The following is a 57,671-nucleotide window of genomic DNA, read 5'->3' as shown; positions in this document are numbered from 1 at the left end:
TGCCACCGCCGCTGTGCATGAGCTGATTGGCGAGGCCGACACCGATGATCGAGCCAATCAGCGTGTGCGAGCTCGAGGCCGGCAGCCCCAGGTACCCAGTGCCGAGGTTCCACAGGATGCCAGCCAGCAGCAGCGCGAATACCATGGCGAAGCCGGCGCTGGATTCGACCTGCAGGATCAGTTCGACCGGCAACAGCGAAATGATACCGTGCACATGATCATTGAAAACGGTCAGCTGTGATCATTGAAAGCGGCCACCCACGGGCATTCTCTCGGCGCGCGTCGACGTGATCGATCGAAATTCGACAGACAATATTACCTGCTCGCTGTGCAACGACGCATATCGGGGGACCAGCGTTCAGGGTGGGTGCACATCGCGGTCGAACACGGGAAACAGCCCGTCGCCCCAGTACCTCAATTTTCCTGCACAGGCCGGCCTGGGAACCTCCACGCAGAACTGGTATTTCAGCTGCGTTATCCCTTCGTTCGGCACCGGGTATTCAGGGATCTTCAACTACTACGTGAACGAGCAGTAGTATCGCCCGGAATCGCCGGTTTGGCGGGGTGTTTCATTCGCGAACAATGCGGGCGAGACAGGCAGCCGGGAGCAGCCTTACGACCGGGCGAGAGTAGGAGAACGTAGCAGAGGTGACGGACGCCTTCGAGGCGGTCGGTGCGCTTTTTCCAATCACGGGGGAAGGCGAGGCACTAGTGAGGCCGGTGGCGAAACAGAGGCACAGCCTGCCCGAACGCCGCTTCGCCGCCGCCAATCGCGCTGATATCCGCCATCTGATGGCATTGGCGGGTGAGCGCGAGGCGCGGCGTTTGCTTACCGCGAGCGCATGACATTGACGTCGGCGCTTGCGCGGTGGCTGTTATTCAATCACATTGATCGTCTCAGCGATAATGATTGATTTTAGCTATCGATCGGATCATGACTCTCCGGGAACTGCGCTATCTTGTTGCTCTGGCCGATTATGGCCACTTCGGCCACGCCGCCGCAGCCTGTCATGTCAGTCAGCCGACGTTGAGTACCCAGTTGAAAAAGTTCGAGGACGATCTTGGCATCGTCCTGTTTGAGCGAACGAACAAGGCGCTGCATGTGACGCCCATCGGCCGGAAGATCGTCGATCAGGCCCGCCGGGTGCTCGCCGAGGCCGACGCACTCGTCGACCTCTCGCGCAACACGACGGCACCGCTCGCCGGGCCGCTGACCTTGGGTGTAATCCCCACGCTCGGGCCCTATCTGCTGCCGTGGCTGCTGCCACTTTTAAAACGGACGTATCCCGATCTGCGGCTGATTCTCCATGAGGACCTGACCGATGCGCTGCTTGACAGCGTGCGTTCGCATCGGATCGATACCGCGCTCATCGCCCTGCCGACGGCACCCGATCTCGCAGCCTGCCCACTGTTCGACGAGCCGTTCTTCTTTGCCTGCCCGCACGATCATCCGCTGGCCCGCACCGACACGGTCCAGGACGCCGATTTGCACAGCCAGCAACTGCTCCTGCTCACCGACGGCCACTGCCTGCGTGACCAGGCGCTCGCCGTCTGTGGACAGCGCGAGACTGCGCTCAGCGAGGACGGCGCCGACTTCCGTGCGACCAGCCTGGAGACACTGCGCCAGATGGTCGCGGCCGGCATGGGCGTAACCCTGCTTCCGGCATTGTCTGTCGCCTGCACCGCAAACCAGGGCTTCGCGGTGCGTCCGCTCGCCAATGGCACGTCACGTCGCATCGGCCTCGTCTGGCGACGGGCCTATCCGAAGAGCGGCGATCTGGAGCTTCTTGCCGCGCTCATCCGTGGTGCCCTGCCGCCGGAGGTCGAGGCGGCGTAAGGTGTCGATAGGCGCCATCAATCGATCAAATTCGAACAATCGATTTCCATCAAAACCCGCTTTGCGGAATAGTGGCTGCTGAAGACGCCGCACGGTCGTCGTGCGGCTGCACGGTTGTCGTCATGCGTGCGCCCGATCGGCCGGCGAAGCTGGCGTTTGCCGGCGCGAGACAGACGGACCGCACCGGCTTGATGAGGGGATGAGCAAAGATGAGCAAGAAACTGACCACCAACGCGGGCGTTCCCGTGCCCGACAACCAGAACGTGATGACGGCCGGGCCGCGCGGTCCGCAACTGCTGCAGGACATCTGGTTTCTGGAAAAGCTCGCCCACTTCGACCGCGAGGTGATCCCGGAGCGGCGCATGCATGCCAAGGGCTCCGGCGCCTACGGCACCTTCACCGTCACCCACGACATCACGCGCTATACGCGGGCCAAAATCTTCTCGGAGGTCGGCAAGACGACCGAGTTGTTCGCCCGCTTCACCACGGTTGCTGGCGAGCGCGGCGCCGCCGATGCCGAACGCGACATCCGCGGCTTCGCGGTCAAGTTCTACACCGAGGAAGGCAACTGGGATCTCGTCGGCAACAACACGCCGGTGTTCTTCATGCGCGACCCGCTGAAGTTCCCCGACCTCAACCACGCGGTCAAGCGCGACCCGCGCACCAACCTGCGCAGCGCCAAGAACAACTGGGACTTCTGGACCTCACTGCCGGAAGCCCTGCACCAGGTCACCATCGTCATGAGCGATCGCGGCATTCCCGCGACCTACCGCCACATGCACGGCTTCGGCAGTCATACCTTCAGCTTCATCAATGCTGCGAACGAGCGTTTCTGGGTGAAATTCCACTTCAAGACGCAGCAGGGCATCCGCAATTTGAGTGACGTGGAAGCCGAAGCCATCATCGGCAAGGACCGGGAAAGCCATCAGCGTGATCTCTATGAGAGCATCGAGCGGGGCGACGCTCCGAAGTGGACGCTCAAAGTGCAGATCATGCCGGAGGCTGATGCCGCGACGGTCCCCTATCATCCATTCGATCTGACCAAGATCTGGCCGCACAAGGACTATCCATTGATGGATGTCGGGGTGATGGAGCTGAACCGCAATCCGGAGAACTTCTTCGCCGAGGTCGAGCAGTCTGCCTTCAATCCGGCCAACGTGCCGCCCGGCGTCGGCTTCTCGCCGGACAAGATGCTGCAGGGCCGGCTGTTCTCCTATGGCGACGCGCAGCGCTACCGGCTCGGGGTCAACCACCATTTGATCCCGGTGAACGCACCCCGCTGCCCGGTGCACAGCTATCACCGCGACGGGCAGATGCGGGTGGATGGCAACCACGGCAGCACGCTCGCCTACGAGCCGAACAGCTACGGTGAGTGGCAGCAGCAGCCGGACTATCGCGAGCCGCCGTTAAGCCTCGAAGGGGCAGCCGATCACTGGAACCACCGCGAGGACAGCGACTACTTCTCGCAGCCAGGCATGCTGTTCCGGTTGATGTCTCCGGCGCAGCAGCAGGTGCTATTCGAGAACACCGCCCGCTCGATCGGCGAGGCACCGCGGGAGATCCAGGTCCGCCACATTGGCCATTGCCTGAAAGCCGATCCGGCCTATGGCAAAGGCGTGGCCGACGCGCTGGGCATCCCGTTGAGCGAGGTTTGCGCTTAGGTCCACTTGCAACCGTCGGGTCTGGCGCTCGTCACCGGCCTGCCGGCCCAAGACCGGCACGCCGGTGGCCGGCGGCGTTCGGCCGCCGGCGTGTTTGGCAAAGGGCGCGGCAGACGCCGCGCCGCCTGGTCATGCGCCGCCGTGGCGAATCTCCGCAGCGCCCGGCTGATGACCCCGGCCGTCCGCGTCGATCACGTACCGCGCCGGCAACTGACTTGCCCCATGAAGGCGCGCCATGGCGAGCAGAGCCGCCGGATAACCGTCGGGCGTCGTGCGCGCGGTAATGAAGGGGCCATCCGCTACCGCCATGTACGGACTGCCGTTGCGGGAGATGAAGCCCCCCTGCGGTCCGGTGTACTGCTTGATCATCTGCTCGAGGGTAATCGGGGCCGAGCCGTAGTTGGGACCATAGCCCCCCTCGCTGGGAACATCGGTGGTTCCGTCGGTATAGTCGTCCTGCTCGGAATGGCCGGTTGCCACCCGGCCCCAGACGAGCGGGACTTTCGTTCTCGGGTCCGTCGCCTGGATGAGGACCTGCACGCCGTAGCAGATCGCCGCCACCGGCCGCCCCAGTGCGGCGAGCAGCGCGATCAACGGACGCACCGAGGTGTTGCCGCCAAGGTCCATATAGGCACCGGCGCCGCCGACGATAAACATACCCGCGTACTGCGTGGCGTCGCGCAGACCCTCAAACAACGTGCGCCGGAACGGCTCCCGGGAGGCCTCCCCATGCTGCGGTCGCGGCGTCGCTGGCAGCCACGCGTCGAGATTGCGCGGCGCGTTCAGCCGCTGCCCCTCGGTCGTCGTCCGGTCGTTGTAGCGCGCGCCCAACGCCGCTTCGCCCGTCGATACCTGGGGGGCGTTCCATGCTTGATCGCGGAAAGTGGTATCGAGGCTCACGCCGAACGCGAACGGCCGTTCCCCCCGCGGGGTGACGTAATCCACATCGTACCCGGCGGCGCGGAAGACCTGATCGGTCAGCGTCAGTTCGGAGCACCAATAACCGTGCTGCGGGATGACGGCGAGAATCTTTCCGGGCTGCGCGGGAATATCGACGCTCACGCCGGTGAAGCGGGCGATTTCGCTGACGAGGAACGGCTTGTCGAAAAGGCCATCCACCATCCGCTGGGCGATTGATCCGACGGGCGCGTCCTGCGCCATGAGCATGGTCGGGAACTCGACGGCCGTGGCATGGCTGTCGGCGATTGCCGCGGCAACGGCCTCAGGAGAATCGGAGCTTTGCGTTGCGGTCTGCACCATCATAGCCTCCTCAGAGAAATCGGTTTGTCCCGCGATCAGCACGCGCGCAGATCGATGATGACGCTCTGCTCCTTCGCCGCACGCAGGACTGCGATGATTGGTCTGTCGTCGCACCCAAACGGTTTACCGCAGTACATGGGATGCCGTCTTGTCACTGCCAGCCCGTTCGTCTGGCCCAGGCGCCTCCTCCGGAAGAGAGGGTACGCCGGACGCATTGCCTGAGAGCCAAATACGTCTTGCGATCCAGAGCTCGTGGGTCGGGCCTCGTGCCGCTGCGAACAATACCTCACAAGGGGCTTACTTCAAGCCGCCGCTCCGTCTGCCGGGCTGCGCGGCTTGCTCAGCAATCGCGGGCGTTCCTGTCCGGCGGCATAATGACAGATGGCGATTTGTGCAAATCTAGTGACGATTATATAATAAAAATCAACTAGTTATGATATATATCTAAACTAGTACATGAGCATCGGGGAAAGCGATTGAAGCGGACGCAAGGCTCAAGGCGCCTTGGTCGCGGCGAGCTTGGCCAGCGCGCGGCAGAGGTCGCGAACGCCTTCGAGGCGGTCGGTGGCGGTTTCCCAGTCGCGGCGGAAAACGAGGCGCTGGTCGGGGCGCAGCTTGAAGGCGGTGCCGTGGCGGGCGATATAGGAGACCAGCGTCGGCGGGTTGGGAAAGGCGTTGTTGCGAAAGGCGATGACCGCGCCCTTGGGTCCGGCCTCGATACGCTCGATGTGGGCCGTGCGGCAGAACTGTTTAATCGCAACAACTTCGAGAAGATTGCTCACCTCTTCTGGGAGCGAGCCGAAGCGGTCGACGAGTTCGGCGGCAAACGCGTCGATCGCCGCGCGGTCAGCGAGATCGCCCACCCGGCGGTAGAGGCCGAGGCGCACGCCGAGGTCGGGGACATAGGCTTCGGGAATCAGCACGCCGAGGCCAAGCGAGATCTGCGGGCTCCAGTCGTGCGCCTGAACCGCCACACCGCCGCCGGCGCGCGCCTCGTTGACGGCGTCCTCGAGCATTTGCTGGTAGAGCTCGATGCCTACTTCCTTGATGTGCCCGGTCTGCTCGTCGCCGAGCAGGTTTCCGGCGCCGCGGATATCGAGATCGTGGCTGGCGATGGTGAAGCCGGCGCCGAGTGCGTCGAGGGCCTGCATCACGGATAAGCGCTTTTCGGCGGTGCGGGTGAGCTTGCGGCGCGGCGGCAGGGTGAGGTAGGCGTAGGCGCGTAGCTTGCCGCGACCGACCCGCCCCCGCAGCTGGTAGAGCCCGGCGAGCCCGAACATATCGGCCCGGTGCAGGACGATGGTATTGACGCTGGGCAGATCGAGGCCGGATTCGATGATGTTGGTCGAGAGCAGCACGTCACCCCGGCGCTCGTAGAACGCGCCCACCGCCGCCTCAAGCTCGCGCGCCGCCATCCGTCCGTGGGCCATGATCACCGAGACCTCGGGGACGAGCTTGGCCAGGGTGTCGCGCAGCGCGTCGAGGTCCTCGATGCGCGGGCAGACGTAGAAGGTCTGACCGCCACGCGCCTTTTCGCGCAAGATCGCCTCGCGGATCACCACCGGATCGAACTCGAGCACGAAGGTGCGCACGGCGAGGCGATCGACCGGCGGTGTGGCGATCAGGCTCATCTCGCGTACCCCCGACAGCGCCATCTGCAAGGTACGCGGGATCGGTGTCGCCGAAAGGGTCAGCACGTGCACGTCGCTCTTGAGCTTCTTCAGCCGCTCCTTGTGAGCGACGCCGAAGTGCTGCTCCTCGTCGATGATCAGAAGGCCAAGGTCGCGAAAGCGGATGTCCTTGGCGACGAGGGCATGGGTGCCGATGACGATATCGGTGGTCCCGTCGACGAGACCGGCCTTGACCAGCTTGGCGTCGCGAGCGCTCACCAGGCGGGAAAGCTCGGCGACGTTGATCGGAAAGCCACGAAAGCGCTCGGCGAAGGTGCGGTAGTGCTGGCGGCAGAGCAGGGTGGTCGGCACGACGACCGCGACCTGGCGGCCGTCGATGGCGGTGACGAAAGCGGCGCGCAACGCGACTTCGGTCTTGCCGAAGCCAACGTCGCCACAAATCAGCCGGTCGGTCGGTTTGCCGGAGCCAAGGTCGGCGAGGGTCTCATTGATCGCGCTGGCCTGATCGTCGGTCTCGCTATAAGGGAAGCGGGCGCAGAATTCGTCGAACAGGCCCTCGGGAGCCGTCATCGGCGGGGCCTCGCGCACCGCCCGCGCCGCGGCGATGCGGATCAGCTCGCCCGCCATCTCGCGCAGGCGCTCGGCCATCTTCGCCTTGCGCGCCTGCCAGGCGGCACCGCCCAGGCGGTCGAGGCCGATGCCCTCGCTCTCGGCGCCGAAGCGTCCGATCATTTCGATGTTCTCGACCGGCAGGTAAAGACGCGCGCCTTCGGCATAGAGGATGCGCAGGCAGTCGTGCGGCGCGCCGTCGACCGCGATCGCCTCGAGGGCGTCGTAGCGTCCGATGCCGTGATCGACATGGACGACAAGATCGCCCGGTGCCAGCGAGGAGGCTTCCATCAGGAAGTTCTCGGCCCGCGCCCGTCGCGCGCCGCGGCGGATCATCTTATCGCCGAGAATGTCCTGCTCGGCGATCACCGCGAGCTCACGGGTGACGAACCCGCGATCGAGGGCGAGGACGGCGAGCGCGACCGCCTTGGTCGGCAGCGCGGCGGCCTCCGCCCAGCTGCCAACGGCCTTGCCGCCAGCGATCTTGTGCTCGCGCAGGACGGTCGCCAGGCGGTCGCGCGAGCCGCGGGAGACGGCGGCGATCAGCACTCGCCGGCCCTGGCGACGGTGTAGGGCGATGCGCGCCGCCACCTCGTCGTAAACATTCAGATCGGCGCGCAACCGCGCCTCGCTGAAGTCGGCGCCGATGCGCCCGCCGGCGTCGATGGCGCCGTCGGGGTCGTCGGGCGCGACGAAGGGACTGAGCACCGCCGTCGGCCGTTGTGCCAGTGCCTCCTCCCATCCGGCGGCATCGAGAAACAGGCTCGTCTCCGGCACCGGATGGTAGGGCGCGGCGGTGCCGGCGAAGCGACCGGCGGCAAGCTCGCGGCGGGCGGCATAGTACTCGGTGATCATCGCCTGTCGCGCCTCGCCCGCCTCGTCCGCCTGATAGTCGAGGACGACGGGCGCGCCTGCGAGATAGTCGAACAGCGGCACCAGCCGGGGATAGAACAGCGGCAGCCAGTGCTCGAGGCCCTGGTAGCGTTGGCCGGCGGACACCGCCGCGTAAAGCGGATCGCTGGCGACCGCCGTGCTGCCGCCGGCGCCGGCGAGCGCCCGGTAGGCGACGCGGAACTGGGTGATCGTCGCATCGTCGAGCACGACTTCACTGATCGGCAGCAGGCTGCAGCGATCGACGTGCGATAAGGTCCGCTGGCTGGCGACATCGAAGGCGCGGATGCCGTCGATCTCGTCGCCAAAGAAATCGAGGCGCAGCGGATCGGGGGTTCGCGGCGGAAAGAGGTCGATGATACCGCCGCGCACGGCGAAGTCGCCGCGGTCGGCGACGGTCTCCACCCGGGTGAACCCGAGCCGCGACAGGCGTTGAACCAGATCGCCAAGATCGCGCCGCTCGCCCTTGCCTAATGTGATGACGCGCGATGTGATCTCGTCCGCCGGCAGTACCCGCTGCAGCGCCGCCGCGGCAGTGGTCAGGAGAATCCCTGGAAGTCCCGCCGCGCCGCCGCCCAGCCGCGCCAGTGTTTCGATCCGTCGGGCGGCGATCGAGGGATTGGGCGATACGCGGTCGTACGGCAGGCAGTCCCAGGCCGGGAATTCCAGCCGGTCGAGGTCCGGGGCAAAGAAGGCGAGAGCCTCGGCGAGCTGAGTAAGCCTCACATCGTCGGCGACGACGACGCACAGACAGCGCCCGGCGCGGCGCGCGAGTTCGGCGATGATGAGCGCGTCATCACCCGCTGGGGCGCCGGCAATGGCGAAGCGCCCGCGGCGCGAAAGAATCTCGGCAGGGAAGGTCAAGGAGTTAGACTGTAAACTTAAAGCTCTTGAGCGCGCGCATGACCGGATGATCGAGTTCAACCGGAACCGGCGCGCGCCCGGTCATCCAGTTGTTAAGGTCGAGGTCGTCGTGCTCCATCACCAGCCGTTCCAGCCAGTCGACGTCCGCATCGCTGAGTTCATGCAGATGCCGGTCGACGAACGCGCCGAACAGAAGGTCGTTCTCGCGCATGCCGGTATGGTGGCACCGGAAGGCCACGCGCTTGCGCCGGTTGTCGTCCTCTTCGCTCACCATTGGCCTCCGTTGCTGCGGGCGGCTAGCATATAACCGCCGATCCCGGTTCTGTCAGCGCTCTCGTCGTCCGATGCGCCCGCCCATCCTTTATCCCCTGTTCGCCGCTGTCGATTCACTTGCCGGTGTCGGGCCGACTCTGGCGAAATCGTTGGGGCGCCTCGCCGGTCCCCGTATCGTCGATCTGCTGTGGCATCTGCCGCACGGGCTGGTCGATCGCCGCCTGTCGCCGTGCATCGCTGCCGTTACCGCCGGGCAGACGGCGAGCGTGCGGGTCAAGGTCATCGAGCACGCCCCGCCGCGCAACCGGCGTCATCCCTACCGGGTGCTTACCGCCGATGCCAGCGGTGAGCTTGTCCTCGTTTTCTTCAACGCTCGTGGGGACTATCTCGCACGAACGCTTCCAGCGGGAGAGATCCGCCTGGTCAGCGGCGCCGTCGAGCGCTTCGGCGATACGCTGCAAATGGTTCATCCGGACTACATCGTCGAGGAAGCCGCCGCCGATACGTTGCCGGCGTTCGAGCCGGTCTATCCGCTGACCGCGGGTCTTGGTGGCAAGGTGCTGGCGAAAGTGGTGCGGGCCGCATTGGAACGGGCGCCGGTGCTGGACGAATGGCTCGATCCTGCCTTTCTCGCACGTCGCGGCTGGCCGGCGTGGCACGAGGCGGTCGTCTGCGCGCACGCGCCGCAAGACGAGGCTGACGTCGAGGCGACGGCACCGGCCCGGGCACGGCTCGCCTATGACGAGTTGCTAGCCAACCAACTCGCCCTCGCGATCGTCCGCCGGCAGATGCGGCGTAAGCCCGGGAAGGCCCACCCGGGAGACGGGCACCTTGCCGCCTGCATCGAAGCGCAGCTCGGATTTGAACTCACCAGCGCTCAGCGGGCGGCGTTGACGGACATCCGCGCCGATCTCGCCCGGCCGGCGCGCATGCTTCGCCTGCTACAAGGCGATGTTGGCAGCGGTAAGACCGTCGTTGCGCTGCTGGCAATGCTGCAGGTGATTGAAAGCGGAGCACAGGCGGCGTTGCTGGCGCCGACCGAGCTGCTTGCCCGCCAGCATTTCGCCATCATCGCCCGCCTCGCCGAGGCGGTGGGCGTGCGCACCGCGCTGCTCACCGGCCGGGAAAAGGAGGCGGCACGCCGGGCGACAATGGCGGGACTCGCCGGCGGTGAGATCGCCATTGCCGTCGGCACCCACGCCCTGCTTCAGGACGCGGTGGCGTTCGATGATCTCGGGCTGGCGGTAATCGACGAGCAGCATCGCTTCGGCGTCGAGCAGCGTCTCGCCATCGCCGGCAAGGGTGGCGGCGTCGACGTGCTGGTGATGTCGGCGACACCCATCCCGCGCACTTTGACGATGACCGTATATGGCGACCTCGACGTTTCGCGGATCGAGGGGAAGCCGCCGGGTCGCCGGCCGATCGATACCCGTGTTCTGCCCAACCATCGCCTCGATGACGTCGTCGAGGGAATCGGGCGGATATTGTCGGCGGGCGCCAAGGTCTACTGGGTCTGTCCGCTGGTCGAGGACTCCGAAACGCTCGATCTCGCCGCCGCCGAGGATCGGCACGCCCACCTCGCCAGCGTCTTTCCCGGCCGCACCGCCCTGGTGCACGGACGGATGAAGACGGCGGAGCGCGAGGCCGCCATGCGTGCGTTCCGCGACGGCGACGCCAGCGTACTGGTGGCGACGACGGTGATCGAGGTCGGTGTCGACGTGCCGGCGGCGACGCTGATGGTCATCGAGCACGCCGAGCGTTTCGGCCTTGCCCAGCTTCACCAGCTCCGCGGCCGGGTGGGGCGGGGCGACGCACCGTCGACCTGCATTCTCCTTTATGCGGCGCCGATCAGCGATGCCGCGCGAGCGCGTCTCGCCGTCCTGCGCGAGACCGACGATGGCTTTCGTATCGCCGAGGAGGATTTGCGGCTGCGCGGCGCGGGAGAGCTGCTGGGCGTGCGTCAGAGCGGCCTGCCGGCCTTCCACCTTGCCGATCTCGCACACCACGCCGAGCTCCTTGCCATCGCCGGTGACGAAGCTCGGCTGATCATCGAGCGCGATTCCGACCTCGCCGGCGCACGCGGCCCAGCGTTACGCCAGCTGCTCTACCTCTTCGAGCGCGACCAGGCGATCCGCACCCTGGGCTCGGGCTGAGGCGCGCATCGCGCAATCTACTAAGCAGGATTCCCTTGGGCGATCCACATATGGCAGGCTCTGGTGGAGGGATCACTGGATTTTGGTGTTGTCATGGCGGGTCGTCCTCGGGTAGTGGCGACGGCGGAGCAGTGCGAGGAGTTGCGTGCGCTGGCCGGTTCGCCGGATCGGGCGGAAGCGGATCGGGCGCGGTCGATTTTGTTGTCGCTGCAGGGTTGGTCGAGCGCTCGGATTGCCGAAGCGTTTTCGGTCGAGCCGAACAGCGTGCGCCATTGGCGCTGGACGTTCGGTCGCGAGGGGGTGGCGGGCCTGCGCGCCCGCAAGGCACCGGGGCCGGAGCCGGTGAAGGCGCGGGCGGCGCTGGCGGTGGTCTCGGCAGTGCTGACGGACGAGGTTGCCGATCGGCGGAACTGGACGCTGCCGCGGTTGCAGAACGAGATCGAGCGGCGCACCGGCGAGCGGATTTCCAAGTCGCGGCTGAGCGTGGTGATGCGCAAAAGGGGGCTTTCGCTGGCGGCGACCCCGGCACACGCTGAAGGGGCGGCAGGACGCCCAGGCCGTCGATCGCTCCGGCCTGCGGCTTCGTCTGCTGAAGCAGCAGGCCCAGGCCGGCGACCTCGTGCTGCTGTTCGAAGACGAGTCCGAGGCGCTCACCCATCCTTATCTCGCGCATGTGTGGGCCGGGCGCGGCGCCGACCTGCGCGTCGCAGCGCCCGGCCAGGCGCGCAAGGTGGCGATGATCGGCGCGCTCGACTTCGCGGCCGGCACGCTGGTCGTCGAGACCAGCCGGAGCAAGCGAAGCAGCGATTTCATCGCTCTGCTGACGCGGCTCGACGAGCTCCATGGCCCGCGCCCCGGCCGACCGACGAAGCCGGTCGTGCTCGTCATCGACAACGGTCCCATTCATACCAGCAAGGCGTCGCGTGCCGCCCTCGCCGCGCGGCCATGGCTGTGCGTCGAATGGCTGCCGAGGTACGCCCCCGAGTTGAACGACATCGAACATGCTTGGCGTGACCTGAAGCGGCATTTCCTCGCCCATCAGACCTTCCGAGACCTCGACCATCTCGACCGCGCCATCCATGCTGCCGTCACTGACCTCAACAACGAACGCCAATCCAAAACGTGTGCAAACCTACGAATCGCTGCTTAGTAGGCATCTATCAAGATCATCGACACGCGAGAGCCCTGCCGACCGTTTATGTCCTGTGCGCGTCTTTCCCAGCGTTGGGGTTGCGATCTACTAGTAGATTATCAGGCCAGCAATGTCGCCGACAGGACGGCGAGCAAGACATTTCGAGGGACGCGTATCCCCGTGAAGGCGACGCTCCGCCTTGCAAAAGGGGCAGGCAGGGGGTATCTAGCGGTCATCTCACACGCGGAACTCGCGGCCGTGCGCCTGTTGGCGTCTGCGGCTGCTCCGGTGCCGGGGCATTCCGGCCATTTCCGCGGCGGTCAACCGGAAAAGAAAGTACACACGCTGATGACGACCCCGACCTTTACCATGCGCCAGCTCCTGGAAGCCGGCGTGCACTTCGGCCACAGCACACGGCGGTGGAATCCGCGGATGGCGCCTTACCTGTTCGGTGTGCGCAACGGCACCCACATCATCGATCTCGAGCACACCGTGCCGCTGTTGCACCGAGGCTTGCTCGCCGTACGCGACGTCGTTGCCGCCGGTGGGCGGGTGCTGATCGTCGGTACCAAGCGCCAGGCAAGCGAGAAGGTGGCCGATGCCGCCAAGCGCTGCGGCCAGTACTACGTCAACCACCGCTGGCTCGGCGGGATGATGACCAACTGGCGGACGATGTCGAACTCGATCAAACGGCTGCGCGACCTTGACGCGCGCCTGTCCGAGACGATGCAGGGTCTGACCAAGAAGGAAACGCTGAACCTCACCCGCGAACGCGACAAGCTTGAGCGTTCGATGGGCGGCATCAAGGAGATGGGCGGTCTGCCCGACATCCTCTTCGTCATCGATACCAACAAGGAATCGATCGCTGTCGCCGAGGCCAACAAGCTGAGCATCCCCGTCGTCGCCATTCTCGATTCCAACAGCGATCCGGCGGGCATCAACTTCCCCATCCCCGGCAACGACGACGCACTGCGCGCGATCAGCCTTTACTGCGATCTGCTGGTGGACTCGGTGCTCGATGGCATTCAGCAGGAGATGGTCGCGGCCGGCGTCGACATCGGCGCCTCCCAGGATCCGGATGTCGAGCTGATCGACGAGATCGACGAAGAGAACCTGCTCACGGGCGATGCCAGTGCCGATGCCGCACCGGAGGAAGCCCCGAGTTCCGAGGCTACGGGCGCCGAAACGGGCGGGAACGAAACCGAAGCCGGCCAGACGGCCTGAACGACATCCCGGAACGCGTGTCGCTGCCGCCGATCGACTGGCGGCGGCAGCAGCGTCCGGCGAGACGATCTGCAACAAGGCACGCTGGTGCCGGTGTCTCGCTGAGTGCGACGGCGCGGGCCAGCGACGAAGGTGGAGAAGCTGCGAGATGGCGGACATCAGTGCGAGCCTGGTGAAGGCGCTGCGCGAAAAGACGAACGCCGGCATGATGGATTGCAAAAAGGCGCTGACCGAAACTGCGGGCGACATCGAGGCGGCGGTCGACTGGCTGCGCAAAAAAGGCCTCGCGGCCGCGGCCAAGCGTTCGGGGCGCGTGGCTTCGGACGGGCTCATCGGTCTTGCGGTCGACGGTGCGCGCGGCGCCGTCGTCGAGATCAATTCCGAGACCGATTTCGTCGCGCGCAACGCCGTGTTCCAGGACTTCGTCGTTAATGTGGCGAAGATCGCCTGTGCCCTGCAGGTCGACACCGAGGCCCTGCGGCAAGCCGCCTGGCCGGCGACCGGGCGGACGATCGCCGAGGAACTGACCCATCTCGCGGCGACGATCGGCGAGAACATCACCTTGCGCCGCAGCGAATGCGTTGCCGTCGAACAGGGGGTGATCGCCGCCTACATGCACAACGCCCAGGGGCCGGGGATCGGCAAGATCGGCGTGCTGGTGGCGATCGCCGCCGAACGCGTCGACGCGGCCGTGCAGGACCTCGGCAAGAAAATTGCCATGCATGTCGCCGCCGCCAATCCACTCGCCGTCTCGCGCGCGGATGTTGCCGCCGACGCCCTCGAGCGCGAGCGGTCGGTTCTGGTTGAGCAGGCGCGCGGCACCGGGAAACCGGAGGCGGTCATTCAGAAAATGGTTGAGGGCCGGATCGGCAAGTTCTACGAGGAAGCTTGTCTGCTCGAGCAGGCGTTCGTTATGGATCCGCAGACAAAGGTGGGCGCGCTAATCGAGGCGGCTGGCAAGGATCTCGGCTGCAGGTTGGAGGTGCGGCGCTTCATTCGCTTCGCGCTCGGCGAGGGCATCGCAGCTTCAGCGGACGCGGCGAGCGTCGCGGCTTAGGCGGCGCCGTTATAACCAGCGCTGCGGGCGCTCCGCGACGCTGGCGATACGACCGACGCGGGCCCGGAACGGCTCAGAAGATTAAGGCGTGTCAGAACAACGGCGATCGCGTTCGCGCGCCACGTCGGGCCGTTGGCACGGCAGCGGAATCGATTGCAAACCACAGGCAGGGGAACAATGACCGCCACTCCGGTTTACCGTCGCGTTCTGTTGAAGCTGTCTGGCGAAGCCCTGATGGGCGAGCAATCCTATGGAATCGAATTGGCCACCCTCGAACGCATGGCCGCCGATATCCGGGCGGTCAGCGAGATGGGGGTCGAGGTGTGTCTCGTCGTCGGCGGCGGGAACATCTTTCGCGGTGTCTCCGTTGCCGCGTCGGGTCTCGAACGGGCGAGCGCGGACTATATGGGTATGCTCGCCACGGTCATGAACGCGCTGGCCCTGCAAAGCGTGCTTGAACGATGTGGTTTGCATACGCGGGTGCAGTCGGCTATTCCGATGACGACGGTATGCGAGCCGTACATCCGGCGCCGCGCCGTTCGGCATCTTGAAAAGGGTCGCGTCGTGGTCTTCGCCGCCGGCACCGGCAATCCATTCTTCACCACCGATACCGCGGCGGCGCTGCGGGCGGTGGAAATGGGCTGCGACGCGCTGCTGAAAGGCACCCAGGTCGATGGCGTCTATTCGGCCGATCCCAAGAAGGACGCGAATGCCGAGCGCTATGAGACGCTATCGTTCCAAGAGGTGTTGTCCCGCGATCTGCGGGTGATGGACACCTCGGCGGTGGCGCTCGCCCGCGACAATGCGATCCCCATCATCGTCTTTTCCATTCACAGCCCTGGCGCATTCGCCTCAGCCGTGTGCGGTACCGGAAAGTCGACGATCATTCGCTGAGGAACGTTCCCGTGACGACGACAGACATACAATCGATCAAGAAAGAAGCGGCCCGGCGCATGGACGCCGCGGCTGAGGTTCTGCTCAAGGAATTCGCCGGCCTGCGCACCGGGCGCGCGTCGGTCAGCCTGCTGGAGCCATTGAGCGTCGACGCTTATGGGTCGCGGATGCCGCTGACGCAGGTGGCGACGGTTTCAGCGCCGGAGCCACGCCTGCTGACCGTGCAGGTCTGGGATCGAGGTCTGATCAAGGCGGTGGAACGGGCGATCAAGGAATCAGATCTTGGCCTGAATCCGGTGGGCGAAGGCCAGCTCATTCGCATCCCGATCCCGCCGCTCAACGAGCAACGGCGCATCGAGATCACGAAAATCGCATCGCGTTACGCCGAGGAAGCGCGAGTCGCGGTTCGCAACGTCCGGCGCCATGCCCTGGACGAGTTGAAGAAGGCGGAGAAGGACGGCGGTATCTCGCAGGATCAGGTTCGCGACCTCGGCAAGCAGGTACAGGAGCTGACGGACCAGCGTATCCAGATCGTCGACGATCTCCTCTCCAAGAAGGAATCCGAGATCCTGCAGGTGTGAGCCCGATGAAGCCTCTGCCGTCCGAGGCCGAGCCGGGGCGCATACCGGCGCACGTCGCGATCATCATGGACGGCAACGGCCGATGGGCCGCCTCGCGCGGGATGGGCCGCGCCGCCGGACACAAACGCGGCGCCGAAGCGGTGAAGACAGCCGCCGAATGCGCGGTGCGACTGGGTGTTTCCTATCTGACCCTGTTCGGCTTTTCTTCCGAGAACTGGACCCGCCCGGAGGCCGAGATCCTCGACCTCATGGGTCTGTTGCGCTACTACCTCGGACGGGAAGTGGGGTTCCTGCAAGAGCATTCGATTCGGCTACGGATCATCGGTGATCGCCAGCGATTGGCTGCGGATATCGTCGACGCCATCGAACAGGCCGAGCAGCGGACCCGCGGCAACGGCCGGCTGACGCTGACGATCGCCCTGAGCTACGGGGCGCGGGCCGAGATCTGTCGCGCGGCGCGGCGAATTGCCGAGGAAGTAGCGAGCGGTCGTCTCGCCGCCGCCGATATCGATGAGATGTCGTTCGCCAAATTCCTGTATACCTACGACATGCCCGATCCGGATCTGGTGATTCGAACCAGCGGCGAACAGCGGATCAGTAATTTTCTTCTCTGGCAGGTGGCGTATTCGGAATTGGTGTTCCTCGATACATATTGGCCGGACTTCTCGCAGCAGGAGTTCGAGCGAGCGGTTCGCGAATTCGGTCGCCGGGATCGACGCTACGGCGCCGTCTCGAGTTGAGTGCGGAACGGTCCGTGCGCCCGGTGTTCACCCGCGTCGCCTCCGGAATTGTGTTCGGCGTGCCGGCCCTGCTGATCATCGACTTCGGCTCGCCTTTATTCGAGATCATGGTGGCGACAGCGTCGGCGATTCTCGCCTGGGAGTGGTTTCGGATGTGCGGTGGCGGACGTCCTAAACTCGATGGCATCGTCGGCGTTGGCGTTCTGCTGGCAGCGGTGGTTTGCATCGTTCTCGCCGGCATCGCTCCGGCGATCGGCGTGCTGTTTGCGGGTAGCCTGGTGATGATGCTGGTGATCGGCAGCGGACCCTGGCTTGCAGCGGGCGTGCTTTATCTCGGCTTGCCTTGTCTTGCGCTGCTCTGGCTTCGCAGCGAGCCGTCAAGCGGCCGGGAGATTGTCCTGTGGCTGATCGGCGTGGTCTGGGCGTCGGATATCGGCGCTTACGCCGCCGGACGGCTGATCGGCGGCCCACGGCTCGCACCGAAGATCAGTCCGAACAAAACCTGGGCCGGCCTCGGCGGCGGTATCGCACTCGCCGCGGCGGCAAGCGCGGCGCTGGCTGGAGCGATGGGAGACACCTCGGTTCCGGCCTCCGTACTCATCGGACCTGCGTTGAATACAACGGCATTGAGCAGTGCGGCGCTGACGGGGACGGCGCTTACCGGAGCTGCCCTGACTGGGGCGATGCTGGGCGCGACGGCCCAGGCCGGCGATCTCGCCGAGTCGTGGGTGAAGCGCCGGTTTCAGGTCAAGGATACAGGCACGCTGATCCCCGGACACGGCGGCCTGCTCGACCGGGTTGACGCGCTGCTGGCGGTCGTCGCCGTCGTCGCCGTCATTGCGGCAATCGATAAGGGTGTTTTATTCCAATGGCTATGAGCGCAACCCAGCCGCGCCTGCACACCAGCAGCCGCAGCGTTACCATCCTCGGTTCGACCGGGTCGGTCGGATGCAATACGATCGATCTCCTGCTCCGCCAGCCGGAGGCGTTCACCGTCGAGGCGCTGACCGCCAACCGGAATGTCGCCCTGCTCGCCGAACAGGCGCGGGCATTGCGCCCACGGATGGTGGCGATCGCCGACGAGCGCTTCTACGGCGATCTCAAGGAGGCGTTGCAGGGCACGGGAATCGCTGTGTCGGCGGGGCCGGCCGCGGTCATCGAGGCGGCCTGCGCGCCGGCGGATTGGGTGATGGCCGCGATCGTCGGTGCTGCCGGCCTTGAGCCGACGATGGAAGCCGTGCGTCGTGGCGCGATCATCGGTCTCGCCAATAAGGAATGCCTCGTCTGCGCTGGCGCGCTGATGATGGCCGATATCAAAAAGCACGGCGCAACCCTGGTCCCGGTCGATTCAGAGCATAGTGCGATCTATCAGGTGTTCGATTTCGACAATGCCGACAAGGTCGATCAGATTATTCTGACCGCGTCCGGTGGCCCCTTCCGCACGCTTTCGCGAGAGGCGATGCGCGCGATGACGCCGGCGCAGGCGGTTGCCCATCCGAACTGGGACATGGGAGCGAAGATCTCGGTCGATTCGGCGACGATGATGAACAAGGGCCTCGAACTGATCGAGGCCTTCCATCTGTTTCCGGTTCAGTCGCACCAGATCGAAATCGTGGTTCATCCGCAATCGGTGATCCACAGCCTCGTCGCCTATGTCGACGGCTCGGTTCTGGCGCAGCTTGGACAGCCGGACATGCGCACGCCGATCGCCTACGCGCTGGCCTGGCCGGGCCGCATGGCGGCACCGGCTGCGCGGCTTCGCCTTGCCGAGATCGGCCAGTTGTCGTTTGAGGAGCCAGATGAGGAGCGTTTCCCGGCGCTGCGCCTCGCCCGCGAAGCGCTTCGCCGCGGTGGCGCAGTACCGGTCGTGCTCAACGCCGCCAATGAAATCGCCGTGCAGAGCTTCCTCAATGAAGAGATCGGTTTTCTCGACATCGCCGCCGTGGTCGAACAGGCCATGGGGTGGGCGCCGGTGGGAGCCTTGCAGGCGATCAGCGATGTGATTGACGTCGATCGCGATGCGCGGGCGAGGGCGCTCGAAATCATTCGAACGATGCGCTAAGAGGGATCGCCGATGCCAAGCGCGATGATCAGGCGGAAATCGCGATGAGCTATGTTGTCGACTGGGTCTTGCCGTTTCTCGTCGTTCTCAGCGTGCTCATCTTCGTACACGAACTGGGGCATTATCTGATCGCGCGCGCCTGCGGCGTCATGGTGGAGGTGTTCTCGATCGGCTTTGGACCGGAGTTGTTCGGCTGGACCGATCGCGTTGGTACCCGCTGGAAGGTGAGCGCGGTACCGCTTGGCGGGTACGTCAAGATGTATGGCGAGGAAACCTTCGAGGGCGGTGACGCGGCGGAACCAGGAGAGTCCGTTCCACGTCGCGCCGATCATCTGTCGTTTCGTCACAAGCGGTTGAGCCAGAGGGCGGCGATCGTTGCCGCCGGCCCGTTCGCCAACATTCTGTTCGCCCTCGTCCTCCTCCTCGGGTTGTTCGGATTCGTCGGAGCACCGGCGCCGCTTCCTGTCGTCGGCGTCGTTCAGGAGGGCAGCGCCGCCGCCGTCGCCGACTTTCGGGCGGGCGACCTGATTGTGAAGATCGGCGACGAGCCGATCACTTGGTTCGAGGATCTACGCCGCATCGTCAATGCCAGTCCCGGTGTAGAACTGACGTTCCACGTTGTTCGAGACAGTGCGCCAATTGAAATCGACGCGACGCCGCGGCCGACGACGCAGGCGATCGATGGCGTGGAGCAGACGGTCGGGCTTCTCGGTATCCGCCCGGACCTCGCGCGTGTCGGTTACGAAAGCTTGTCGCCGACGGCGGCGGTGGGGGCGGCGTTCGCCCAGACCTATGCGCTGACGACGCAGATATTCGATGCGCTCGTCAGCATCGTGCGCGGCAGCCGTCCGCTCGACGAACTTGGCGGTCCCCTGCGCATCGCCCAGATTTCCGGCCAAGTCGCCCAAGACGGCCTGATCAATCTGCTCTATTTCATGGCGGCACTCTCGGTCAATCTCGCGCTGATCAACTTCCTGCCCATCCCGGTGCTCGACGGCGGACACTTGTTGCTCTATGCCATCGAGGCGGTCATTCATCGGCCCCTGAACAAGCGCATCATCGAGTATGCATTTCGGGCAGGCATGGTATTCGTCGTCTGTCTGATGCTTCTCGCCACCTGGAACGATCTGATAAACCTTCGAGTCGTGGATTTCTTCCGCAGACTCGTCAGCTAATGACGCAAGGAGAGGAATGGGTGAGAGCGCTCGTCGTTTGGATGTTCGCTGCGCTTGCGTCGTTGGCTGCGCTCGCAATGGGAGGGATGCCATTCGAGGCCCACGCTCAGACAGGCCAGATTATCCATCGGGTCGAAATCGAAGGTGTGCAGCGGATCGAACCCAACACGGTGCGCTCGTACCTGCTCATTCAAGAAGGCGATGCCTACGACGCCGACCGGGTTGACCGATCGCTCAAGAGCCTGTTTGCCACCGGTTTATTCAGCGATGTGACGATTTCCCAGGACGGTGACGTGCTGATCGTAAAGGTCGTCGAAAACCCCATCGTTAACCGCGTCGCCTACGAGGGCAACAAGCGGATCAATGACAAGACGCTGGAATCCGAGGCCATCTTGCGGCCGCGGGTGATCTATACGCGCAGCAAGGCGCAGAGCGACGCACAACGCATCCTGACGCTTTACCGGCAAAGCGGGCGTTTCGCCGCGACCGTCGAGCCGAAGGTGATCACCTTGCCGCAGAACCGGGTCGATGTTGTTTTCGAGATCAGCGAAGGCGGTGTCACCGGTATCGAATCGATTCGCTTCGTCGGCAACAAGGAGTTCAGCGACAGCACTCTGCGGGAGGTGATCCGGACGAAAGAAACGCGCTGGTGGCGGTTTCTCTCCTCGGACGACACCTATGATCCCGATCGCTTGGCGCTTGACCGCGAGCTGCTGCGTCGCTTTTACCTTTCGGAAGGGTACGTCGACTTTCGCGTTCAGTCGGCAGTGGCCGAGTTGACCGCCAGCCGCGATAAGTTTTTCGTGACCTTCACCGTTGACGAGGGTGAGCGCTACCGAGTCGGCAGCGTCGACGTCAAGACGACGCTGCCCGGCCTGGATACGGAGGATGTCCGCGACAGCGTCACCCTCGAAAAAGGCGACTGGTACGACGCCAATCAGATAGAAAAGACGATCGACAAACTCAGTGATGAGATTGCGACGATGGGCTACGCCTTCGTCGAGGTTCGCCCGCGCCTTGATCGCGAACGCGAGCAAAAGCTGATCAACGTCGTCTTTGAGGTTCAAGAAGGCCCGCGCGTCTTCGTCGAACGGATCGACATCAGTGGCAATATCCGGACGATGGACGAAGTCATCCGCCGCGAATTCCGTCTTGTCGAAGGTGATGCGTTCAACGCCGCCAAACTGCGGCGATCGCGCCAGCGCATTCAGGATCTCGATTTCTTCGAAAAGGTGACGGTTGACCAGGTGCCGGGTTCGGCTCCGGACAAGGCTGTCGTCAAGGTTGCCGTCACGGAGAAATCGACGGGATCACTGTCGATCGGCGGCGGCTTTTCCACCGGTAGTGGCTTCCTCGGCGATGTCAGCGTGCGCGAGCGCAATCTGCTTGGCCGCGGTCAGGACCTCCAGGCCAGCCTGCTGTTTGGTCAGAGCCAGCAGCAGGTCGACCTGTCGTTCACCGAGCCGTATTTCCTCGGCAAGGAAATCGCGGCTGGCGGCGATGCGTTCTTCGTTCAAACCGATCGCCAGAGTGAAAGTTCGTTCGATACGACAACGATCGGCGGCGACGTTCGCGCCTCTTATCCGGTGACCGAGCATCTGACGCAGGGATGGCGCTATACCCTGAAGCAGACGGACGTGCGTAACGTTCCGTCCGACGCCTCGATCTACGTCCAGGCGGCGGAAGGCAAGGAGACCTACTCGGAAGTCTCACACTCGCTGACCTACGACCGGCGCGACAGCAAGATCAATCCGACCGAGGGCTATTATTCGAAGCTGACCACGGATGTGGCCGGGCTGGGCGGCTCGGCGAAGTACGTGCGCAATCGCGTCGACGCCGGCTACTATTACCCATTGTCCGAAAAAATCGTCGCCTCGCTCAGTGGCTCGGGCGGATACGTGCACGGCCTCGGCGATGACGTGAAGTTGCTCGACCGGTTTTTCATCGGCGGCAATGAGGTCCGCGGCTTCAGTACCGACGGCATCGGGCCGCGCGACGCCGACACAGACGACGCGCTGGGTGGTCAACTGTTTTACGCCAGTTCACTGCAGCTGACATTTCCGCTGGGATTGCCGCAAGAACTCGATATCCGCGGGCGTGTCTTCACCGACGTCGGTAGTTCCTGGGATCTACCCGAGTCGGGGCCGCTGGTGCAGGACTCCTCAGCGCCGCGTATGTCCGTCGGCACCGGTCTGACCTGGGTCTCGCCGTTCGGTCCCCTCGGCATCGATCTTGGCTTTGCGGTGCTCAAGGAGAGCTACGATAAAACCGAGATCCTTCGCCTGAACTTCGGGACCCGCTTCTAGCCATGATGCGCCGCGCGTTTCTGGGCGCAGCACTCGTCATCACGGCAACAGCGCTTTATCGCCCGGTAGCAGCGCTCGCCGATGCCTCGTCGAACGTCCGTATCGCTGTGCTCGACGTCGATCGCGTGCGCCGGGAGTCGGCTGCCGTTAAGGCAATTCGCGCGCAACTTGGCGGTTATCTTGACGTCTACCGCACCGAGACGCAGAAGGAAGAGCAGGAAATCCGCGCGGGCCAGGAAGAACTGGCGCGAAAGCGCTCTGATCTGTCCGCCGACGGTTACGCCGAAGCGCGCAAGAAACTGGAGGATCGGCTGCTCGAAGCCCAAGAACGCGTCCAACACCGGCGCCAAGCGCTTGAACGCGTCAACACCGAGGCCATGGAGCAGGTCAAACAGGCACTGGAAGCGATCGTCATTGAAATCGCCGACGAGCGGCAACTCGGACTCATCGTCCGCAAGGATCAGGCGGTTTATGCCGCGACATCCCTGGAGATTACCAACGAGGTGCTCGAGCGGCTTGATCGCCGGCTGCCAAAGGTGCAGATCTCCGACCCCGGTGGTTGAGCGACGGGTTTCGCGCTCGGGCACCGGTGAGGTATAAGGAGCAAGCCCGTGAAGGAGCGAGCCGTATGGTGATCGTGTGCGGAGGAGGGATTTGCTAGAGTCCGCGTCAGATGATCGGCGAAGGTCCGCGCAACGAACTGGCATGACGACGCCGTTCAGCAGGGGCTGGCGAAAGGGAAGGGTGAAGGTAAGAATAAAATGGATGCTGATGCAAAAATCATGACCGGCGAAGTCATTGACCTTCACGGCATTCAGCGGATGATCCCGCACCGGTATCCGATGCTGATGATCGAGAAAATGGTGGACGTCGTTCCGAACGTCCGCGCTACAGGGCTGAAGAACGTCAGCATTAATGAATGGTTCTTTCAGGGTCACTTTCCCAGCGAGCCGGTCATGCCGGGGGTGTTGATCATCGAGGCGATGGCGCAGACGGCGGCGGTGCTGGTGGTCAAGACCCTGGGGCCGGAGAAGGAAGGACGCCTGACCTACTTTATGTCGATCGATCAGGCCCGGTTCCGAAAGCCGGTCGTTCCCGGCGATACCATACGCATCCTGGTTGAAAAACAGCGCCATCGCGGTTCGGTATGGCGCTTCAGTGGTTGTGCGCAGGTGGATGGAACCACGGTCGCCGAGGCCGTCTATACGGCAATGATCCGCGACAGCTAGACCACGCCCCACAAACCACGTTCTGCGAAGCGTGCTTCATGGTGGCTATGTAACGCAGCCGGCCTTCAGCGCCCCTCAATGGGCGACTTGAAACGCGCCATCCGGGCGGCGATTCAGATCAAGGGACAAGGCGGGGCAGGGCGGCGGGCCAGCGATGGCGGCCGGAGCCGCCATACGCCTTACGTTCAGCCGCGCTCGGCAAGATGCCGAAAATCACGACGAGCCGGACCGGCGTAGAGCTGACGCGGCCGGCCGATCTTCTGCGTTGGATCCTCGATCATCTCGTTCCACTGGGCAACCCAGCCGACGGTGCGCGCGACCGCGAACAGGACGGTGAACATCGATACGGGAATGCCCATCGCCCGGAAGATGATCCCGGAATAGAAGTCGACGTTCGGATAAAGCTTCTTGCTGACGAAGTAATCGTCGTCGAGAGCGATCCGCTCGAGCTCCATGGCCAGATCGAGCAGGGGCTCATCGCGTACGCCCAGTTCATCCAGCACTTCGTTGCAGGTCTGGCGCATGATCCGGGCGCGGGGATCGTAGTTGTGATAGACGCGGTGACCGAACCCCATGAGCCGGAACGGATCGTCCTTGTCCTTGGCGCGCTTGACGTAGTCGGGAACCCGGCTCTTATCGCCGATCTCCGCCAGCATTTTCAGCACCGCCTCGTTGGCGCCGCCGTGGGCGGGACCCCACAGCGAGGCAATGCCGGCGGCGATGCACGCGAACGGGTTGGCGCCGCTCGATCCGGCGAGGCGGACGGTCGAGGTCGAGGCGTTCTGCTCGTGATCGGCGTGCAGGATGAGGATGCGGTCCATCGCCTTGGCGAGCACCGGGTTGACCTTGTAAGGCTCGCACGGCGTCGAGAACATCATGTGCAGGAAGTTCTCGGAATAGCGCAGATCGTTGCGCGGATAGATGAACGGCTGTCCGAGCGAATACTTGAATGCCCACGTCGCCAGCGTCGGCATCTTGGCGATCATCCGGTAGGAGGCAATCATCCGGTGACGCGGATTGGTGATGTCCGTCGAGTCGTGGTAAAAGGCCGAAAGCGCGCCGACCATGCCGACCATCACCGCCATTGGGTGCGAATCGCGGCGCAGCCCCTCGATGAACTTGTGCATCTGTTCGTGCACCATCGTGTGGTAGGTGATGTCATGCTCGAACTTGCGCTTTTGTTCGGCTGTCGGCAGGTCTCCATAGAGCAGCAGGTAGCAGACTTCCATGAAGTCGGAGTGCTCCGCGAGATTCTCGATCGGGTAGCCGCGATAGAGCAGGACACCTTTGTCGCCATCAATGTACGTGATCGACGATTCACAACTTCCGGTCGAGGTGTAGCCGGGATCGAAGGTGAAGTAGCCGGTATCGGAGTAAAGCTTGCGAACGTCGATCACGTCCGGACCCGTCGTGCCCTTGAGCACGGGCAGTTCATAGCGACGACCGTTCGCATTGTCGATCAGCGTGACGGTGTGATTGCTGGACTCGGGAGCCGATGGCGTCTCACTCATCAGTAACGTTCCCTTCGTTAATCAAACATCAGAGCATTCATCAAGAGACGGCCGTCTGCGGTCATTGGACCGGCACTGCGGTATCGTCCGCGCATGGCGTCGTGTCTTGCGGGTTCAATACGTCATCAAGTCTGGTAAGCGTTTCTTTCTGACCTAGGATTTGCATGACCTCGAAGACCGGCGGAGAGACGGTCGTGCCCGTCAGCGCGGCGCGCAGTGGCTGCGCGACCTCCTTCAGTGGCACCCCCCCGTCCTTCACGTCCGTGGCGTAACGCCGAACCCGATCTTCGATGCTGGCCGCCGTCCATGCCGCGGGATCGTCCAGCACACCGCGAAGCCGCTGCAGGTGGGCTCGGGCCGTATGTGTCAGCAAGGCACGAGCCGCCGGGGACAACGCGATCGGCGAGTCCACGGCGTAGAATGCCGCGGCTTCGGCCAGCTCGACGATCGTTTTCGCCCGCTGGCGCAAGGCATCGATGCCGAGCCGGATTCGCTCCCGACCTGCGGGAGCGATTTCGCGGCCCAGCCGCTTCGCCAGTTCGGCAATCGCAAGGTCGGCGATCCGTCGTGGATCACTCCCGCGCATATAGACGCCGTTCAGATTTCCGAGCTTGGCGAAATCAAACCGTGCGGCGGAGCGGCCGACCGCGGGCAGATCGAACCAAGCGACAGCCTCGTCACGCGAGATGACCTCGTCGTCGCCGTGACTCCAGCCGAGGCGCAACAGGTAGTTGCACAGCGCCTCCGGCAGAAAGCCTTGATCCCGATACGCATCAACACCGAGCGCTCCATGCCGTTTGGACATCTTCGCGCCATCCGGGCCGTGGATCAGCGGGACGTGAGCAAATTCCGGCACCGTCCAGTCCAGCGCGCGATAGAGCTGGTACTGGCGAAAAGCGTTCGATAGGTGGTCGTCGCCGCGAATGACGTGGGAAATTCCCATGTCGTGATCGTCAACCACCACCGCGAGCATGTAGGTCGGTGAGCCGTCGGCCCGCAGCAGAACCATGTCGTCGAGCTGGCTATTGGCAACGGTCACGTCTCCCTGCACGAGGTCATGGATGCTCGTTTGCCCGGTCTCAGGCGCGCGCAGGCGAATGACGGGGTCGACGCCGGGTGGCGCCTCGGTGAGCTGCCGGTCGCGCCAGCGACCATCGTAGCGAAAGGGCCTGCCCTCGGAGCGGGCGCGCTCGCGCATCTCGGCGAGTTCGTCGACGCTGGCGTAACAGCGGTAGGCTTTGCCTGATGCAAGCAGAGCCTGCACCACCTCCACATGGCGAAGCGCGCGAGACGACTGAAAGACAGGGGCCTCGTCCGCGTCGAGTCCAAGCCAGCGAAGGCCATCAAAGATCGCCGCGACGGCTTCGGGCGTAGAGCGCAGCTTGTCGGTATCCTCGACACGCAGCAGAAACCGGCCGCCATGGTGGCGGGCAAAAAGCCAATTGAACAACGCGGTTCGCGCGCCGCCGATATGCAAAAAGCCAGTTGGCGAGGGAGCAAAACGCGTAACTACCGACATATCATCCGAGCCTTGGGGTGCACCGCAGCGAGATGGCAGACGTCTATCACATTTCGTCGGACGTGACACCGTAGCAACGGGACCGTTTGCGCATATTGACGGTCGTCGCAGGGCAGCTCGTTCCGACTTGAACGCCTTGCTAGCAGGGCAGGGGATTACGGCCGATAAGCTTCGAGCGGGGAAAGTTTTTAGGTTTTTCACCCAAAAGGGTACATACTAACATTCATCATGTTGAAATGTAAGCATAATGACTCGGTTGTGCCAGATGATAAGCTATGTCAAAATGTTCAAGGTATGAACATGGCGCAATGCCCTGGGGGTGAGTGGGTGGTAAGATCTTCCAAATTGATTAGAAAATCTAAATATAGAAACAACAATAAATTTAAAAATCGCATAATTATAAAAATATTTATCCGCATATATGTATAAATTATCATTTATATTGTGCATATACTAAAAGTATCAAGAAATATAATATATTAGATATTTTATCTAAAAAACTAGATAAGTGTTTTTTGAATAAATTGCAAAAATAAATATAGACTAATTATTATCATTTACCGCAGATATTATATATTATTTTTTGATATTAGGAGGTAACGTAGATAAATAACGCATGTGCTGGCATGTTTTAGCAAAGAGGAAGCGCGATGAGCACGGATACGATCAAGATCGTGAATGCCCGTTCGACACGGCCGATCGCGGTGGCGGTTGAAGGCGGCTTCCGGCAAACACCAACGCAGGTTAAGCCGACGACGCTCGCGCCACCCAGCATTCTCATGGACGAGATCGCCCACGAAGAATGGGAACGCGTCTCGGACTATCTGTGTGGGGAGCGCAAGCTATCGATGGCGCATCGATCGCTGCTGGTGGGGTACTGCAACGCGGTCGCCCGGGCCATCCGGGCTGAGCGCATCCTCGCCGCCGAGGGGCGGTATTACGAGACGAAGACACGGAGAGGCTTCGTTCTTCGCCGTCGCCATCCGGCGGCACAGGATGCGGAAGAGGGCTGGACGTCGGCGCGGCACCTGGCGAAACAACTTGGCTTGACAGGAGGAAATCCGGGTGAGCAGCAAGGTCCGGATCCCAGGCGGCGCGTGTTCAAGTAACGTCGATTGGTACGAACAGTCCGACGCAGAACGCGCGGTTCTGTTCATTCAGGAATTCTGCCGGCATGTGAAAGGCCCGCGCGCCGGTGAACGGCTGCGGCTTGAGCCGTGGCAACACGACGTCGTTTGCAGACTGTTCGGCTGGAAACGGCCGGACGGCTTGCGCCGCAATCACTACGCGTGGCTCGAGATGCCGCGTAAGGCGGGCAAGAGCACATTTGCCGCCGCCATAGCCCTTTACATGCTGATGGTCGATCCGGAGCCCAGCGCCGAAATCATTATCGCGGCCGCCAACGCCGAGCACGCCAACATCTGCTTCAATCTCGCCCGTGCGATGATTGAGCAGGATCCCGATCTTGCGGCAGTCTGCTCGGTTTCCAAGCGTCGCATCGTCTATAAGGACGCCTACATGCGCGTCGTCTCGTCGCGCAACGAGGCCAGCCACGGGCGCAACATTTCCTGTCTTATCTTCGACGACGTCTGCCTGCAGGGTACACGCGAGTTGCACGATACGCTGATCACCAGCATGGCGGCCCGGGCGCAACCTTTGACCGTTTATCTGACGTCGGCGGGCTCTGAGCGGACCTCCCTCGGCTGGGAACTCCACGACTATGCAACGAAGGTCGCATCCGGACAGATTGACGATACGGCCTGGCTGGTGCGGACGTTCGGAGCATCGCCGGACGACGACTGGACCGATCCGGCGGTTTGGCGCAAAGCCCACCCGGGAATCGGCGTCAGTGTCTCCGAGGACTTTATCCAGCAGGAATGCCTGCGCGCCCAGCAGACGCCGGGCTTCATCGCCAGCTTCCGTCAGCTCTATTTGAATGTCTGGGGGTAGAGCGCTCGCGCTGGCTCGATATGGATAGATGGGACACGTGCGCCTGCCCCAGGGTCGACGCCCGCGCTCTCGCCGGGCGCGCCTGCCGGGCCGGTCTCGATCTCAGCACGACGACCGATCTCTCCGCGCTCGTCCTCGTGTTCGATGACGATGATGGCGGCTACACCATCTTGCCGTTCGCATTTTGCCCGGGTGAGACGATCGAGGAACGCCAACGTCGCGACCGTGTGGATTACGTCTCCTGGCGGGAAAACGGACATCTGATCGCGACCGAGGGCAACAGCATCGATCACCTCGTTATTCGCAGGAAGATCCTCGAACTCGCCGAGGTCTACAATATCCGCGAGCTGGCGTTCGACCGCTGGAACTCGTCGATGCTGATCAATCTGCTGGTCAACGACGGGGTGACCTGCGTGCCGGTGGCTCAGAGTAACGGCGCGATGAACGCGCCGGCACGCGAGCTCGAGCGCGTGCTGGCCGAGCAGACCTTGCGCCACGGCGGCCATCCGGTCCTGCGATGGTGCGCCGAAAACGCGGTCGCGCACATTGATACGTCCGGCGATATCCGCCCGAGCAAGTCGAAGAGTATCGAGCGCATCGATCTGCTCGTCGCCACGCTGATGGGGATTTCCCGTCACCTTGTGGCACGCTGGTCGGAGCAGGCGAAAGGCGGGACAGTCGCGGCGATACCGTGAGTCTTCAGGCCGTAAGCCTCAGGTAGGCCATATGGCGCAGTTGACGCAGCGCAGGAAAGCCTGCGCATGATTGCCGTATAATATGTATTATGATAAATAATATCGGCGCGACAATTATTTTCCGGCCCGCCTACCTTTCAGAACGCCGCCCGGGTGAACAGGCGCGAGAAGTTCGCGGTTGTCACCGCAGCCAGTTCGGCCTCGTCCATGCCGCGGTTCGCGGCGAGTACAGCCAAGGTCTCGATGACGAACGCCGGCTCGTTGCGCCGTCCGCGCATTGGCACCGGCGCCAGATACGGCGCATCGGTCTCCACCAGCAGGCAGTCCAGCGGCAGGCGCGCGGCGATGGCGCGAAGCGCATCGGTCTTCTTGAAGGTCAAAATCCCCGAAAACGAAATACAAAAGCCAAGACCAACCGCGACATCAGCGAGTTCCGGGCCTGAGCTAAAACAGTGCAGCACACCGGTGAACGCACCTTGGCGGTGCTCCTCGCACAAAATCTCCGCCATGTCGGTGTCGGCGTCGCGGCTGTGCACGATCAGTGGCAGGCCGCTGATTCGAGCAGCCGCGATGTGAGCACGGAACGTTGCGATCTGAACGTCTTTCGCGCTTTTATTATAAAAGTAGTCGAGCCCACATTCACCAATGCCGGCGACCTTGGGATGGGCGGCAAGTTCGATGAGTTGCGCAGCCGAGACCCCCGCCTCGGTCGCCGCGTCGTGCGGATGTACCCCGACGCTGCAAAAAACGTCCGCGTGCGCCTCGGCGATGGCGCGTACCTGAGGAAAGTCGCGAAGCGAGGTCGCGATGGTCAAAAACCCCGTGACCCCGGCGCGACGCGCGCGATCGAGAATGGCATCGACCTCGTGGGTGAACTCCGCGTGATCGAGATGGCAATGGCTGTCGATCAGCATGTCGGAGTCGAACTCCTTCTCATGGGATCACGGGTGGCCGGACGGTCCTCGGCGATTACGGCTTGTCGACAAATCGTGGAAACACACCCGTCGGTGTTGGCAGAAGCGTTCCCGGCAACATTGCGTGGTCGACATCGATGGTAGCGAAGCTGCGTTGCTCGACCGGTACGCAGAGCTGGTCAAGCAGCTGAGCCGCAGCCCCCGGCATGAATGGCTGGGTCAGGATCGCAAGGCGCCGCAGCGTTTCGACTGCGACGAACAGCACCGTTTGCATTCGCGCCGGATCGGTCTTGCGCAATGTCCATGGCGCCTGTTTGGCGACGTATCCGTTGGCAACGGAAACCACCTCCCACATCTCTACCAGGGCCGTGTGCGGTGCCTGCCGGTCGAGGTTGGCGCGCATTGCTTCGAGCAGCCCGGACGCCGCGTCAAGCAGATCGCGGTCGGTTTCCGAGAAGCCGGCGGGAATCGGAACCCGGCTGGCGCAATAGCGGCCGATCATCGAGAGGACGCGCTGGGCCAGATTGCCGAGATCATTGGCGAGATCACCATTGATCCGACCGACCATCGCCCGGTGGGAAAAGTCGCCGTCCTGGCCGAACGGCACCTCGCGCAGCATGAAATAACGAACTGGATCGAGGCCGTAGCGCGCGACCAGGTCCTTCGGATCAATCACGTTACCGAGGGACTTCGAGATTTTTTGGCCCTCGTTTGTCCACCAGCCGTGGGCGAAGACGCGCCGTGGCGGCGGCACGTCGGCCGCCATCAACAACGCCGGCCAGTAGACCGCATGAAAGCGCAGAATGTCCTTGCCGACGATATGCACATCAGCGGGCCAATAGCGGACAAACTTGGGATCGCTCATGTCCGGATAGTTGACGGCGGTAATGTAGTTGGTCAATGCGTCGAGCCAGACGTACATCACGTGCGCCGGATCACCCGGGACCGGGATTCCCCAGTTGAATGTCGTGCGGGATACTGACAGGTCCTGCAGACCCCCCCGCACGAAACTGATGACCTCGTTGCGCCGTGCCGACGGCAGGATGAAATCCGGCTGCTCTTCGTAGAACGCCAGCAGCCGGTCCTGCCACGCGGACAGACGGAAAAAGTAGCTCGGCTCCTCGACCCAGTCGACCGGTGCCCCGCTGGGCGCCACCCATGCCCCCGCCGCGTCCTTGACCAGTTCGCTTTCAGCGTAGAACGCCTCATCGCGCACGGCATACCAGCCGGCGTAGGTCTCAAGATAGATCTGGTCGCGGGCAACCAGGGTGTTCCATAGCGCCGTACACGCCCGCTTGTGCCGCTCTTCGGTCGTGCGAATGAAATCGTCGTTCGAAAAACCCATCGAGCGCGCCAGCTCTTGGAAATTCGCCGAAACGCCATCGGTGAAGTCCTGCGGGCTGACACCCGCCGCCGCCGCCGCCTTCTGCACCTTCTGGCCGTGTTCGTCCGTTCCGGTGAGAAAATGGACATCATAGCCGTCGAGACGCTTGAAGCGTGCGAACACGTCGCAGGCAAGCGTCGTATACATGTGCCCTATGTGGGGCACGTCGTTGACGTAGTAGATGGGCGTCGTGATGTAGAAGCGGGGCCGTTCGGTCATCTCGCTGCCATCGCCTGGGAACGAATTATGATTGTATTATCCGGCGGATAGGATGCGCAATTCGCGCTGAAGCGTAAGCAGAATCAACGTCAGCACCTGTGCCCGGTCCAGGTTTCCGGCGGCGGCGCTTTGCGCCAGTTGTTGCGACTTGTCCCATACCTGCAGCCAGCGATCAAGAGGGGCGCGGGCGCAAAGGGCGCGAAGCAGCGCGGTGTCGCCGACACGATCGTCTCCACCTCCCCGCTCCCTCCCGCTCTCATCGCGGCTCGCCGCCTCGGCAATCCGCCGTAACCACCAGAACAGCACCTCCATCGCCACGCCAAAGCCCTCGTCATCGACGGGAAGGGGCGGATCGGCGGCAAATGCCAACAGGGTGTTCGCGGTCGCGCCGGGAATGCCGGGAAGGTTTGAAACGTCGGTGAAAAAGCCGCGGAGCGCCCGTTCGGACGCGAGGCCGCCGTGGCGGGCGAACTGCAGCACGCGCCCGATGCTGCCGTCGGCCAGCGCGCACAAGCCGGCGATATCCTCTCGCGCCATCTCGGGCAGGAACTGGCCGGCGAGGAGTTGTAAGACGTCATTGCTCAGGGGCTGCAGCAGCAGCCGGCGGCAGCGCGAGCGGATCGTCGCCGAGACCAGCGCAGGCCGGTGAGCAATAAGCAATATCAGGCATTTATCGCTCGGTTCTTCAAGTGTCTTGAGAAGAGCATTGGCGGCGTTGCGGTTCATCTCGTCGGCCGAATCGACGATGACCAGGCGCCAGCCGCCCATCGCCGGCGAGGAGGAAAGAAAGGTGGCGATCCGGCGTACGTCATCGACAATGATTTCCGCGCGGATCCGTCCGCGCGTTTCGTCGAACGCCCGCTCGATGCTCAGCAGATCGGGGTGCGTCGCCGAGACAATCCAGCGGCTCTCTTGCGTCTCCTGCGCGCCACCGTCGGCACTCCCGGTACCAGCCAAGCCGCCCCCCCTCGCTCCCCCCAGCAGGACGCGCGCCACGCGGTAGGCGAGCGTCGCCTTGCCGATGCCGCGCGGCCCGCAGATGAGCAACGCCTGCGGCAGCTGGTCTCGTTCGATCCAGCGGCTGACCCGCGCCCAGGCCGCGTCATGGCCAATCAGGTCAGGACTGCTGCGCGGATGTGGCGCGGGAAACGCGGCAGGTTTGCGACTCGCCGCCATCGAATCAGCCGGCAAAGCCGATGTTTAGATGGGTGCGCACCGCCTTGCGAATGCAGTCATGCACGCGCTGCGGATCGGGCGCCGCGTCGATGACGACATAAGGGCGTATCGCTCGGGCGGCACGCTGGAGAAACGCCTCGCGGACGCGGGCGTGAAACGCCGCGTCCATCCGCTCGTAGCGATCGCCTTGCGGTGAGCGGGCGGCGGCGCGGGTCAGCGCATCGCCCGAGTCCATATCGAGCAGCATGCTCAAATCGGGCGCGAAATCACCGATCACCAGCTCCCGCAGGCTCTCGATCCACTGCGCATCGAGCGCAAGGCCGGCGCCCTGGTACGCGTGGGTCGAATCGGCGAAGCGATCACAGACGACCCAGCAGCCGCGCATGAGCGCCGGACGGATCGATCGCTCAATGTGCTCATGGCGGGCGGCATAGTGCAGCAGCGCTTCGCTCGCCGGCAGCCATCCCTTGGCGGGGGGATCATCGACCAGCAGGCGCCGCAGCATTTCGGCACCGGGCGCGCCGCCCGGTTCACGGGTGAGGACGACTTTGATACCTTCACCGGCCAACGCCTCGGCCAGCAGCCGAGCCTGGGTCGACTTGCCCGTCCCCTCCCCGCCTTCAAAGACGATCAGCTTGCCGCGATCCACTTCGATCGCCACCGGACCCTATGGAATCAGCGGGTCAACGACGCTCCGCAGCGCCGCCACCATCCGACCGAACAGGCCCAGCTTAGCAACATCGGCAGCGGCGACGAGCGGATGCTCGACCGGTGGCATGCCGGGAACGCTCACGGTCAACATCGCGATCTGGTCGCCCTTTGCGATCGGTGCCGGAACCGGCCCGTCGTAGGCCACCGAAACCTTCATTTGGTCGCGGGCACGCCGGGGTACGGTTACGATCACGTCGTCTTGGGTCGTGAGCGGCACCGTGTCCTCCTCGCCGAGCCAGACATCGGCGGAATCCGTATTCTCGCCCGCCTTGACCAGAGTTACGTTCTCAAACTCGCGAAAGCCGTAGTCGAGCAGGCGCTCGGATTCCTCCGAGCGCGCCTGCATGCTCGGCAGATCGGTGACGACCAGGATCAACCGGCGGCCATCCCGCACGGCTGAAGCGGTCAGGCAGTAGCCCGCGGCCTGGGTATGCCCGGTCTTCAGGCCATCGACGCCGATATCCTTATACAGCAAAGGATTGCGGTTGCCCTGCTTGATGCCGTTATAGGTGAACGTCTTCTCGCTATAGAAGTGGTAGTACTCTGGAAAATCCTTGATCGTCCGCTCCGCCAGAATCGACAGGTCGCGGACCGTCATCCGGTGTTCCGGATCGGGAAGGCCGGTGGCGTTGCGGAAGGTCGAGTGCTGCAGGCCGATCTCCTTCGCCTTGCGGGTCATCGCCTCGGCGAGCGCCTCCTCGCTGCCGAACAACCCTTCCGCGGCAACGATCGAAGCATCATTGCCGGACTGGACAATAATTCCCTGAATCATGTCCTCGACCTTCACCCGTTCGCCGAGCTTGAGGCACATGGTCGAGCCGTCGCTGACGCAGCCGCCCGTTCGCCACGCGTGCTCGCTCACCGGAAACGTATCTTCGAGGCTCAATTTGCCCGACCGCAACCGATCGAAGATCATGTAAACCGTCATGATCTTGCTCATCGAGGCTGGCGGCATGAGTTCGTCGGCATTCTTTTCGAACAGAACGGCGCCGGTTTGCGGGTCGATGAGGATCGCCTCGCGCGCCATCGTTTCGATGGCGGCCGATGGTGATGCGGACAGACTGGCGAAACCAATCGCGAGCAGGGCAACGAGGCCGGCGGAACCGGCGCGCAAACGCAACAAAGGCATATGGAAGAGTTCCCTCACTGGGTTTATGGCGGATCGTCGCCGCGAACTTTCGTCGTCCCCTCGCTCGTGGCGCGGTTTGGAGAGACGACGTCTCCCGATCGGCTTGCCGTCGCGCCCGTTCATTCGCTGACCAATCGACAGTCGGGGAAACCCGCGCGACTGACCGATGCCAGAACCTGCCCGGCATCGGCGTCGGCGCGCAGCGGGCCGACGCGCACGCGGAGCAGGTCGCGGCCGTTCACCCGCGACGGGCTCACCACGATCGGGCCGATCGGCGACAAACGTGCGCCGGCCCGCGCCGCACGCTCTGCATCGGCGAACGCGCCCGCCTGGACATATAACGACTGCGCTTGGGCAAGCGGAGCGTAGCGCGCGCGCCCTGAGGGCACATCGACCGGCGGCGCCGCTGCGGTGTTGGCTCGCGGCGAGGCCGGCGCCGACGTTTCGATCACCATCGAATCTGCCAGCGGCGGTGCGTCGGCGTACGCCACCGTTGGTTCCGCGTCCGACGGAGGCATCGACGACGGCGCGGCCAGCGCCATGGATGATACCGGCGCCGGCCCGATTGGGGCGGGCGCTGATGTCTGCGCTGGTGTCTCGGGCAGCGATGCGACCGCCACCGGTGGATCGGCCGGGGCACCGAGGGCTTCGGCCAACTGGCGGCTCTCATCTCCGACGACCTCGACCCGCACAGATGCCGTGCCGTTGGTGTAAAAGCCGAGGAGCTGTGCGGCGCGGCGGGAGACGTCAATGATCCGCTCGCCGACGAACGGACCGCGGTCGTTCACCCGCAGTTTGATGCTGCGCCCGTTCTCGAGGTTGGTCACGCGCACGATGCTGGGCAGGGGCAGCGTCTTGTGCGCGGCCGTCAGGTCGTTCATGTCGTAGGTTTCGCCGTTGGCGGTCGCGCGGCCATCGAAGCCCGGGCCATACCAGGATGCCACACCCACCGCGGAATAATCGTAGTCGACCTGCGGGTAATACCAGACACCCTTGACCTGATAGGGGTTACCGACCTTGTAGCCGCGCGCCTTGGAGGTCGCCGCGACGGTGTCGGCGGACTCGCGCGGCGTACCGGCGCATCCAGCCGCGAGCATCGCGGTCAACAACAGACCGCAGCTTCCCATCGCCGTGCGCACACGGCGGGCAAGCGACACGGCCGCGCCAACGTTCCGGGTCTGCCCTGCTTTCATCCGCCGCCTCCCGTTCGCCTATGGGTCTGAGCGAACCCGAAGCTGGCGAAGCAGCTCGGGATCTGGATAACCGTCCGCCGGCAGGTCCGCGCTTTTCTGAAACAAGCGGATCGCCCGGCGCGTCTGTTCGCCAACGACACCATCCGCCTCGCCCGCGGCGAAGCCAAGGCCGACGAGTCGGGACTGGAGTTCGACGACATCATAGCGGCTCAGCGTTTCCTCCTCGGCCGGGCGCGGCGTTTGCAGGGGACCACCGCCAGCGAGTTCGTCGGAGAGAATGCCGACTGCGAGGGCGAATAACGCCGAATTGTTCCAGGCCAGCAGGGCGCGAAAATTGTCATAAACGAGGAACGCAGGCCCTTTTGCTCCCGCCGGCAGCAGGATGGAGCCGGTCAGTGCGCGCAACGGCAGGTCCCGGCCATCGATCTGTCGAACGCCCAGTCGCTGCCATTCCTCCAGCGGCTTGCGCTCATCCAATCCGGTTTCGGCAAAATCGAAAGCCGAAGGCAAGAGCACCTCTTGCCCCCAGCCCGCCGACCGCTCCCAGCCGCTCAGCGCCAGGTAGTTGGCCGCCGAGGCGAAGACGTCGGCGACGTCGCCTTGCAGGTCTCGCCGTCCATCGCCATCGAAGTCGACGGCGTAGCGGCTGAACGTCGTCGGCATGAACTGCGGCTGACCAATGGCGCCAGCCCAGGAGCCACGGACATCGCCCGGCACGTCGCCCTGGTTGATCAGCGCCAGCAGTGCAAACAGCTGGCTGCGGAACAGGGCGCTACGCCGGGAATCAAAGGCCAGCGTCGCCAGTGACGAGGCAACGTCGAAATCGCCTTGCGCCCGTCCGTAATCACTCTCCATGCCCCACAGGGCGACAATAATCCGCGGCTGCACACCGTAGCGCTGATAGACCTCGTCAAGGAGGGTTTCATACGTCGACAGCAGCCCCTCGCCAATAGCAACCCGGCCGGGAGTCACACGAGCATCGACGTAGCGCCAGAATGTCTGGACAAGTTCCGGCTGGCGCTGATCGAGTTCGATGACCCGATCGACCAGTTGAATCCGCGCGAGCGTATCGATGACGGCGGGAGCGGTGAGCCCACGTTGCGCAGCTTCGCTCCGCACCTCCTCGAGCCAAGCATCGAAGTCCGACGATTGCGCGCACGCCGGCTGCGCGCCGGAGATGAGCATCACCGACGCCGCAATCGCCAACTGGCGCACGGAGAACTGTCTCGATCTCGTCACAGGGTTGGTCCGTCGGCAACTGCCAAGCTGAAGAATCCTTCTGCCACAGCGGGAAGGACATGACAATCGCCTCGGATCGGAGCCAGCGAGGCTTTCCAGCAACCGTGGGCCGATTGTCATTATCGCCGTCGCCACGCCGTTGCAAGAAGCGCGCAGTCGCTGGTGATTAGCCTGTCGCATTGATCTATCGGGCGAACCCAGGTACGCGACAGCCGACGCGACTTGCTGCGCGAGGCGGCTTGACGCTTGGCAAGAATGATGACGCTCGCCCCGGACTTATGGCATCGATTCGCTTTGCCGCCGCCGCGGACCACGTTCTTCGTCGCGCTCGCTCATCTGTCGCGCGCCCGTCGCAACCCGTTCGGCGCTGTTTTCTCGCCTGCCGGTGTCGTCAACGCCAGTGTCGTCAAAATGTGCTGGGGATAATCCGTTCGACGACGAAGCCGTCCTCCGGCGGAAACCGTTCGGCAATCAGCGAGCATGCCTCGTTTTCGTCGCGGGCGACGACGTCCCGCACCTGCGGCCGCGCCCAGTGGCGGCCGAAGAAATCGTGCTGGCGACGGCTCTCGGCCGAAGCGCGCACTTCAGCATTGTATAGCTGGACGTGGTAAACCTTGTAGCCGTTGTTCGGCAGATTAAGCATTCGTAACGACCCATGCCTCACCCGCGTCTTTGCGCGGGCTGGTTTTGGATAGGGTCCATGTCCCTCCCTGACCGTCCCGAACGGCTTGCCACGGTCAGTAAATCTAATCACAAAGCCACCCCAGACGACAAAGTGTTTTTTCGCCTAAGACGCTACGTATCGACAAATACGCTGGTTTTTACGCGTACAGCTTCGGCGAACAGTGCGAATGGCTAGCACTTGAATTGAAAGCATTTATCATTGCACTGTAGCGATCAGTGGCAAACTATCCACACAATCATGGGTAACGGTGACGAACGTCGCCCTCTGCTTGCGCCCGGCGTTCAGAGCCCCGATTCCAGAACGGCGAAGCGCACCGGCATAATCTCCTTCATGCTAATGCGGCCACCCTTGGCCTTTTCGACCAGCATCAGGACTTGGGCGTCGGCCATTCCCGCAGGGATCACCATCCGTCCGCCCGGCGCCAGTTGGCCGAGAAGCGCCGCCGGCACGAGTTCCGAAGCGGCACAGACAAGAATGCGATCGAAGGGTGCGTGTTCCGGCCAGCCGTTCTGGCCATTGCCGATCTTGAGCGTGACTCCTTCGCAGCCGCACGTCTCCAGCCGCTTCACCGCCTGTGCGGCGAGTTCTTCTACGATCTCGATCGTGAATACCTGTGCCGCCAGCGCGGCGAGGATCGCCGTATGGTAGCCGAGCCCGGTGCCGACCTCGAGAACCCGGTTCTCCGGCGCGATCTCAAGCAGATCGGTCATCAGGGCGACGATGAACGGTTGGGAGATCGTCTTGTCGCAGCCGATCGGCAGCGGCTGATCGGCATAGGCATAAGCGGTGAGTTCAACCGGCACGAACTCGTGTCGGGGGACCCGACCCATGACGTCGAGAATCCGCGAATCGATTGCCTCTTTGCCGATCTGCTCGCGCGCATGAAAGGCGTGAGCGCCGATGATCTCCAGCATCTGCCGCTGCATCACCGCTATCAGACTCTCAGCCATCGCAACCCCCGCCGTCGCCGGTCGAAAGTATAGCAGAATCCGCCGTCGATGGGACGTCCCCCGCCTCCGGTCGACAGGACCAAGGCGGGGGGCAACGGCAGGCGTAGAGAGGGACGGCCAGGCGGATCAGGTAATCACCGTCGGCGACGTCCGACCGGTGCGCCGTTCGATCTCCGCCACCTGATGGGCGATGGCGATGAGGTCCGACAGCGCCACTTGTGTGTCGACGTCGTGTTTTGACGGATCTGCTTCGAAACGCTCGACATAGACGCGCAGCGTTGCGCCTTGCGTTCCGGTCCCCGATAGCCGGAAGACGATGCGCGAGCCATCGGCAAAGCCGATGCGGATGCCCTGCTTGGCGCTGGTGCTGCCGTCGATGGGATCGGTATAGGCGAAATCATCGGCAAGAACGACGTTGTACGCGCCAAGCGTCGTACCGATGAGCCCGGGCAATTGCCCGCGCAGGTGCTCCATCAGGCCATTCGCCGCATCGGATTCGATTTCCTCGTAATCGTGGCGCGAATAGTAATTCCGTCCGAACGTCTTCCAGTGCTCGCGCACGATATCGGCGACGGACTGTTTGCGGTAGGCAAGCACGTTCAGCCAGAAAAGCACCGCCCAAAGTCCGTCTTTCTCACGCACATGGTTCGAGCCGGTGCCGAAACTCTCCTCCCCGCACAGTGTCGCCTTGCCGGCATCGAGTAGATTTCCGAAGAATTTCCAGCCGGTGGGCGTCTCGAAACAGGGAATGCCGAGCTTTGCCGCCACCCGGTCGGGCGCCTGGCTGGTCGGCATCGAGCGGGCGATACCGCTCAATCCGCCGCGGTAGCCGGGCGCCACGGCGGCGTTCGCCGCCAGCACGGCGAGGCTGTCCGACGGGGTGACGAAAAACCGGTTACCAAGGACCATGTTGCGATCGCCGTCGCCGTCCGAGGCGGCACCGAAATCGGGACCATCGGCGCGTTCGAGCCGTTCGACCAGTTCGTGGGCATAGACCAGGTTCGGATCGGGATGGCCGTCGCCGAAATTCTCCAGCGGCACACCGTTGATCACGGTTCCGTCCGCCGCACCCAGCATTCCTTCGAGAATCGCCTTGGCGTAAGGTCCGGTCACCGCGTGCATCGCATCGAAGCAGGCGGAAAAGCGCCCGGAGCGGAACAGTTCGCGAATAGCATCGAAATCGAACAGGCTCTGCATCAGCGCTGCATAGTCGGCAACGGAATCGAAGACCTCGACGGCCATGCCGTCCACCGCCGTCGGCCCCAGCCGGTCGAGATCGATGTCGGGGGCATCGGCGATCATGTACGAAGTCAGCGTGCCGGTGCGGGCGAACACGGCTTCGGTGATCGATTCGGGCGCGGGTCCACCGTTGGATATATTGTACTTCACGCCAAAATCAGCGTTGGGTCCGCCGGGGTTGTGGCTTGCGGAAAGGACGAGTCCGCCGATCGCGCCCTGCTTGCGAATGACGCACGACGTTGCCGGCGTCGATAAGATGCCGCCCTGCCCGACCAGAACTTTGCTGAAACCGTTTGCCGCGGCCATCTTTAAGATGGTCTGGATGGCCTGCCGATTGAAATAACGACCGTCGCCACCGACGACAAGTGTCGATCCAACTTTACCATCTATACAGTCAAACGTTGATTGAACGAAGTTTTCCAGGTAATGCGGTTGCTGAAATATTTTAACTTTCTTGCGTAAACCGGACGTTCCCGGCCTCTGCCCTTCATAGATCTTTGTTTGCACGGATTTCGATGTCATGGTCCTAGCGACTCCCCTCGGCGAATCGGTCCCGCGAATTTGTCGCAGACCCTAACAGGTCGCCTTTACCGCGCCAACGGGCTTACGTGCACCGGCGTTCGGAATTAAAAGTTCCGTCCGTGCCGGTACACCACGGTCATGCCTCAAGGCCATCGATCACCAAATTTTCGCCACGATGTGACAGCCGGGGACATTCAGCTTGCCTTTACCCCGGGGTTATTTCAAGATTACGACCTGTTCATCACTTTTGCGCGATAATCAAACCGAGAAAACTGGCGGCGCGGGGTTAATGATCGGCGCCTTTAAATAATAAAGTGTTGGTGAAATGGGTGGCACATTTACTCCTGATGTTCAGGGAAGGCAAAAATCTTGCGATGAAAATGCCGGCAGATATCGCTCGACGTTTTGCCGCGTGGGGTTCATTGAAATGAGACGAATTGCGGCAATATCCCTCCTCGCGTTATTTTTCTGCGCCTCGTTGGGTTCAGCGAAGGCGGACTATTCCGCGCTGCTGATGGACGCATCGAATGGTCGGATTCTGCACGAAGTCGACGCCGACCTGATCCGATACCCAGCGTCTCTGACCAAAATGATGACGCTTTACATGCTGTTCGGTGCGCTCGACGAGGGCCGCATCAGCCTCGACGACCGGATGACGGTATCGAGCCATGCCGCCGAACAGCCTCCGACGAAACTGGGATTGAGACCCGGTCAGTCGATCGCCGTCAATGACGCGATTCTCGCCCTCGTGACCGAGTCGGCGAACGATGTGGCCGCGGTTATAGCCGAAAGTCTCGCCGGCAGTGAGCCCGCCTTCGCCCGCGCGATGACCACAAAAGCCCACAAGATCGGCATGTATTCGACGACATTCATCAATGCGTCGGGCCTGCCGGGACCAGACCAGGGAACGACCGCGCGCGATATGTCGATTCTCGGTTTGGCGCTGATTCACGACTATCCGAATTATTATCACTATTTTTGCACGCAGCAGTTTTATTATGGTCGGTCCGTTCACCCCAATCATAACCGGCTACTGGGCGTTTACGACGGCATGGATGGCATCAAGACCGGCTATACCCGTGCGGCCGGATTCAACTTGGTTGCTTCGGCTTATCGGGATGGGCAACGGCTGATCGGCGTCGTCCTCGGTGCGCGTTCGCTGGCCAACCGCAGCGCGATCATGACCAGCCTACTCGATCAGGGGTTTGCCGGTGGCGAGATCTTCGTCGCGCGCAATAACGTCGGGATGTCCACAGGAACTGCTCTCACGCGCAAGGTAGCGTCATCTGGCGCCGCTTCTGTTTCGTCGCGGCGCTCAACGAAGCCGACGGTCTCCGCATCCGTTATCGGCGCAAGCACGCTCAAGATGCCGACCCTCAAAGCCGGGCGATCGGTGACGGCCTCGACATCCCGCAAACCGCCGAGATCGGCCACGGCGATGCGCGCCACGCGTCCGCAGGCCAAGGGCGCCACTGTGATCGCCTCCCGCAATGCGGCGAAACCCGCCCTATCATCGACGCGCAAGACGTCGAGTGTTTCGTCGACGCCCAAGGCTTCCAAGCAGGTCGCCTCGGCCGCCAAACCAAAGCCGCGTAACCGCAAGGTCCAGGCAATGTTGAAGGCAGCGCCACCATCAAAGCCGGCGACGGCAGCCCGGGTCAGTGCCCGCCAGGACCGCGGCCGGCGTGTGGTCGACGGCGAACGGCATCCGCCGTCTTAAATAAGGCATCATCCGCCGTTCTGATGAACGGCGCTCCGGCACACTGGTGCAACTACTGCTCGCGGTATCTGAGCCGAATCATCCGCCGTTCTGATGAACGGCGCTCCGGCACACCGGCGGCGGGCCTTCCTGCGCCCACGGGTGAGTTCAGCGGGGATGCTCCCTGCCCTGCTCCGCGTGACCAGCACTGATACCCGGGGAGCGGACGCGGTGGAGCGCCGCTGCCGCCGGCTGGCGGCGGCGGATGACGCGCAGCACATACTGCCTGCGGTAGCGGCGACGCCAATAGGCAGGCCGCCATTCAATCGATGTCGGCTCACAGCCTTCGACGGGCAGGAAAGCTTGCGCGGATACGGATCGGCCGGCGCCGAGATTCACGGAAATCGGCGCGAGACGGTAATCCTTGCCTTCGTAGGCACTCAGCCGGGCGACATCGCGAGCGCTCAGGCGATGGACGAGCACTCCTTCGACGCGGGCGCCGTCGGCGGGAACGAGCACCGGATAAACGGCACCCCGCCGGAAGACCCGGCGATAACCGGCGAGTACGGCGCGGCAGCGGCAGGAGCGGTCAACCCGCCGCCGCAAAACCGCCTGCAGGATCTCAGGATCAATCAGCGTTCCGTAGAAGAAAAGCCGCACCGCACCGCGGACCTTACGCGATCGACGAGACCAGACGTGCACCGCGCGACGCCATCGTGTAGAGCCCGAGGTGGTGGGCGACCGCCTGCGGATGCGCCGCCGTTTCGGGCAATCCGAGCGCCAGCGCCCGTGCCTTCGGCAAGTCATAGGTGGCGCATCCCGGCTCGTAGACCACTACGTCGCGCAGCGCCGGCATCATCCGGTGATTGCGCGCCGAGAGCATTGAGGTGACGAACTCGGCGACGCAGATATCCGTACAGATGCCGACGACGACGAGGTCTTCGATTCCGTTGTCATTCATCCAGTCGACGATGCGGTTGCGCCCCGTCTCGGGATCGATCGAACCGACGAAATCGTTGATGCAATCAGCGCCGATGAGCGTCGCCTCAGCGCAGTTCGCGAGCCAGGCGAGCTCGGGCACGAGATCCTCGTCGCCGCTGCCGACGATGCAGTGGGGCGGATACGGTGGCTCCGGACGGTCGGCGTCATGGTGATCGAGAAAGACGACGACCGGCAGCCGGCGCTCGACGAACTGCCGTGCCAGCCGGTCGGTCTCGCGGATCATCCGGGCGATCTGAGGGTTCGGCTCAGTCGGTGCAAGCGGCCCCGCCCCCACCGTCGCAAAGCCGTTCTGCTCGTCGACGATCGCGAGCCCGCAGCGGCGGTCGACGAGCGAAAGCAAAGACAGCGCGATCGGCAGCTCATCTTGGAGGCGTTCGGCCAGATCGATAGGATCGCGGTGCGACATTTCGGCGTCTCCTTCGGCGTTCCGTCCCATCACCTAAGCGATCGGAGCGTCGGTGCCAAGAGGAGACGCCGCGAGATCCCCGTCATCCTACCGCGTGGGCGTCAACGTCGCTTCGTGACAGCTGGTCCGCGAGTTGCCGCTTCAGCCTGTCGAGGCCGTCCTTCGACGCGGCCTCGCAGCGGCCGACGAGCACCGGCTGCGTGTTGGAGGCGCGCAGCAGCCACCAGCCGTCGGCAGTGTTGACCCGCACGCCGTCGATGTCCTGCACGGTGATGCCCGCGACTCCCTTGAGGCGCTTGCGCACCTCTTCGATGACACCGAATTTGCGCGCATCGGGGCAATCGATCCGCAGCTCCGGCGTGTTTACCATCGCCGGCAGCGCCTGAAGCATTCCGGCAATGCCGACATCCGAAGCCGCCGCCACCGACAGCAACCGGACAGCGGCATAGAGCGCGTCGTCATAGCCATAATAACGGTGGGCGAAGAAGATATGCCCGCTCATCTCGCCGGCCAGCGGCGCCCCGGTTTGCGTCAGCAGATTCTTGATCAGCGAATGGCCGGTGCGGCTCATCAACGCCTTGCCGCCCAGGCGCTCGATCTCGTCGAAAAAGACCTGGCTCGATTTGACGTCAGCGATGATCGTCGAGCCAGGCAGCTCGGCGAGGATCGGGCGAGCGAGGATGATGAGAAGCTGATCGCCCCACACCACGGTGCCGGTCTCATCGATGACACCGATACGATCGCCGTCGCCGTCGAGACCGATGCCGAGATCACAGCCGTGTTCGGCCACGGCATGCTTGAGATCTTCGAGGTTCTCCTCGACCGTCGGATCGGGGTGATGCGCCGGAAACGTGCCGTCGACCGTCTCGTTGATGATGATGTGCCGCCCGGGCAGCCGGTCGCACAGGGCGCGCAGCACCGCCCCCGCGGCACCGTTGCCGGGATCCCAGGCGACGCTCAATGGCCGGCCCGGCCCCATGTCTTGTGCCAGACGTGCGATGTAGGCGTTCGAGACATCGCGCTGCTCAACGGTGCCGGCGCCAGAGACGACATCACCGTCCGCGACCATGCGGCCGAGCCGGGCGATATCGTCCCCGAAGAAGGCCTTCCCCGCCTTCAGCATCTTGATGCCGTTGTAGTCGGGCGGGTTGTGCGAGCCGGTGATCATCATTCCGCCGTCGGCCCCGAGATGCTTGGCGGCGAAATACAACATCGGCGTCGGACCGAGACCGATGCGATAGACGGCGAGGCCGGTCGACGCCAGCCCTTCAACGAGGGCGGCCTCCAGCATCGGTGAGCTGAGTCGGCCGTCGTAACCGACGGCGACCGATCGACCCTGCTCGCGGACAACGAGAGTACCGAAGGCACGCCCGATGGCACGGACGCCGTCGACGGTGAGAGTCTGGCCAACGACACCGCGGATGTCGTATTCGCGCAGAATAGTGGGATCGAGCATCAAGCCTCGCACACGGTGATTTCGCAGACGGGGGGTCTCAAGGCGGAGTTTCTCAGGTGGGGTTCCTCACATGGACGCTCCGGTTGGGGGGACGAACGGGCGGCCAACCGAACTATAATAGAAACCTGCTGCCGCCATCTGTGATGGGTTGTAGATGTTGCGCAAATCGCAGATCACCGGCCGGCGCATGGATGTCTTCAGGCGCTCGAGGTCCAGCGCGCGGAATTCGTTCCATTCGGTGAGAATGGCCAAGGCGTCGGCGTCCTCGACTGTCTCATAGGCGGTGTCGCACCAAGTCACGCCTTGCAAAAGTTTTTTTGCTTCGATCATGCCTTCCGGATCGAAGACGCGCACCCGCGCGCCGGCACACAACAGTGCCGGGACGATCTCGAGGCTCGGCGCGTCACGCATGTCGTCAGTGTTCGGCTTGAAGGTCAGCCCGAGAACGGCGATGGTCATGCCATCGACACGGCCACCACAGGCATTGATGATCTTCGTCGCCATCGCCCGCTTGCGCGCGTCGTTGTAGGCAATCACCGCCTCGATAATGCGCAGGTGCATCCCTGCTTCTTCGGCCGTGCGCGCCAGCGCCAGCGTGTCCTTGGGAAAGCACGATCCGCCGTATCCCGGCCCCGGATGCAGGAACTTGCGGCCGATGCGCCCGTCGAGCCCGATGCCGCGGGCGACGTCGTGTACGTCTCCGCCCAGCGCCTCACACAGATCAGCAATCTCGTTGATGAAGGTGATCTTCGTCGCGAGGAAGGCATTGGCGGCGTACTTGATGACCTCGGCCGTCCGCCTGGAGGTAAAAACGAGCGGTGTTTCAATTAGATAAAGGACGCGGTAGAGCTGACGCATCACCTCGCGGGCGCGTTCACTGCCGGTGCCGATGATCACCCGGTCCGGGCGCATGAAGTCGTTGATCGCCGAACCCTCGCGGAGGAACTCGGGATTGGAGACAACGTCGAACTCTCCCGCGGGCAGGCGCGCGCGCAAGATCCGCTCGAGTTCATCGCCGGTTCCGACGGGGACAGTCGATTTGGTCACCAGCACGGTATAGCCGTCAAGCGCGCTTGCGACCTCTTCTGCGGCGGCATAAACGTAGGTCAGGTCAGCGTGGCCGTCACCGCGCCGGCTGGGCGTGCCGACGGCGATGAATACCGCGTCGGCGGCGGCGACCGCCGGTGCCAACTGGTCGGAAAACGTCAGCCGCCCGGCAGCAACGTTGCTCGCCACCAGTGCGTCCAGCCCCGGTTCATAAATCGGGATCTCTCCACGCGAAAGACGAGCGATCTTGTCCTGATCCTTATCGATGCAGGTCACGTTGACGCCGAACTCGGAAAAGCAGGCGGCTGAGACCAGCCCCACATAACCGGCCCCGATCATCGCGATGCGCATGCCTGCCGTCCTCTAACCCAGCCCTTGTCGTGATCGATCCGATGCTCTCGCGCGCAACCGGCCGCCACCGAAACCAACGTGATCAAGATGGCGGCCAGTTGGCTCAGATGAACCGCGTCAGCATCTCGCGAACACGCGTGCCCATGTCTTCGCGTTCAAGTGCGAACGCGAGATTGGCTTCGAGATAGCCGATCTTGCTGCCGCAGTCGAAGCGCCGGCCGTCAAACCGGTAGCCGTGGAACGGAATGAGTCCGATGGTCTTGGCCATGGCGTCGGTGAGCTGGATTTCGTTTCCCGTCCCGCGCTCTTGATGCTCGAGTATGGTCAGGACGATCGGCTCGAGGATGTATCGGCCGATGACGGCGAGCGTCGACGGCGCCTTGTCGGGTTTCGGCTTTTCCACCACCCCCTTGGCGCTGACCAGGGGGCCGTCCTCGCGCGAGACCTCGATGATGCCATACTGGTCGGTCATATCCGCCGGGACTTCTTCTACGGCGACGAGGTTACCGCCGACCTTGCGGTGTGCCTCGATCATCTGCTTCAGCGCACCCGGCCGCGACATGATCAGATCGTCAGCGAGCAGCACGGCGAACGGCTCATCGCTGACGAAGTTGCGGGCGCACCATACGGCGTGGCCCAGTCCCAGCGGCACCTGCTGGCGCGTGTAGGAAATGTGGCCCGGAGGCGGCATCCAGTCGAGTACCGAGCGCAGGGAATCCTCGCGGCCGCGTTCGCGCAGAACCGTCTCCAGTTCGATACTGTGATCGAAATGATCCTCGATCGCGCTCTTCGCCCGACCGGTGACGAAGACGAACTCCTCGATTCCAGCCTCTTGCGCCTCTTCCACGGCGTACTGAATCAATGGCTTATCGACGATCGGCAGCATTTCCTTCGGCAGCGCTTTCGTTGCCGGCAGAAATCGTGTGCCGAGTCCGGCGACCGGAAACACTGCCTTACGCACAGGTTTGGGCATTGATCGACCTCTCGATTATCAGCGGGACAACCCGGGAAATGGGCGGGACAAGGACGAGCCTCGCGTCGTGCTGCAGCGTGATGCTGGTGCGCCCGCGCCAGCCGGATCGGCAAGCGGCGGCGACACCGGCAGACCGGCGGGCGAATAGCACACCTGCCAGCGCGCCGCCACTGCTTCGCGCAGCACACGTGAATTAACCATCCCGGAAGTATCCGGATTGCGAGCATCTGGTCAATAACGATGCCGAATCGTAGGTGGAATTCAGCGCGATGCGCGTTTCCGGAGAAGCAAGTCACGCGCCATGTTCACCTGAGCCGCGAGAAACGCCGAGCCGCCGCGATCGGGATGCACACTGGCGATCAGGTGGCGATGCGCCGCGCGGATCTCCGCGTCCGCGGCTCCGGGCGCGAGCCCGAGGATGCGGTATGCCTCTTCTCGGCTCATCGCCTTCGCGGCACCGCTCTCCTGCCGCCCGCCTTGGTTGGCTTCGGCGCCTGTTCGTTCACCGTCCGCTCCGCCTGCCTCGGCCGTGCCGTCACCCGCTGTGCGCCAATCCGGCTTGCGCCGATCGAGGTACGCCTCGATCAGCAAGGACGAGGGCTGGTCCTCCTGACGCAGAAACCGGCAAAGATCAAGGACTTCATCGAGACTCATCGCATTCAGCATGCGTCCCGCGTAGGCGCCGTCGAGCACCGATCCGTCGACGGCACCGCTGTCGTGATCGAGATGCATGTCGAGAAACCGGCTGCGCGTTCGCGTCGTCCGACCACCGGTGGATCCTCCGGGGAGTCCTTGGGTCTGGCCGAACAGATCTCCGAAACTGCCGCCGCGAGCACGCCAGCGGAAAAACAGCGGCACGGCGAAAGGCGCAAGGCCGATAATCCAGCCAATCCGCCCGCTCATCGTCAGCACGATGGCGATGATCACCAGCACGGCGACGGCAGCGGTCTTGGCGACCGACGTCAGCGTCCGCAGGTCCGCAGTGCCAATCCAATTGAGTAAGAGCAGACAGCCGGCGAGCAGCGCGATGCCGGCGAGCAGCATGGGCAGCATCGCACTAGCGGCGCTGCATCTGGTGCGCGATGCGCCGGACAGCCTCACCGCCGGTGATCGCCAGCCGGTCGAGCGCCTGGCGACCACCGGCGGCAAACACCGCGACCGCGCAAAGCAGGTCCTTCAGCACCTCGGCGCTGGACGAATCGAACTGGCAGTAGGCGCCACCGGAGAGCCGCGCGACTTCGCGAAAGACGGTTGCGGCGTGCGCGTCGTCTCCCTCGTGGAACATGAATGCCGGTACACCCAAAAGTCCGAGTTCGCCCGCCCGTCCAGCCAGACGGTCGATGCTCTCTTCGCAGCAATCGCCGACGAAGACGACCGCGGCCAGACGTTCATGCCTAGCTACATTCAGCGCGTGCTCCAACACCTTGATAATCTGGGTTTCTCCGGCGCGACAGGCGACCGCAGACATCATCCGCACCAAGGCGCCGCCGTCCTCTGTCCAGCGGCCGACACGGAACTCCCCGAACCCGCGATAAAAGCAGATCTGCATCACAAGGCCGCCGCAACCGGCGGCGGCGAGGAACATCTCTGCCTGCAGGCGCGCGGCGCGATCCCAGGTCTGCTGGCGGCTGCCGGTGGCGTCGAGCCCAAACAGTAGCCGCCCCTTCCCGGCACCGTCACCGCGCGACGGTGTACGCGCCAGCGCCTCGAGAAACGCCGCGACGTCGCGCTCGCCGCCATCGCGGATCAAGGGTGTGTTCCGCTCCGCCATCACCGATCGACCATCGCCCTCAGCTGCTTTCATTTCCCCTCTAACATAGCGAGGATGGGGCGATTATCTAAGGATGTTCCCAAAGCTCCGGAACGTCGTTGCGGGCAGGCTGGCCACGTCCGCGCGCGTGCTGCGGCAGTTCGAGGAGAAAGAATGGACGAGCGTTGCGATGCAGTGATCATCGGCGCGGGCGCCGTCGGACTGGCGGTGGCGCGCGCCCTCGCCACCGAGGGGCGCGAGGTCCTGGTGCTCGAGGCGGCCGAGACCTTCGGGACGGTGACAAGTTCGCGCAACTCCGAGGTGATGCATGCGGGCCTCTATTATCCCACCGGCAGCCTCAAGGCACGTCTCTGCCGCCGGGGGCGCGACCTGCTCTACCGTTATCTTGCGGAGCACGGCGTCGATCACCTGCGCTGCGAGAAGCTGGTCATCGCCACCGACGACGCCGAGATCATCCAGCTCGACGAGGTCGAGGCCCGCGCGCGGGCCAACGGCGTCGATGACCTTCGCCGCCTGTCCGGCAAGGAGGCCCGGGGGCTGGAGCCGGCATTGATCTGCCGGCAGGCACTGCTCTCGCCGTCGACGGGCATCTTCGACAGCCACGGCTATATGCTCAGCCTGAAAGGAGTAGCAGAAGCTTATGGTGCGAACTTCGCGTTTTGCGCGAAGGTTATCGGCGGCAGCGTCGGTGAGAATGGCATCCGCTTGCGCGTCGCCAACGACGGAGCGGAGATTGGCCTTGCCTGCCGGACGGTGATCAACGCTGCCGGCCTCGGTGCTCAGGGCGTGGCGCGATCCCTTGATGGCTTTCCACCCGGGCTCGTACCTCGGCTTTACTATTCGAAGGGCAGCTACTTCTCGCTTAACGCCTCTCCGCCGTTCCGCCGGCTCGTCTATCCGCCGCCGGACCATGCCAGCATCGGCCTGCACTACACGCGCGATCTCGCCGGGCGCGGCCGCTTCGGCCCTGATGCCGAGTGGATCGACGTCGTCGATTACCGTGTCGACGCCGGGCGCGCTGAGCGCTTCTATGCCAGCATCCGCCGCTACTGGCCCGACCTGCCGGACGATGCCCTTACTCCGGACTACGCCGGTGTCCGCCCCAAGCTGCAATCGCCGCAGACGCCACCGTGCGACTTCGTCATTCAGGACCCGCACGTCCACAACATCCCCGGGCTCATCAACCTCTTCGGCATCGAATCCCCCGGACTCACCGCCTCCCTGGCCATTGCCGAGGACGTCGCGGCGCGCCGGCCTTGATCCGCTTCATTGCCGCGCCGCTCACCGGGCTCCTTGGCACCCGCGGGCCACGTTTGCTGTTTCCTCTCATCTGGAGCGCGTTCGAAAACGACATCTACGCTGCAAAAAATTCTCATGGTGATTTGCCAACCTTTACGGTCGACGCTTTACCATTTCATCCATGAGTTCGATCTGAATTTGCTGAATCTCAACAAGCCGTTCCCATTGATTTGACAGTAGGTGGTCAATCTTCTCGTGTAGTTGACGAATTTCAAGTTCTGCCTTGAGGTTTACTTTATAATCATTTTCTGAGCGCATGCGATCCCTCGCCTCCTGACGATTCTGGCTCATCATGATGATCGGCGCCTGCACCGCAGCTACGCACGAAAGAACCAGGTTGAGGAAAATGTAAGGATAGGGATCGAATGCATGCGTGATGAGAGCGGCACTATTGATTATCATCCACAATAGCATGAAGCCAAAAAACAAGAAAATGAATCGCCAACTTCCTCCAAACGAGGCAATCCTGTCGGACCACATATCCCCCACGGTCCGGTTTTTCTGAAAATCTTCATCAACATTCGTAGCGAGCAATTCACGTTGGTTAAGGCTGTTGAGCACATCACGTTCTATGATCGAGAGTTCACCTTTTTCACGCTCGATAAGCGATTGAATATAGGATGCCCGGAACTGGTTTAGATCCGAACGGCAGATATAACCATTTACCGACCAATTCGGATGGGTAAGTCGTATCTGTGCGGCGATGGTTTCTCGAACCAGCTCGGCCGGGATCATCTCGACTGCACGCTTCGATATTCCGCAAATTTGGCAAACGAAGTGGGGAGTGTTTGTTTTCATATGCCGATCGTCCCAATAGGAAAGGTATATTTCCTCGACATCAAAGTACGTTTACATCATATTATTGACACAATTAAAAAAACCAACCGAAAACGATAGAGTGTGCTTAACAATCCTTAATTTGGAACCGCCCTTCGCGACGACTAGCTTTTGCTTCGATTTCGATCACGAAACGTCGCGATCGAAGACGGAGTGAGTTGCGATGACAGTCATCAAGATGGTACGCTATAAACTGGCGGTGAGTATTGTCAGCCTTGGGCTTCTGTCCGCCGGGGCGGCAATTGCCCAGACAACGTCTCCCTCTCCGCCCGCATCGCCCCTTCCATCAGCAACAACCATGCCGTCGCCTGCTGCTGGCGCGCCGGGATGGACGTCGAAGGGCGATCACGCGCAAATCGAGGACCTCAATCACAGCCTGAAAAGCGATCGGCAGTCGATCAGCAGCGATGAGCGCGACCTTGCAAAAGACCGCAGCAATATTCGCGAAGATCGGCAACAAATTCGCCAGAGCGACCAGCAATGGATGCATGACGACCGGACCTACCAGCACGATCTCGCGACCGGCAATAAGGCCGGAGCCAACGCCGAACGGAAGGCGATGCAAGGCGATCAGGCGGCGATCCATCAGGACATGCGTGATACTGCCGCTCAGCAACACGAACTGGGCGCCGACCGGAACGAAATGCACACTGACCGCCAGCAGGCCGGTCATGATCGCTGGGCACGCACGGTCCGGCAGGACAATCTCGATCAGCACCAGTCACACCACTGACGCCGCGCTCAGACGTCGATAGAAGCCGCTGTCCGGCAGGTTGCCGAACAGCGGCTGCAGAATAGCACCGCCGCACAAGACGCCAGCCCCCTGCCCTCGCACCGTTTCACCTCCCATACGGGAGTGTCTGCGTCGGCATCTCGTTCTGACACCGCCGACGGTCGCCATTCCGCGCGGAAATAATCGTTTGTTAATCAGCGCCGCTTAACCTTAGCCGCATGTTCGCGACCGGGGAATGTTCATGTGGCGTTCTATGCTCCGCCTTGCGCGCCAGTATCTGTCGAAGTCGCTGTCTTGCGACGGTGGGAGATCGCGCGCCCTTTGGGGGTGTCAGCGCAGCATCGACGATGGTTGCACCTGGGCTACTGCCTTCACTCGAGCAAAAATATGGCCTCGGTTAAATTGCGATAGCCGTGATGCATCTGCACGACGTTCGCGCCACACTATAGTTTGTTGAGCAATGAAATGCCCATTTCATCGCAAAATACCTCAAATCGCATCGATATAAGGCAGGTAAAATTATTTCTACAGATATTCATAACTGTTTCTGCATCATTTATTATTATCTGGCAATCTTCATTATATTTTGACGCTATCCTGGATAACCGCCATCGGCGCGCTGCAGCTCAGGAGACAACGCGGCGCGCCCATGATCTGTTTGGCCAAACTCTGCGACTCTATGCCGCTGATCTGAAAATCATTTCCCAGAGCGAAGATCTGCGTCTGTTGGCCTCTGGAAGCGCGGCGGCCCGTAACGGGTTAATCCGGGATTTCGTGATTACCGTTTCGGAAAAGCCGCTCATCGCCCAGCTTCGTTACATCGATCGGCTGGGCAACGAAATCGTCCGCGTCGATCGTCGGGGTGACGAGGTGATCATCGTCGACGGTGCTCGATTGCAAAACAAGGCGGAGCGGTATTATTTCAAAAATTCTATTGGCCTGTCCGAAGGTGGAATTTACGTCTCGCCGATCGATCTCAATGTCGAGAATGGAAAAATCGAGGTGCCATGGAAGCCGATGCTGAGGCTAGCCATGCCGGTCGGTCACGTGGAAGAAGGCGCTGCCGGGATAATCATCGTTAATATTTCCGCCGATGAGCTGATTGCAGATATCAATCGGAATCATTCGACCGGTAGTGAGCCCATTCAATTGCTGAATAATGAGGGTTACTGGCTCGCCGGAGCACCAACCGATCAGCTTTGGGGATTCATGTTCGGTCGTGAGACGACCATGGCCAGGACTGCCGCCGCGGTATGGCCGAACATTCTGTCGGCACCACACGGAGAGTTCGATTTCACCGGCGCGCATTACACGTTTCAGACCCTGTTCCCCGCCGATGCTCTGTCCGCCAACGGGCGCGTTTCGTCCGTTCACGCGGATGACGTCAAGTGGATCATTCTGAGCTCGACCCCCCACGTCTCGGTCATGAGCCTTTGGCAGCCAAAGCATCTGCCGGTCGCCCTCGGCGGTCTTCTGGTGATCGGCATCGTTTGCCTGGCCTGGAGCCATGCGGCGATCGCTCGGCGCGACGCGGAGGACCGATTTCGTCAGATCCTGTCGTCAGTCAACGAGGGCATCCTCAAGGTCCGGATTGGCGGCAAGCTCACCTACGTCAATCCGGCCGGTGCGCGCCTGCTCGGCTATGAGCCGGGCGAACTCGTCGGCCAGATGATGCACGCGCTCATTCACTACGCGCGCCCAGACGGAAGTGCCTTCCCCCTTGAGGAGTGTGCCATCCACCGCACCGCCCTCGACGGTGAGCCGCGACGGGTGTCCGATGAAGTGCTGTGGCGCAAGGACGGCTCCAGCTTTCCGGTCGAGTATTCGACCACGCCGTTTTGTAAGAACGGACAGGTGATCGGAACGGTGATCTCGTTCCACGATATCACCTTGTTCAAGCGCGCCGAACAGGCGTCGCTGGACGCCAAGGAGTTGGCCGAAGCGGCGTCGCGCGCCAAAGCGGATTTCATGGCGAACATGAGTCATGAAATCCGCACGCCGATGAACGCTATCATTGGCATGGCACATCTGGCCCTGAAGAGTGGCCTGAACGCACGGCAGGCGGATTACGTGCAAAAAATCCAGCAAGCAGGCCGTCACCTGCTTGGAATCATAAATGATATTTTAGACTTCTCTAAGAACGAAGCGGGAAAACTTTCACTTGAATGCACAGATATTTATATAGACAAAGTATTAGAGAATGTTTCTAGCCTTGTATCAGATAAGGCTACGGCAAAAGGGCTAGAATTTATTTTTGATATTTTCGACGATGTTCCAAATCACTTGATTGGAGATCCGCTACGGCTTGGGCAAATTCTTATAAATTTCGCCAGCAACGCCGTGAAGTTTACTGAGAAGGGCGAAATTGCCATTACTGTCCGTATGGACGAGGATTGCGGCGGCGCCGTTCTGCTTCGCTTCGAGGTTCGTGACACCGGCATTGGCCTGACCGAGGAGCAAAAATCCCGACTGTTCAAGAGCTTCCAGCAGGCAGATACGTCAACGACGCGCGAGTACGGCGGGACCGGCCTCGGTCTTGTCATCTCGAAGCGGCTGGCTGAATTAATGGGCGGCGAAGCCGGTGTCGACAGCATCCCCGGCGAAGGCTCGACATTCTGGTTCACCGCGCGGCTGGGAAAAGGCGAGCCCCTTTGCGCCCCCATGCCGAGGTCCGACTTGCGCGGCCGCCACATGCTCGTCGTCGATGACAATGAAAAGGCGCGCGAGGTCCTGGCACATATCCTTTCCACCATGTCCTTCCGTGTCGAGGCGGTTGCCTCGGGTGAGGCGGCGCTCGAAGCGGTGCGGGCTTCTGCGGCGGATCCGTTTGATATCGTCTTTGTCGACTGGCAAATGCCGGGGATCAATGGGTTCGAGACAGGCGAGAAGATCCAGGCGCTGCGCCTGGCCCCTTCCCCGCGACTGGTCATGGTCACGGCCTACGGTCGCGAGGAAATCCTCGAAGGTGCCGAGGCGGCGGGTTTTGACGAGGTTCTGGTCAAGCCGGTCAGTTCCTCGGCGATGTTCGACGCTGCCATGCGGGTCCTGGGGAATGATCGGCGGTTAGGGGGCGAAAACGATGCCTACCACAGTGCGCCGTCCGAACCTGTGCCGGAAGCACTCAAGGGCCTTTGCGTTCTGTTGGTCGAGGACAACGAATTTAACCAGCAGGTCGCCAAAGAAATTATCGAAGACTTGGGGGTAATCGTCGATATCGCCGAGAACGGCGCGATCGCCGTCGAAAAGGTCAAACATCGCGCTTACGACCTGATCCTCATGGACATGCAGATGCCGGTCATGGACGGCGTCGCCGCCACAATCGAGATCCGTAAGCTGGGGAACGCCAGCCTTCCCATCGTGGCCATGACCGCGAATGTCATGCAAGCGGATCGCGAAAAGTGCCGGACCGCGGGCATGGATGATCACTTGGCCAAACCCGTCGATCCAAATGAACTGGTCTCAATCCTGGCGAAATGGGCGCACGGACGCCGTGCGGTCACGGATACCGCCGGAACGGCGCGGGACACCCAGCGACGAAGGGAATCCACCCTTCGGCCCGATCTGCCCGAGATCGATCCGGATGTGTTCGACTTCGAGCAGTTGGGACCGATCTACCAGTGGGATCTCGTCAAGCTCAAGGCCGCGATGGCGGGTTTTCTTGATCATGCCTCAGGACAGGTCGCTGCTCTGGACGGGGCGGTGATCACGGACATGACCCAGGTGCGAAACGCCGCCCATTCTCTCAAGGGTGCCGCCACGACCGCGGGAGCGAAGCGTCTCGGGCGTCTCGCCTCCGACATCGAGGCCGCGAGTGTTGCGGATCAGTCCGAGACGGTCACGGTGCTGGTTGATCTGGTCGCGGTGACGTTTGCCGAACTCTGTACTTCGCTCAGACCCTTCCTTGCTGAAAGAGACGTCGCATGATCCCCCTTGATCTGAAACGGATGAAGGTGTTGCTGATCGATGATGAGCAATTCATTCGCACCACGATCCGCCAGATACTGGTCCAGATCGGCATCCCGCAGGCAAACGTTTACGAAGCGGACTCCTCGGACATCGGGCTGAGCGAGACCTTGCGCACTCGTCCGGATATCGTGTTGTGCGATATCCACATGCCGGCTGGGGGCGGGTTCGCGTACCTTGCCAAAATCCGCAAGTCGTCGCTTGCCGATGTTGCCGCAACGCCGGTCGTCATGCTGACCTCGGACGCTACCAAGTACGCCGTCGAAACGGCGAAGGGCCTCAAGGTCGACGGCTTTCTGGTCAAGCCTGTGTCGGTAACGGCCGTCAAGCGCGCCCTTGAATGGGCGCTGAAACCGGTCGAAGCCGCGTCTGGCGAAAGCGAATTGGAGGGCCTTTTCATCGAGGGCGATCCCGCCGATCTTCGGATGATCAGCGCCCTGCTCAAGGAGCTTTACAACGTCAAGATCACCAAACGTCTTTTGAACGCGTAACCGCTACGCTTGCGTTCCTCGTTTGGTCCACAAACGCTCACGACCCCCGCTGACGGCTCCGCGGCTTCGCTCGCATATTGACCGCCAGCTGGACGGCGCAGCCTGCGCCACTCGCAGCGAGGCGTAGGCGAGCCGCAGGAAACTTGCGCAAATCCCCTTGAACGGTTGTTCTTGAACGAAGCAGGCGCGACCGATCTTCGCGATCATCGCACCACCACCATCCCGACCCAAGGATCGTGTCCCTCAGGAAAGCCGCCGGGAGCCCTTCGCCTCAGGGTTCACGATTGTGGATCCAGATCAACTGATGACGCCCATATTCTACGCCGTTTCACGGAGCACCACGGCATCGCCTCCGTCTGCGACGATTTTAAAAGCGCAAAGCTCATCGCAGAGTTTCGCAGGCGTAAGTCCCACATGACACACCCCCCAACCAGGGAATAATCTCGTTATCTTCGGCATTCCGCTCCTTGTCACCCAGCGCGTTGGAGGCTGAACAGTATGGGACGACCCGCCAGACCAAGTTTATACGGGAAATCCGAACTTTTTTGAGGACCCGGCGACGGAAGCACCGCAATAAAAAAACAAATATTATTGGATTGTTCCTGTCTTATCGCACACGCATAGCGTGCGCTTATAGGTTTCAAGCCTATGTACAGTCCATATTTGATTAAGTGGCTCAACGATATTTCGATATCGAAAAAATTATATTTTACTATAGGTGCAATGGCAATGTTAATTTGCCTTGAGTTATTTGCATTGTATTTCTCTTTAAATACACTTTCTTCCTTGAGAGCTTATGTAGGGGCGGAGAGTCTATGGTCAAAAGCGCAAAAGGATGCTGTTTTTCATTTGTATAGGTACGGTGTTTCACATACAGATCTAGATTACGATCTATTCGTTAAATTTATGAAAGTACCAATCGGAGATGAAAAAACACGACAAGCTCTACGACAGACAAAACCAGATATCGAAGCAGCGCGACAGGGTTTTTTAGAAGGACGTAATCATCCTGATGATATTAATGGGAT

Annotated in this window: 49 protein-coding genes and 1 pseudogene (2 of these 50 running past the window's edge); 24 read left to right on the top strand and 26 right to left on the bottom strand. The window is 62.6% G+C overall.

What is annotated here, in order from left to right:
• Positions 1-208 (bottom strand): annotated as a pseudogene (locus IPK66_11000) (inorganic phosphate transporter); it reaches 266 nt to the left of the window's first position.
• A 440-nt stretch (positions 209-648) separates the two neighbouring features.
• Here IPK66_11000 and IPK66_10995 point away from each other — a divergent pair.
• The 3 genes from IPK66_10995 (at position 649) to IPK66_10985 (ending at position 3,498) form a co-directional block, all read left to right on the top strand.
• On the top strand, positions 649-846 hold the full coding sequence (locus IPK66_10995; GenBank protein ID MBK8175761.1) for a hypothetical protein: 198 nt from the start codon (positions 649-651) through the stop codon (positions 844-846).
• A gap of 88 nt (positions 847-934) precedes the next feature.
• Positions 935-1,837, top strand: a complete 903-nt coding sequence (locus tag IPK66_10990; GenBank protein ID MBK8175760.1) for a LysR family transcriptional regulator — start codon at positions 935-937, stop codon at positions 1,835-1,837.
• Between the two features lie 209 nt (positions 1,838-2,046).
• Positions 2,047-3,498, top strand: coding sequence for a catalase (locus IPK66_10985; GenBank protein MBK8175759.1), 1,452 nt, complete (start codon positions 2,047-2,049; stop codon positions 3,496-3,498).
• 129 nt (positions 3,499-3,627) lie between these two features.
• Here the strand turns inward: IPK66_10985 and IPK66_10980 are convergent, their stop codons facing one another.
• The 3 genes from IPK66_10980 to IPK66_10970 all read right to left on the bottom strand — a co-directional run bounded on the left by IPK66_10980 (position 3,628) and on the right by IPK66_10970 (position 9,024).
• On the bottom strand, positions 3,628-4,758 hold the full coding sequence (locus tag IPK66_10980; GenBank protein ID MBK8175758.1) for a hypothetical protein: 1,131 nt from the start codon (positions 4,756-4,758) through the stop codon (positions 3,628-3,630).
• Positions 4,759-5,252: 494 nt separating this feature from the next.
• Positions 5,253-8,753 carry a transcription-repair coupling factor gene (gene mfd, locus IPK66_10975; GenBank protein MBK8175757.1) on the bottom strand — a complete coding sequence of 1,167 codons (3,501 nt, stop codon included), beginning with the start codon at positions 8,751-8,753 and terminating at the stop codon, positions 5,253-5,255.
• A 4-nt stretch (positions 8,754-8,757) separates the two neighbouring features.
• Positions 8,758-9,024, bottom strand: a complete 267-nt coding sequence (locus IPK66_10970; protein MBK8175756.1) for a succinate dehydrogenase assembly factor 2 — start codon at positions 9,022-9,024, stop codon at positions 8,758-8,760.
• Positions 9,025-9,097: 73 nt separating this feature from the next.
• Here IPK66_10970 and recG point away from each other — a divergent pair, with 73 nt between their 5' ends.
• Positions 9,098-11,179: an ATP-dependent DNA helicase RecG gene (gene recG, locus IPK66_10965; GenBank protein ID MBK8175755.1), complete on the top strand. Its 2,082-nt coding sequence runs from the start codon at positions 9,098-9,100 to the stop codon at positions 11,177-11,179.
• 20 nt (positions 11,180-11,199) lie between these two features.
• Here recG and IPK66_10960 read toward each other — a convergent pair whose 3' ends face one another.
• Positions 11,200-11,676, bottom strand: coding sequence for a hypothetical protein (locus IPK66_10960; protein ID MBK8175754.1), 477 nt, complete (start codon positions 11,674-11,676; stop codon positions 11,200-11,202).
• Between the two features lie 35 nt (positions 11,677-11,711).
• Here IPK66_10960 and IPK66_10955 point away from each other — a divergent pair, with 35 nt between their 5' ends.
• The 12 genes from IPK66_10955 (at position 11,712) to fabZ (ending at position 23,579) form a co-directional block, all read left to right on the top strand.
• Positions 11,712-12,329, top strand: a complete 618-nt coding sequence (locus IPK66_10955) for an IS630 family transposase (GenBank protein ID MBK8175753.1) — start codon at positions 11,712-11,714, stop codon at positions 12,327-12,329.
• A gap of 330 nt (positions 12,330-12,659) precedes the next feature.
• Positions 12,660-13,535, top strand: a complete 876-nt coding sequence (rpsB, locus tag IPK66_10950; protein MBK8175752.1) for a 30S ribosomal protein S2 — start codon at positions 12,660-12,662, stop codon at positions 13,533-13,535.
• 148 nt (positions 13,536-13,683) lie between these two features.
• Positions 13,684-14,592: an elongation factor Ts gene (locus tag IPK66_10945; protein ID MBK8175751.1), complete on the top strand. Its 909-nt coding sequence runs from the start codon at positions 13,684-13,686 to the stop codon at positions 14,590-14,592.
• Between the two features lie 177 nt (positions 14,593-14,769).
• Positions 14,770-15,486, top strand: a complete 717-nt coding sequence (locus IPK66_10940) for a UMP kinase (GenBank protein ID MBK8175750.1) — start codon at positions 14,770-14,772, stop codon at positions 15,484-15,486.
• A gap of 59 nt (positions 15,487-15,545) precedes the next feature.
• Positions 15,546-16,067: a ribosome recycling factor gene (gene frr, locus IPK66_10935; protein ID MBK8175749.1), complete on the top strand. Its 522-nt coding sequence runs from the start codon at positions 15,546-15,548 to the stop codon at positions 16,065-16,067.
• Between the two features lie 5 nt (positions 16,068-16,072).
• Positions 16,073-16,807 (top strand): isoprenyl transferase, encoded by a 735-nt coding sequence (locus IPK66_10930; protein ID MBK8175748.1) that lies wholly within the window; start codon positions 16,073-16,075, stop codon positions 16,805-16,807.
• Positions 16,808-16,830: 23 nt separating this feature from the next.
• Entirely contained in the window at positions 16,831-17,685 is an 855-nt protein-coding gene (locus tag IPK66_10925) for a phosphatidate cytidylyltransferase (protein MBK8175747.1), read from the top strand.
• Complete coding sequence (locus tag IPK66_10920; protein MBK8175746.1) at positions 17,676-18,869, top strand: 1-deoxy-D-xylulose-5-phosphate reductoisomerase; 1,194 nt, start codon at positions 17,676-17,678, stop codon at positions 18,867-18,869. Before IPK66_10925 ends, IPK66_10920 begins: the two co-directional genes overlap by 10 nt.
• A 44-nt stretch (positions 18,870-18,913) precedes the next feature.
• Entirely contained in the window at positions 18,914-20,044 is a 1,131-nt protein-coding gene (gene rseP / locus IPK66_10915) for an RIP metalloprotease RseP (protein MBK8175745.1), read from the top strand.
• A gap of 86 nt (positions 20,045-20,130) precedes the next feature.
• Positions 20,131-22,350 (top strand): outer membrane protein assembly factor BamA, encoded by a 2,220-nt coding sequence (bamA, locus tag IPK66_10910; GenBank protein ID MBK8175744.1) that lies wholly within the window; start codon positions 20,131-20,133, stop codon positions 22,348-22,350.
• Positions 22,351-22,352: 2 nt separating this feature from the next.
• On the top strand, positions 22,353-22,913 hold the full coding sequence (locus IPK66_10905; GenBank protein MBK8175743.1) for an OmpH family outer membrane protein: 561 nt from the start codon (positions 22,353-22,355) through the stop codon (positions 22,911-22,913).
• A 198-nt stretch (positions 22,914-23,111) separates the two neighbouring features.
• Positions 23,112-23,579, top strand: coding sequence for a 3-hydroxyacyl-ACP dehydratase FabZ (fabZ, locus tag IPK66_10900; protein MBK8175742.1), 468 nt, complete (start codon positions 23,112-23,114; stop codon positions 23,577-23,579).
• A 185-nt stretch (positions 23,580-23,764) separates the two neighbouring features.
• Here the strand turns inward: fabZ and gltA are convergent, their stop codons facing one another.
• Positions 23,765-25,090: a citrate (Si)-synthase gene (gltA, locus tag IPK66_10895; protein MBK8175741.1), complete on the bottom strand. Its 1,326-nt coding sequence runs from the start codon at positions 25,088-25,090 to the stop codon at positions 23,765-23,767.
• A gap of 61 nt (positions 25,091-25,151) precedes the next feature.
• Positions 25,152-26,609, bottom strand: coding sequence for a glutamate--tRNA ligase (locus IPK66_10890; protein MBK8175740.1), 1,458 nt, complete (start codon positions 26,607-26,609; stop codon positions 25,152-25,154).
• A gap of 650 nt (positions 26,610-27,259) precedes the next feature.
• Between IPK66_10890 and IPK66_10885 the strand changes: the two genes are divergently transcribed.
• From IPK66_10885 to IPK66_10875, 3 genes are read left to right on the top strand one after another with little or no spacing between them, the layout of a single operon-like run.
• Positions 27,260-27,718 carry a P27 family phage terminase small subunit gene (locus IPK66_10885; GenBank protein MBK8175739.1) on the top strand — a complete coding sequence of 153 codons (459 nt, stop codon included), beginning with the start codon at positions 27,260-27,262 and terminating at the stop codon, positions 27,716-27,718.
• The gene (locus IPK66_10880; protein ID MBK8175738.1) at positions 27,675-28,559 is read left to right on the top strand and encodes a hypothetical protein; all 885 of its coding nucleotides are present in this window, start codon (positions 27,675-27,677) and stop codon (positions 28,557-28,559) included. Before IPK66_10885 ends, IPK66_10880 begins: the two co-directional genes overlap by 44 nt.
• A 20-nt stretch (positions 28,560-28,579) precedes the next feature.
• Positions 28,580-29,254 (top strand): hypothetical protein, encoded by a 675-nt coding sequence (locus tag IPK66_10875; protein ID MBK8175737.1) that lies wholly within the window; start codon positions 28,580-28,582, stop codon positions 29,252-29,254.
• Positions 29,255-29,391: 137 nt separating this feature from the next.
• Here the strand turns inward: IPK66_10875 and IPK66_10870 are convergent, their stop codons facing one another.
• The 10 genes from IPK66_10870 to IPK66_10825 form a co-directional block, all read right to left on the bottom strand.
• The gene (locus IPK66_10870) at positions 29,392-30,168 is read right to left on the bottom strand and encodes a TatD family hydrolase (protein MBK8175736.1); all 777 of its coding nucleotides are present in this window, start codon (positions 30,166-30,168) and stop codon (positions 29,392-29,394) included.
• Positions 30,169-30,223: 55 nt separating this feature from the next.
• Positions 30,224-31,771 carry a methionine--tRNA ligase gene (locus IPK66_10865; protein MBK8175735.1) on the bottom strand — a complete coding sequence of 516 codons (1,548 nt, stop codon included), beginning with the start codon at positions 31,769-31,771 and terminating at the stop codon, positions 30,224-30,226.
• 36 nt (positions 31,772-31,807) lie between these two features.
• Entirely contained in the window at positions 31,808-32,947 is a 1,140-nt protein-coding gene (locus IPK66_10860; protein ID MBK8175734.1) for a DNA polymerase III subunit delta', read from the bottom strand.
• A 4-nt stretch (positions 32,948-32,951) separates the two neighbouring features.
• A complete protein-coding gene (gene tmk, locus IPK66_10855; GenBank protein MBK8175733.1) occupies positions 32,952-33,608 on the bottom strand; it encodes a dTMP kinase in 657 nt (218 codons plus the stop codon).
• Between the two features lie 6 nt (positions 33,609-33,614).
• Positions 33,615-34,787: a D-alanyl-D-alanine carboxypeptidase gene (locus IPK66_10850; GenBank protein MBK8175732.1), complete on the bottom strand. Its 1,173-nt coding sequence runs from the start codon at positions 34,785-34,787 to the stop codon at positions 33,615-33,617.
• 119 nt (positions 34,788-34,906) lie between these two features.
• The gene (locus tag IPK66_10845; protein ID MBK8175731.1) at positions 34,907-35,980 is read right to left on the bottom strand and encodes a septal ring lytic transglycosylase RlpA family protein; all 1,074 of its coding nucleotides are present in this window, start codon (positions 35,978-35,980) and stop codon (positions 34,907-34,909) included.
• 18 nt (positions 35,981-35,998) lie between these two features.
• Positions 35,999-37,219 (bottom strand): lytic murein transglycosylase, encoded by a 1,221-nt coding sequence (locus IPK66_10840; GenBank protein ID MBK8175730.1) that lies wholly within the window; start codon positions 37,217-37,219, stop codon positions 35,999-36,001.
• A 406-nt stretch (positions 37,220-37,625) separates the two neighbouring features.
• Positions 37,626-37,862, bottom strand: a complete 237-nt coding sequence (locus IPK66_10835) for a hypothetical protein (GenBank protein ID MBK8175729.1) — start codon at positions 37,860-37,862, stop codon at positions 37,626-37,628.
• A 323-nt stretch (positions 37,863-38,185) separates the two neighbouring features.
• Positions 38,186-38,818, bottom strand: coding sequence for a protein-L-isoaspartate(D-aspartate) O-methyltransferase (locus IPK66_10830; GenBank protein MBK8175728.1), 633 nt, complete (start codon positions 38,816-38,818; stop codon positions 38,186-38,188).
• Between the two features lie 162 nt (positions 38,819-38,980).
• The gene (locus tag IPK66_10825) at positions 38,981-40,615 is read right to left on the bottom strand and encodes an alpha-D-glucose phosphate-specific phosphoglucomutase (protein MBK8175727.1); all 1,635 of its coding nucleotides are present in this window, start codon (positions 40,613-40,615) and stop codon (positions 38,981-38,983) included.
• A 427-nt stretch (positions 40,616-41,042) separates the two neighbouring features.
• Between IPK66_10825 and IPK66_10820 the strand changes: the two genes are divergently transcribed.
• Positions 41,043-42,335 carry a serine hydrolase gene (locus IPK66_10820; protein MBK8175726.1) on the top strand — a complete coding sequence of 431 codons (1,293 nt, stop codon included), beginning with the start codon at positions 41,043-41,045 and terminating at the stop codon, positions 42,333-42,335.
• Positions 42,336-42,482: 147 nt separating this feature from the next.
• Here the strand turns inward: IPK66_10820 and IPK66_10815 are convergent, their stop codons facing one another.
• The 7 genes from IPK66_10815 to IPK66_10785 form a co-directional block, all read right to left on the bottom strand.
• Positions 42,483-42,974: a gamma-glutamylcyclotransferase gene (locus IPK66_10815; protein ID MBK8175725.1), complete on the bottom strand. Its 492-nt coding sequence runs from the start codon at positions 42,972-42,974 to the stop codon at positions 42,483-42,485.
• Positions 42,975-42,987: 13 nt separating this feature from the next.
• Positions 42,988-43,722, bottom strand: coding sequence for an isochorismatase family protein (locus tag IPK66_10810; GenBank protein ID MBK8175724.1), 735 nt, complete (start codon positions 43,720-43,722; stop codon positions 42,988-42,990).
• Between the two features lie 82 nt (positions 43,723-43,804).
• Positions 43,805-45,178, bottom strand: coding sequence for a phosphomannomutase/phosphoglucomutase (locus IPK66_10805; GenBank protein ID MBK8175723.1), 1,374 nt, complete (start codon positions 45,176-45,178; stop codon positions 43,805-43,807).
• Between the two features lie 66 nt (positions 45,179-45,244).
• Positions 45,245-46,576, bottom strand: a complete 1,332-nt coding sequence (locus IPK66_10800) for a UDP-glucose/GDP-mannose dehydrogenase family protein (GenBank protein ID MBK8175722.1) — start codon at positions 46,574-46,576, stop codon at positions 45,245-45,247.
• Between the two features lie 103 nt (positions 46,577-46,679).
• A complete protein-coding gene (gene galU / locus IPK66_10795) occupies positions 46,680-47,549 on the bottom strand; it encodes a UTP--glucose-1-phosphate uridylyltransferase GalU (GenBank protein MBK8175721.1) in 870 nt (289 codons plus the stop codon).
• Positions 47,550-47,810: 261 nt separating this feature from the next.
• Positions 47,811-48,602: a molecular chaperone DnaJ gene (locus IPK66_10790; GenBank protein ID MBK8175720.1), complete on the bottom strand. Its 792-nt coding sequence runs from the start codon at positions 48,600-48,602 to the stop codon at positions 47,811-47,813.
• Positions 48,603-48,606: 4 nt separating this feature from the next.
• Positions 48,607-49,320: a VWA domain-containing protein gene (locus IPK66_10785; GenBank protein MBK8175719.1), complete on the bottom strand. Its 714-nt coding sequence runs from the start codon at positions 49,318-49,320 to the stop codon at positions 48,607-48,609.
• A 153-nt stretch (positions 49,321-49,473) separates the two neighbouring features.
• On the opposite strand from IPK66_10785, the gene IPK66_10780 reads away from it, so the two are divergent.
• Positions 49,474-50,580 (top strand): NAD(P)/FAD-dependent oxidoreductase, encoded by a 1,107-nt coding sequence (locus IPK66_10780; GenBank protein MBK8175718.1) that lies wholly within the window; start codon positions 49,474-49,476, stop codon positions 50,578-50,580.
• Positions 50,581-50,712: 132 nt separating this feature from the next.
• Here IPK66_10780 and IPK66_10775 read toward each other — a convergent pair whose 3' ends face one another.
• Both IPK66_10775 and IPK66_10770 read right to left on the bottom strand, forming a co-directional pair.
• Complete coding sequence (locus IPK66_10775; GenBank protein ID MBK8175717.1) at positions 50,713-51,417, bottom strand: DUF1003 domain-containing protein; 705 nt, start codon at positions 51,415-51,417, stop codon at positions 50,713-50,715.
• A 325-nt stretch (positions 51,418-51,742) separates the two neighbouring features.
• Entirely contained in the window at positions 51,743-52,129 is a 387-nt protein-coding gene (locus IPK66_10770; protein ID MBK8175716.1) for a hypothetical protein, read from the bottom strand.
• A 525-nt stretch (positions 52,130-52,654) separates the two neighbouring features.
• On the opposite strand from IPK66_10770, the gene IPK66_10765 reads away from it, so the two are divergent.
• The 3 genes from IPK66_10765 to IPK66_10755 form a co-directional block, all read left to right on the top strand.
• The gene (locus IPK66_10765; GenBank protein ID MBK8175715.1) at positions 52,655-56,113 is read left to right on the top strand and encodes a response regulator; all 3,459 of its coding nucleotides are present in this window, start codon (positions 52,655-52,657) and stop codon (positions 56,111-56,113) included.
• Positions 56,110-56,643 (top strand): response regulator, encoded by a 534-nt coding sequence (locus IPK66_10760; protein MBK8175714.1) that lies wholly within the window; start codon positions 56,110-56,112, stop codon positions 56,641-56,643. The genes IPK66_10765 and IPK66_10760 overlap by 4 nt, the downstream gene beginning before the upstream one ends.
• Before the next feature lie 648 nt (positions 56,644-57,291).
• On the top strand, positions 57,292-57,671 hold the start of the coding sequence (locus IPK66_10755) for an EAL domain-containing protein (protein MBK8175713.1). It continues 2,257 nt past the right edge of the window; only the first 380 of its 2,637 coding nucleotides appear in the window; the start codon lies at positions 57,292-57,294; its stop codon lies off the right edge, out of view.

The sequence above is a fragment of the Rhodospirillales bacterium genome (genome assembly GCA_016712595.1).
Classification (GTDB): Bacteria; Pseudomonadota; Alphaproteobacteria; order Rhodospirillales; family Defluviicoccaceae; genus Defluviicoccus.
This window is presented reverse-complemented; position numbering and strand designations above follow the sequence as displayed.

What these genes read in the sequence shown, in the direction of transcription:
- IPK66_10820 (MBK8175726.1), top strand. Translation starts at nt 41,043, where the DNA reads ATGAGACGAATTGCGGCAATATCCCTCCTCGCGTTATTTTTCTGCGCC.
- IPK66_10835 (MBK8175729.1), bottom strand. Translation starts at nt 37,862, where the DNA reads ATGCTTAATCTGCCGAACAACGGCTACAAGGTTTACCACGTCCAGCTA.
- bamA (MBK8175744.1), top strand. Translation starts at nt 20,131, where the DNA reads ATGCCATTCGAGGCCCACGCTCAGACAGGCCAGATTATCCATCGGGTC.
- IPK66_10980 (MBK8175758.1), bottom strand. Translation starts at nt 4,758, where the DNA reads ATGGTGCAGACCGCAACGCAAAGCTCCGATTCTCCTGAGGCCGTTGCC.
- recG (MBK8175755.1), top strand. Translation starts at nt 9,098, where the DNA reads ATGCGCCCGCCCATCCTTTATCCCCTGTTCGCCGCTGTCGATTCACTT.
- IPK66_10785 (MBK8175719.1), bottom strand. Translation starts at nt 49,320, where the DNA reads ATGGCGGAGCGGAACACACCCTTGATCCGCGATGGCGGCGAGCGCGAC.
- IPK66_10800 (MBK8175722.1), bottom strand. Translation starts at nt 46,576, where the DNA reads ATGCGCATCGCGATGATCGGGGCCGGTTATGTGGGGCTGGTCTCAGCC.
- IPK66_10775 (MBK8175717.1), bottom strand. Translation starts at nt 51,417, where the DNA reads ATGAAAACAAACACTCCCCACTTCGTTTGCCAAATTTGCGGAATATCG.
- IPK66_10875 (MBK8175737.1), top strand. Translation starts at nt 28,580, where the DNA reads ATGGATAGATGGGACACGTGCGCCTGCCCCAGGGTCGACGCCCGCGCT.
- IPK66_10860 (MBK8175734.1), bottom strand. Translation starts at nt 32,947, where the DNA reads ATGGCGGCGAGTCGCAAACCTGCCGCGTTTCCCGCGCCACATCCGCGC.
- rpsB (MBK8175752.1), top strand. Translation starts at nt 12,660, where the DNA reads ATGACGACCCCGACCTTTACCATGCGCCAGCTCCTGGAAGCCGGCGTG.
- galU (MBK8175721.1), bottom strand. Translation starts at nt 47,549, where the DNA reads ATGCCCAAACCTGTGCGTAAGGCAGTGTTTCCGGTCGCCGGACTCGGC.
- IPK66_10810 (MBK8175724.1), bottom strand. Translation starts at nt 43,722, where the DNA reads ATGTCGCACCGCGATCCTATCGATCTGGCCGAACGCCTCCAAGATGAG.
- IPK66_10945 (MBK8175751.1), top strand. Translation starts at nt 13,684, where the DNA reads ATGGCGGACATCAGTGCGAGCCTGGTGAAGGCGCTGCGCGAAAAGACG.
- IPK66_10805 (MBK8175723.1), bottom strand. Translation starts at nt 45,178, where the DNA reads ATGCTCGATCCCACTATTCTGCGCGAATACGACATCCGCGGTGTCGTT.
- IPK66_10765 (MBK8175715.1), top strand. Translation starts at nt 52,655, where the DNA reads ATGCCCATTTCATCGCAAAATACCTCAAATCGCATCGATATAAGGCAG.
- IPK66_10990 (MBK8175760.1), top strand. Translation starts at nt 935, where the DNA reads ATGACTCTCCGGGAACTGCGCTATCTTGTTGCTCTGGCCGATTATGGC.
- IPK66_10770 (MBK8175716.1), bottom strand. Translation starts at nt 52,129, where the DNA reads ATGACCGGCCTGCTGGCGGTCAGTGTGCATTTCGTTCCGGTCGGCGCC.
- IPK66_10920 (MBK8175746.1), top strand. Translation starts at nt 17,676, where the DNA reads ATGGCTATGAGCGCAACCCAGCCGCGCCTGCACACCAGCAGCCGCAGC.
- IPK66_10865 (MBK8175735.1), bottom strand. Translation starts at nt 31,771, where the DNA reads ATGACCGAACGGCCCCGCTTCTACATCACGACGCCCATCTACTACGTC.
- IPK66_10760 (MBK8175714.1), top strand. Translation starts at nt 56,110, where the DNA reads ATGATCCCCCTTGATCTGAAACGGATGAAGGTGTTGCTGATCGATGAT.
- IPK66_10905 (MBK8175743.1), top strand. Translation starts at nt 22,353, where the DNA reads ATGATGCGCCGCGCGTTTCTGGGCGCAGCACTCGTCATCACGGCAACA.
- fabZ (MBK8175742.1), top strand. Translation starts at nt 23,112, where the DNA reads ATGGATGCTGATGCAAAAATCATGACCGGCGAAGTCATTGACCTTCAC.
- IPK66_10870 (MBK8175736.1), bottom strand. Translation starts at nt 30,168, where the DNA reads ATGCTGATCGACAGCCATTGCCATCTCGATCACGCGGAGTTCACCCAC.
- IPK66_10885 (MBK8175739.1), top strand. Translation starts at nt 27,260, where the DNA reads ATGAGCACGGATACGATCAAGATCGTGAATGCCCGTTCGACACGGCCG.
- IPK66_10790 (MBK8175720.1), bottom strand. Translation starts at nt 48,602, where the DNA reads ATGCTGCCCATGCTGCTCGCCGGCATCGCGCTGCTCGCCGGCTGTCTG.
- IPK66_10845 (MBK8175731.1), bottom strand. Translation starts at nt 35,980, where the DNA reads ATGAAAGCAGGGCAGACCCGGAACGTTGGCGCGGCCGTGTCGCTTGCC.
- IPK66_10780 (MBK8175718.1), top strand. Translation starts at nt 49,474, where the DNA reads ATGGACGAGCGTTGCGATGCAGTGATCATCGGCGCGGGCGCCGTCGGA.
- IPK66_10825 (MBK8175727.1), bottom strand. Translation starts at nt 40,615, where the DNA reads ATGACATCGAAATCCGTGCAAACAAAGATCTATGAAGGGCAGAGGCCG.
- IPK66_10985 (MBK8175759.1), top strand. Translation starts at nt 2,047, where the DNA reads ATGAGCAAGAAACTGACCACCAACGCGGGCGTTCCCGTGCCCGACAAC.
- IPK66_10850 (MBK8175732.1), bottom strand. Translation starts at nt 34,787, where the DNA reads ATGCCTTTGTTGCGTTTGCGCGCCGGTTCCGCCGGCCTCGTTGCCCTG.
- frr (MBK8175749.1), top strand. Translation starts at nt 15,546, where the DNA reads ATGGACGCCGCGGCTGAGGTTCTGCTCAAGGAATTCGCCGGCCTGCGC.
- IPK66_10940 (MBK8175750.1), top strand. Translation starts at nt 14,770, where the DNA reads ATGACCGCCACTCCGGTTTACCGTCGCGTTCTGTTGAAGCTGTCTGGC.
- rseP (MBK8175745.1), top strand. Translation starts at nt 18,914, where the DNA reads ATGAGCTATGTTGTCGACTGGGTCTTGCCGTTTCTCGTCGTTCTCAGC.
- IPK66_10930 (MBK8175748.1), top strand. Translation starts at nt 16,073, where the DNA reads ATGAAGCCTCTGCCGTCCGAGGCCGAGCCGGGGCGCATACCGGCGCAC.
- gltA (MBK8175741.1), bottom strand. Translation starts at nt 25,090, where the DNA reads ATGAGTGAGACGCCATCGGCTCCCGAGTCCAGCAATCACACCGTCACG.
- IPK66_10890 (MBK8175740.1), bottom strand. Translation starts at nt 26,609, where the DNA reads ATGTCGGTAGTTACGCGTTTTGCTCCCTCGCCAACTGGCTTTTTGCAT.
- IPK66_10830 (MBK8175728.1), bottom strand. Translation starts at nt 38,818, where the DNA reads ATGCTGGAGATCATCGGCGCTCACGCCTTTCATGCGCGCGAGCAGATC.